Origin of the sequence: Flagellimonas sp. (genome assembly GCF_965233845.1) — a bacterium.
Classification (GTDB): domain Bacteria; phylum Bacteroidota; class Bacteroidia; order Flavobacteriales; family Flavobacteriaceae; genus Flagellimonas.
Map to the genome: position 1 here is coordinate 576,470 of NZ_OZ247584.1, position 57,310 is coordinate 633,779.

The 57,310-nt window shown below is 42.3% G+C and carries 57 protein-coding genes (2 of these 57 cut by a window edge); 21 read left to right on the plus strand and 36 right to left on the minus strand.

Annotated elements, in window-relative coordinates; all coding sequences use genetic code 11:
* Together ACO6S0_RS02560 and ACO6S0_RS02565 are read right to left on the minus strand one after the other, a co-directional pair.
* Positions 1 to 4, minus strand: the start of a protein-coding gene (locus tag ACO6S0_RS02560; RefSeq protein ID WP_422350474.1) for a zinc ribbon domain-containing protein. The gene continues 776 nt to the left of window position 1, outside the view; 4 of the gene's 780 nt are visible here — the first part of the coding sequence; it begins with the start codon at positions 2 to 4; its stop codon lies beyond the left edge, outside the window.
* A gap of 3 nt (positions 5 to 7) precedes the next feature.
* A complete protein-coding gene (locus ACO6S0_RS02565) occupies positions 8 to 1,102 on the minus strand; it encodes a Nif3-like dinuclear metal center hexameric protein (RefSeq protein WP_422350475.1) in 1,095 nt (364 codons plus the stop codon).
* A 47-nt stretch (positions 1,103 to 1,149) separates the two neighbouring features.
* On the opposite strand from ACO6S0_RS02565, the gene lpxK reads away from it, so the two are divergent.
* Complete coding sequence (gene lpxK, locus ACO6S0_RS02570; RefSeq protein ID WP_422350476.1) at positions 1,150 to 2,148, plus strand: tetraacyldisaccharide 4'-kinase; 999 nt, start codon at positions 1,150 to 1,152, stop codon at positions 2,146 to 2,148.
* On the opposite strand, the gene ACO6S0_RS02575 is transcribed toward lpxK, so the two are convergent.
* From ACO6S0_RS02575 to ACO6S0_RS02615, 9 genes are all read right to left on the minus strand, one after another.
* Positions 2,145 to 4,271 (minus strand): ATP-binding protein, encoded by a 2,127-nt coding sequence (locus ACO6S0_RS02575; RefSeq protein WP_422350477.1) that lies wholly within the window; start codon positions 4,269 to 4,271, stop codon positions 2,145 to 2,147. The two genes, lpxK and ACO6S0_RS02575, sit on opposite strands and share 4 nt — an antisense overlap.
* Positions 4,272 to 4,363: 92 nt before the next feature.
* Positions 4,364 to 5,374, minus strand: coding sequence for a type I glyceraldehyde-3-phosphate dehydrogenase (gene gap / locus ACO6S0_RS02580; protein ID WP_422350478.1), 1,011 nt, complete (start codon positions 5,372 to 5,374; stop codon positions 4,364 to 4,366).
* Between the two features lie 26 nt (positions 5,375 to 5,400).
* Positions 5,401 to 6,276, minus strand: a complete 876-nt coding sequence (gene lipA, locus ACO6S0_RS02585) for a lipoyl synthase (RefSeq protein WP_422350479.1) — start codon at positions 6,274 to 6,276, stop codon at positions 5,401 to 5,403.
* Positions 6,277 to 6,336: 60 nt separating this feature from the next.
* Complete coding sequence (locus ACO6S0_RS02590; protein WP_422350480.1) at positions 6,337 to 6,897, minus strand: RNA polymerase sigma factor; 561 nt, start codon at positions 6,895 to 6,897, stop codon at positions 6,337 to 6,339.
* 30 nt (positions 6,898 to 6,927) lie between these two features.
* Positions 6,928 to 7,137, minus strand: a complete 210-nt coding sequence (locus ACO6S0_RS02595; protein ID WP_420398927.1) for a membrane or secreted protein — start codon at positions 7,135 to 7,137, stop codon at positions 6,928 to 6,930.
* 72 nt (positions 7,138 to 7,209) lie between these two features.
* On the minus strand, positions 7,210 to 7,968 hold the full coding sequence (locus ACO6S0_RS02600) for an anti-sigma factor domain-containing protein (protein ID WP_422350481.1): 759 nt from the start codon (positions 7,966 to 7,968) through the stop codon (positions 7,210 to 7,212).
* Positions 7,965 to 8,531, minus strand: coding sequence for an RNA polymerase sigma factor (locus ACO6S0_RS02605; RefSeq protein ID WP_422350482.1), 567 nt, complete (start codon positions 8,529 to 8,531; stop codon positions 7,965 to 7,967). The genes ACO6S0_RS02600 and ACO6S0_RS02605 overlap by 4 nt, the downstream gene beginning before the upstream one ends.
* A 193-nt stretch (positions 8,532 to 8,724) precedes the next feature.
* Positions 8,725 to 9,741: a UDP-N-acetylmuramate dehydrogenase gene (gene murB, locus ACO6S0_RS02610; RefSeq protein ID WP_422350483.1), complete on the minus strand. Its 1,017-nt coding sequence runs from the start codon at positions 9,739 to 9,741 to the stop codon at positions 8,725 to 8,727.
* A complete protein-coding gene (locus ACO6S0_RS02615) occupies positions 9,741 to 10,931 on the minus strand; it encodes a pyridoxal phosphate-dependent aminotransferase (RefSeq protein WP_422350484.1) in 1,191 nt (396 codons plus the stop codon). The genes murB and ACO6S0_RS02615 overlap by 1 nt, the downstream gene beginning before the upstream one ends.
* Before the next feature lie 185 nt (positions 10,932 to 11,116).
* Here ACO6S0_RS02615 and ACO6S0_RS02620 point away from each other — a divergent pair, with 185 nt between their 5' ends.
* Complete coding sequence (locus ACO6S0_RS02620; RefSeq protein ID WP_422350485.1) at positions 11,117 to 12,418, plus strand: aspartyl protease family protein; 1,302 nt, start codon at positions 11,117 to 11,119, stop codon at positions 12,416 to 12,418.
* Between the two features lie 50 nt (positions 12,419 to 12,468).
* Here ACO6S0_RS02620 and ACO6S0_RS02625 read toward each other — a convergent pair whose 3' ends face one another.
* Complete coding sequence (locus ACO6S0_RS02625; protein WP_138839447.1) at positions 12,469 to 12,858, minus strand: DUF1573 domain-containing protein; 390 nt, start codon at positions 12,856 to 12,858, stop codon at positions 12,469 to 12,471.
* 198 nt (positions 12,859 to 13,056) lie between these two features.
* Between ACO6S0_RS02625 and ACO6S0_RS02630 the strand changes: the two genes are divergently transcribed.
* Positions 13,057 to 15,681, plus strand: coding sequence for a valine--tRNA ligase (locus ACO6S0_RS02630; RefSeq protein ID WP_422350486.1), 2,625 nt, complete (start codon positions 13,057 to 13,059; stop codon positions 15,679 to 15,681).
* Between the two features lie 153 nt (positions 15,682 to 15,834).
* On the opposite strand, the gene ACO6S0_RS02635 is transcribed toward ACO6S0_RS02630, so the two are convergent.
* Positions 15,835 to 18,213: a TonB-dependent receptor domain-containing protein gene (locus ACO6S0_RS02635; protein ID WP_422350487.1), complete on the minus strand. Its 2,379-nt coding sequence runs from the start codon at positions 18,211 to 18,213 to the stop codon at positions 15,835 to 15,837.
* A 219-nt stretch (positions 18,214 to 18,432) separates the two neighbouring features.
* Here ACO6S0_RS02635 and ACO6S0_RS02640 point away from each other — a divergent pair, with 219 nt between their 5' ends.
* From ACO6S0_RS02640 to ACO6S0_RS02685, 10 genes are all read left to right on the plus strand, one after another.
* Positions 18,433 to 19,434, plus strand: a complete 1,002-nt coding sequence (locus ACO6S0_RS02640; RefSeq protein WP_422350488.1) for a sensor histidine kinase — start codon at positions 18,433 to 18,435, stop codon at positions 19,432 to 19,434.
* Between the two features lies 1 nt (position 19,435).
* Positions 19,436 to 20,140 carry a LytR/AlgR family response regulator transcription factor gene (locus ACO6S0_RS02645; protein ID WP_422350489.1) on the plus strand — a complete coding sequence of 235 codons (705 nt, stop codon included), beginning with the start codon at positions 19,436 to 19,438 and terminating at the stop codon, positions 20,138 to 20,140.
* 172 nt (positions 20,141 to 20,312) lie between these two features.
* Positions 20,313 to 21,701 (plus strand): Gfo/Idh/MocA family protein, encoded by a 1,389-nt coding sequence (locus ACO6S0_RS02650; RefSeq protein ID WP_422350490.1) that lies wholly within the window; start codon positions 20,313 to 20,315, stop codon positions 21,699 to 21,701.
* 121 nt (positions 21,702 to 21,822) lie between these two features.
* A complete protein-coding gene (locus tag ACO6S0_RS02655) occupies positions 21,823 to 22,320 on the plus strand; it encodes a YybH family protein (protein WP_422350491.1) in 498 nt (165 codons plus the stop codon).
* Complete coding sequence (locus tag ACO6S0_RS02660) at positions 22,317 to 23,183, plus strand: RNA polymerase sigma factor (protein WP_422350492.1); 867 nt, start codon at positions 22,317 to 22,319, stop codon at positions 23,181 to 23,183. The genes ACO6S0_RS02655 and ACO6S0_RS02660 overlap by 4 nt, the downstream gene beginning before the upstream one ends.
* 104 nt (positions 23,184 to 23,287) lie before the next feature.
* A complete protein-coding gene (locus tag ACO6S0_RS02665) occupies positions 23,288 to 25,582 on the plus strand; it encodes an FdhF/YdeP family oxidoreductase (protein WP_422350493.1) in 2,295 nt (764 codons plus the stop codon).
* Between the two features lie 42 nt (positions 25,583 to 25,624).
* Positions 25,625 to 26,077: a MarR family winged helix-turn-helix transcriptional regulator gene (locus tag ACO6S0_RS02670; protein WP_422350494.1), complete on the plus strand. Its 453-nt coding sequence runs from the start codon at positions 25,625 to 25,627 to the stop codon at positions 26,075 to 26,077.
* A 51-nt stretch (positions 26,078 to 26,128) separates the two neighbouring features.
* Positions 26,129 to 26,635 (plus strand): DOMON domain-containing protein, encoded by a 507-nt coding sequence (locus tag ACO6S0_RS02675; protein WP_422350495.1) that lies wholly within the window; start codon positions 26,129 to 26,131, stop codon positions 26,633 to 26,635.
* A 48-nt stretch (positions 26,636 to 26,683) separates the two neighbouring features.
* Positions 26,684 to 27,109, plus strand: a complete 426-nt coding sequence (locus ACO6S0_RS02680) for a nuclear transport factor 2 family protein (protein WP_422350496.1) — start codon at positions 26,684 to 26,686, stop codon at positions 27,107 to 27,109.
* Between the two features lie 97 nt (positions 27,110 to 27,206).
* Positions 27,207 to 28,478: a sterol desaturase family protein gene (locus ACO6S0_RS02685; protein WP_422350497.1), complete on the plus strand. Its 1,272-nt coding sequence runs from the start codon at positions 27,207 to 27,209 to the stop codon at positions 28,476 to 28,478.
* A 66-nt stretch (positions 28,479 to 28,544) separates the two neighbouring features.
* On the opposite strand, the gene ACO6S0_RS02690 is transcribed toward ACO6S0_RS02685, so the two are convergent.
* Genes ACO6S0_RS02690 through rsfS form a run of 6 tightly spaced genes read right to left on the minus strand, consistent with a single transcriptional unit; the run spans position 28,545 to position 33,256 of the window.
* A complete protein-coding gene (locus tag ACO6S0_RS02690) occupies positions 28,545 to 28,808 on the minus strand; it encodes an acyl-CoA-binding protein (protein WP_422350498.1) in 264 nt (87 codons plus the stop codon).
* Positions 28,801 to 29,466, minus strand: coding sequence for a phosphatidylserine decarboxylase family protein (locus tag ACO6S0_RS02695; RefSeq protein WP_422350499.1), 666 nt, complete (start codon positions 29,464 to 29,466; stop codon positions 28,801 to 28,803). Before ACO6S0_RS02695 ends, ACO6S0_RS02690 begins: the two co-directional genes overlap by 8 nt.
* Complete coding sequence (locus ACO6S0_RS02700) at positions 29,456 to 30,259, minus strand: phosphatidate cytidylyltransferase (protein WP_422350500.1); 804 nt, start codon at positions 30,257 to 30,259, stop codon at positions 29,456 to 29,458. Before ACO6S0_RS02700 ends, ACO6S0_RS02695 begins: the two co-directional genes overlap by 11 nt.
* Positions 30,260 to 30,263: 4 nt before the next feature.
* Positions 30,264 to 30,872: an LUD domain-containing protein gene (locus tag ACO6S0_RS02705; RefSeq protein ID WP_420398946.1), complete on the minus strand. Its 609-nt coding sequence runs from the start codon at positions 30,870 to 30,872 to the stop codon at positions 30,264 to 30,266.
* 55 nt (positions 30,873 to 30,927) lie between these two features.
* Positions 30,928 to 32,874: an ATP-dependent zinc metalloprotease FtsH gene (gene ftsH / locus ACO6S0_RS02710; RefSeq protein ID WP_422350501.1), complete on the minus strand. Its 1,947-nt coding sequence runs from the start codon at positions 32,872 to 32,874 to the stop codon at positions 30,928 to 30,930.
* A gap of 4 nt (positions 32,875 to 32,878) precedes the next feature.
* Entirely contained in the window at positions 32,879 to 33,256 is a 378-nt protein-coding gene (gene rsfS, locus ACO6S0_RS02715) for a ribosome silencing factor (RefSeq protein WP_136466322.1), read from the minus strand.
* A gap of 81 nt (positions 33,257 to 33,337) precedes the next feature.
* On the opposite strand from rsfS, the gene ACO6S0_RS02720 reads away from it, so the two are divergent.
* Positions 33,338 to 34,081: a biotin--[acetyl-CoA-carboxylase] ligase gene (locus ACO6S0_RS02720; RefSeq protein ID WP_422350502.1), complete on the plus strand. Its 744-nt coding sequence runs from the start codon at positions 33,338 to 33,340 to the stop codon at positions 34,079 to 34,081.
* A gap of 1 nt (position 34,082) precedes the next feature.
* Here ACO6S0_RS02720 and ACO6S0_RS02725 read toward each other — a convergent pair whose 3' ends face one another.
* Entirely contained in the window at positions 34,083 to 34,475 is a 393-nt protein-coding gene (locus ACO6S0_RS02725) for an SRPBCC family protein (RefSeq protein WP_422350503.1), read from the minus strand.
* A 9-nt stretch (positions 34,476 to 34,484) separates the two neighbouring features.
* Complete coding sequence (pyrE, locus tag ACO6S0_RS02730; protein ID WP_422350504.1) at positions 34,485 to 35,123, minus strand: orotate phosphoribosyltransferase; 639 nt, start codon at positions 35,121 to 35,123, stop codon at positions 34,485 to 34,487.
* A gap of 7 nt (positions 35,124 to 35,130) precedes the next feature.
* Here pyrE and ACO6S0_RS02735 point away from each other — a divergent pair, with 7 nt between their 5' ends.
* On the plus strand, positions 35,131 to 35,736 hold the full coding sequence (locus tag ACO6S0_RS02735) for an NUDIX hydrolase (RefSeq protein WP_422350505.1): 606 nt from the start codon (positions 35,131 to 35,133) through the stop codon (positions 35,734 to 35,736).
* Here ACO6S0_RS02735 and ACO6S0_RS02740 read toward each other — a convergent pair.
* The 5 genes from ACO6S0_RS02740 to ACO6S0_RS02760 all read right to left on the minus strand — a co-directional run bounded on the left by ACO6S0_RS02740 (position 35,720) and on the right by ACO6S0_RS02760 (position 41,460).
* Positions 35,720 to 37,525, minus strand: a complete 1,806-nt coding sequence (locus ACO6S0_RS02740; RefSeq protein ID WP_422350506.1) for a M14 family metallopeptidase — start codon at positions 37,523 to 37,525, stop codon at positions 35,720 to 35,722. The genes ACO6S0_RS02735 and ACO6S0_RS02740 overlap by 17 nt on opposite strands.
* Before the next feature lie 43 nt (positions 37,526 to 37,568).
* Positions 37,569 to 37,982, minus strand: a complete 414-nt coding sequence (locus ACO6S0_RS02745) for a response regulator (protein WP_422350507.1) — start codon at positions 37,980 to 37,982, stop codon at positions 37,569 to 37,571.
* Positions 37,966 to 39,804 carry a PAS domain S-box protein gene (locus tag ACO6S0_RS02750; protein WP_422350508.1) on the minus strand — a complete coding sequence of 613 codons (1,839 nt, stop codon included), beginning with the start codon at positions 39,802 to 39,804 and terminating at the stop codon, positions 37,966 to 37,968. The genes ACO6S0_RS02745 and ACO6S0_RS02750 overlap by 17 nt, the downstream gene beginning before the upstream one ends.
* A gap of 188 nt (positions 39,805 to 39,992) precedes the next feature.
* Positions 39,993 to 40,454: a pantetheine-phosphate adenylyltransferase gene (gene coaD, locus ACO6S0_RS02755; protein WP_422350509.1), complete on the minus strand. Its 462-nt coding sequence runs from the start codon at positions 40,452 to 40,454 to the stop codon at positions 39,993 to 39,995.
* A 31-nt stretch (positions 40,455 to 40,485) separates the two neighbouring features.
* Entirely contained in the window at positions 40,486 to 41,460 is a 975-nt protein-coding gene (locus ACO6S0_RS02760; RefSeq protein WP_422350510.1) for a D-alanine--D-alanine ligase, read from the minus strand.
* A 78-nt stretch (positions 41,461 to 41,538) separates the two neighbouring features.
* On the opposite strand from ACO6S0_RS02760, the gene ACO6S0_RS02765 reads away from it, so the two are divergent.
* The 6 genes from ACO6S0_RS02765 to ACO6S0_RS02790 all read left to right on the plus strand — a co-directional run bounded on the left by ACO6S0_RS02765 (position 41,539) and on the right by ACO6S0_RS02790 (position 48,231).
* The gene (locus tag ACO6S0_RS02765; RefSeq protein WP_422350511.1) at positions 41,539 to 42,126 is read left to right on the plus strand and encodes a PASTA domain-containing protein; all 588 of its coding nucleotides are present in this window, start codon (positions 41,539 to 41,541) and stop codon (positions 42,124 to 42,126) included.
* Positions 42,127 to 42,128: 2 nt separating this feature from the next.
* Positions 42,129 to 43,157 carry an RluA family pseudouridine synthase gene (locus ACO6S0_RS02770; RefSeq protein WP_422350512.1) on the plus strand — a complete coding sequence of 343 codons (1,029 nt, stop codon included), beginning with the start codon at positions 42,129 to 42,131 and terminating at the stop codon, positions 43,155 to 43,157.
* Between the two features lie 87 nt (positions 43,158 to 43,244).
* Positions 43,245 to 44,006, plus strand: a complete 762-nt coding sequence (yaaA, locus tag ACO6S0_RS02775; RefSeq protein ID WP_422350513.1) for a peroxide stress protein YaaA — start codon at positions 43,245 to 43,247, stop codon at positions 44,004 to 44,006.
* Between the two features lie 173 nt (positions 44,007 to 44,179).
* A complete protein-coding gene (locus ACO6S0_RS02780) occupies positions 44,180 to 46,726 on the plus strand; it encodes a phosphoenolpyruvate carboxylase (RefSeq protein WP_422350514.1) in 2,547 nt (848 codons plus the stop codon).
* A gap of 96 nt (positions 46,727 to 46,822) precedes the next feature.
* Complete coding sequence (locus ACO6S0_RS02785; RefSeq protein ID WP_422350515.1) at positions 46,823 to 47,548, plus strand: PLDc N-terminal domain-containing protein; 726 nt, start codon at positions 46,823 to 46,825, stop codon at positions 47,546 to 47,548.
* Positions 47,548 to 48,231 (plus strand): uracil-DNA glycosylase family protein, encoded by a 684-nt coding sequence (locus ACO6S0_RS02790; RefSeq protein WP_422350516.1) that lies wholly within the window; start codon positions 47,548 to 47,550, stop codon positions 48,229 to 48,231. Before ACO6S0_RS02785 ends, ACO6S0_RS02790 begins: the two co-directional genes overlap by 1 nt.
* A gap of 19 nt (positions 48,232 to 48,250) precedes the next feature.
* Here the strand turns inward: ACO6S0_RS02790 and ACO6S0_RS02795 are convergent, their stop codons facing one another.
* The 10 genes from ACO6S0_RS02795 to ACO6S0_RS02840 form a co-directional block, all read right to left on the minus strand.
* Positions 48,251 to 48,670: a LytR/AlgR family response regulator transcription factor gene (locus ACO6S0_RS02795; RefSeq protein WP_422350517.1), complete on the minus strand. Its 420-nt coding sequence runs from the start codon at positions 48,668 to 48,670 to the stop codon at positions 48,251 to 48,253.
* Positions 48,671 to 48,836: 166 nt separating this feature from the next.
* On the minus strand, positions 48,837 to 50,333 hold the full coding sequence (locus ACO6S0_RS02800) for a M20/M25/M40 family metallo-hydrolase (protein WP_422350518.1): 1,497 nt from the start codon (positions 50,331 to 50,333) through the stop codon (positions 48,837 to 48,839).
* Positions 50,334 to 50,363: 30 nt separating this feature from the next.
* Positions 50,364 to 51,125: a tryptophan synthase subunit alpha gene (gene trpA, locus ACO6S0_RS02805; protein ID WP_422350519.1), complete on the minus strand. Its 762-nt coding sequence runs from the start codon at positions 51,123 to 51,125 to the stop codon at positions 50,364 to 50,366.
* Positions 51,126 to 51,240: 115 nt separating this feature from the next.
* Positions 51,241 to 51,444 carry a GIY-YIG nuclease family protein gene (locus ACO6S0_RS02810; protein ID WP_422350520.1) on the minus strand — a complete coding sequence of 68 codons (204 nt, stop codon included), beginning with the start codon at positions 51,442 to 51,444 and terminating at the stop codon, positions 51,241 to 51,243.
* A gap of 43 nt (positions 51,445 to 51,487) precedes the next feature.
* Complete coding sequence (gene trpB, locus ACO6S0_RS02815; RefSeq protein WP_422350521.1) at positions 51,488 to 52,669, minus strand: tryptophan synthase subunit beta; 1,182 nt, start codon at positions 52,667 to 52,669, stop codon at positions 51,488 to 51,490.
* Between the two features lie 69 nt (positions 52,670 to 52,738).
* Positions 52,739 to 53,491 carry a phosphoribosylanthranilate isomerase gene (locus tag ACO6S0_RS02820; RefSeq protein WP_422350522.1) on the minus strand — a complete coding sequence of 251 codons (753 nt, stop codon included), beginning with the start codon at positions 53,489 to 53,491 and terminating at the stop codon, positions 52,739 to 52,741.
* Entirely contained in the window at positions 53,488 to 54,273 is a 786-nt protein-coding gene (trpC, locus tag ACO6S0_RS02825) for an indole-3-glycerol phosphate synthase TrpC (protein WP_422350523.1), read from the minus strand. Before trpC ends, ACO6S0_RS02820 begins: the two co-directional genes overlap by 4 nt.
* 67 nt (positions 54,274 to 54,340) lie before the next feature.
* The gene (trpD, locus tag ACO6S0_RS02830; protein WP_422350524.1) at positions 54,341 to 55,336 is read right to left on the minus strand and encodes an anthranilate phosphoribosyltransferase; all 996 of its coding nucleotides are present in this window, start codon (positions 55,334 to 55,336) and stop codon (positions 54,341 to 54,343) included.
* 82 nt (positions 55,337 to 55,418) lie between these two features.
* Positions 55,419 to 55,985: an anthranilate synthase component II gene (locus tag ACO6S0_RS02835; protein WP_422350525.1), complete on the minus strand. Its 567-nt coding sequence runs from the start codon at positions 55,983 to 55,985 to the stop codon at positions 55,419 to 55,421.
* 3 nt (positions 55,986 to 55,988) lie between these two features.
* Positions 55,989 to 57,310, minus strand: partial view of an anthranilate synthase component I family protein gene (locus ACO6S0_RS02840; RefSeq protein WP_422350526.1) — the 3' portion only. 76 nt of this gene lie beyond the right edge of the window; only the last 1,322 of its 1,398 coding nucleotides appear in the window; its start codon lies off the right edge, out of view — the gene reads right to left on this strand; its stop codon occupies positions 55,989 to 55,991.

Sequence of the window (57,310 nt, forward strand, 5' to 3'; positions counted from 1 at the left end):
CCATATATTATAAATACTTGATGGGATTTGTAATGCTCTCCGATAAAGAGATTGCAAAATTAGGAATTTTTTTGATAAGATAATCAACCAATAAATCTTTTGTAAACTGCTCAGTTTCAAAGTGCCCAATATCGGCAATGACCAATCGCTTTTCGGCCTGATAAAACTCGTGATATTTGATGTCCGAGCTTACAAATACGTCAGCTCCAGACTTTAACGCGGCTTTAATGGCAAAAGCCCCACTGCCCCCTAAAACAGCAACTTTTTTCACTTTTTTTCCCAATAACTCGGAATGCCGGACCACGGATGCGTTCATTTTTTTCTTCAAGTGTTGAAGAAATGCGGTTTCCTTCATTTCATGTTCTAGCGTACCCACCATGCCCATACCTATATCTTGATTTACGTTCTGAAGGGTAGTGATCTCATAGGCGACTTCCTCATAGGGATGGTTGGCAAACAGTGCATTCAGGATGGCTTTTTCCTTTTCAAATGAGAAAATTACATGGATTTGCGCCTCTTTTTCATAATGTACTTGGCCAATGCTGCCCACAGAAGGGTTGGTTGCATCACCTGGTTTAAAGCTTCCGGTACCATCTGTACTGAAACTGCAATTACTATACTTTCCAATTTCACCGGCCCCTGCCTTGAACAAAGCGGTTTTCACGGTATCCACAGCTTCCAAAGGGGCATACGTGGTCAGTTTTTTGATGGTTCCTTGTTTCGGTATCAGGATTTTTGGGTTTTGGACACCAAGCACCTCGCAAATTTTGGCATTGACTCCCATTTTACTGTTGTCCAATGCCGTGTGCATGCTGTAGATGGCAATATTATTGGCAATGGCCTTTAGAACCACCCGCTCCACATACGTACTCCCGGTTATTTTTTTTAGTCCTTTAAATATGATGGGATGAAAGCTCACGATGAGATTGCAATTCTTGGAGATGGCTTCGTCAACGACTACTTCCAAGGTGTCCAAGGTTACTAATATACCCGTAACTTCTTGATTGTGGTCACCTACCAATAGTCCCACATTGTCAAAATCCTCGGCATGGGAGAGTGGGGCCAGTTCCTCCAGAATATTTGCGATTTCCTGTACGGTCATAGAGTTCTTCTTAATGGGCTAAAGATAAAATATTATATTTTCGCCCTATGCTTCAATTCCTCCGGAAAATAGCGTTTCCGTTTTCCCTGATCTATGCCTTGATCGTCCATATCCGCAATTATTTGTTCGATTGGGGTGTTTTTAAGTCGATTTCCTATAAAACACCAACCGTTTGTGTAGGTAATCTGAGTGTGGGAGGGACAGGAAAAACGCCTATGGTCGAATACCTCATACGCACTTTGTCCAACCACAAAATAGCTGTTTTGAGTAGGGGATATAAGCGAAAGTCCAAAGGATTTTTGCTGGCAACCCCTTCTTCAACAGTTGCTGAGTTGGGCGATGAACCTTTTCAAATCCATCAAAAATTCCCGAATATTTCCGTTGCCGTGGACGCAGACCGGAGAAATGGGATTATGCAACTGGAAAAAATGGTGCAGCCGGATGTGATTCTATTGGATGATGCCTTCCAACATCGGAAGGTAAAGCCCAAATTTTCCATTTTGTTGACCGCCTATGGTCAGTTATATCCCAAGGATTGGTATTTACCAACTGGTAATCTAAGGGATGCCAAGCGTGAAGCTCGAAGGGCTAACGTTATTGTGGTTACCAAATGCCCTAAAAACCTAGCCAAAACAGAAAAGGATACCATTACAAGTTTTTTGCGGCCAAAACCCCATCAACTGGTTTTTTTCTCCCATCTTTCTTATGCGGAAAAGCTTAAGGATGACAAAGGTAACGAGCTTGCTCTTTCAGAATTGGGGGATCAGAATATTGCTTTGGTGACGGGAATTGCCTCACCTGAACCTTTGGTTCAGCATTTAAAGGATATAGGAATCGATTTTCAGCACTTGGCCTTTGCGGATCATCACAACTTTGCATCTGATGAGATTGAAAAGTTTAAGCAATACGACTCCGTTCTCACTACCGAAAAGGACTTTGTTAGATTATCTGGAAAGGTGGAGTCCTTATTTTATTTGGAAATTGCCCATGAATTTGACCTAGTAGATGGAAATCGGTTGAAGGAAGTAATCGAAAGCCAGCTTTAAACTAGGCCTTCCATTTTTTTCTTGAAGATGTTCTCCCCAATTTTCTGATAGAAAACTTCTGGCTTGAAGGGTTTGGTTACCACATCGTTGCACCCTGCCTCATAGAAACTGTCCAAACTATCATCCAAAGAAATGGCTGTTAGCGCAATAATGGGGATCTCGTCATCAAACTTTCTGATCTGTCTTGTAGCTTCCTCCCCACTGATACCTGGCATATGAATGTCCATCAAAATGGCATTGTAGGTGTTGGCTTTCGCCAAATCAATGGCTTCATTACCGTTGTTTGCAATATCGCAGGTAATCTCCTTTTTAGTAAGCATTTTTTTGGTGATGACCTGATTGATCTTGTTGTCCTCCACAACCAAGAGGTGCAAACCTTTAAAATTGAATTCCTCGGGATTGAGCTCAAAGGCTACCTCATCGATCGCACTATTGTCGCATTTCAAGTCTAGCTCAAAGAAAAAGGAACTACCCTCACCCAGTTCACTTTCCAAATGGACCTTGCTACCAAATAATCCTAGGAGGCTTTTCACAATGGTCAATCCAAGGCCGGTGCCGCCATATTCCCGATTGATCTGAATAGATCCCTGCTCAAAACTGTCAAAGATGTTCTTTTGCTGATCTTCCGAAATACCAATGCCATTATCCTTGACCTCAAAGTAAAGTTTGACCTCATCTTCCTCCTTGCGCAACATTTTGGCAATGACCTCAACCTTGCCATTTTTGGTAAATTTCAGTGCATTCCCTACCAAATTCATGAAAATTTGGGAAATCTTGATAGGGTCACCCAAGAGCTGCTGTGGAATATTTGGGTCGTAATCCAGCACGAGAGTAGTCTTATTTTCATTGGCGTTCTGCTGTAGTGAATCCACCACATCGGCCAACACTTTATGTAATTTGAACTCAATATTCAACGGTTCCAACTTATCCGCATCAATTTTATTGATCTGAAGGATGTCATTGATGAAATTCAGTAGGTAATCCCCAGAGAATTTAAGGGATTTTAAATGTTCCTTTTGATGCTCCGCCGGATTTTCCTCCAAGAGTAGGTGTGTGAGCCCCGTTACCGCATATAGTGGAGTTCGTAATTCGTGTGTAACTGTAGACAAGAAGTTGGTCTTGGCCTCCATGGCAGAAACCGCAGAATCGCGGGCAAGCTCCAATTCCTTGTTCTTGGTGTACAACAAATCGTTGGTCTTCAGCTTTATCTGGTTGTTTCGGAATAAGGAAACGGCCAAGAGCGAGATTATCGTTAGAAACGCAGATGTTAATATGGCAGTGATCTCAGAACGGTTCTTGGATTCGCTTAACTCCTCATTTTTAGCAGTAAGCTTGTTGATTTCGTTCATTTGGTGCTCAAACCGTATTTTATCGGCGGTCTTGGTCTCCAATTGTACCTTTTCAATATTGAAAATGGAGTCCCTGATTTTCTCAAGTACCTTGGTGTAGTTTAAGGCCTGGCTAAAGTCTCCCGTTTTTTCATAGATGGAGGACAGACTCTGGTTGGCCGCTTTTACCTCCTTGAAAAAACTGTGCTTTTCCGCTAGTTCCAATGCCGCCTGTGAGTGGATTACCCCTTCTTCCAAATCGTTGAGTTCCATGCTTATTTTGGCCAACTGCAGATTGGCCTTGGTAGCCAAATAGGCACGCTCCTTATCATCGGAATTGACAATTAATGCATGGAGATTTTTAATGGCATCCTCGTACTTTTCTATATTGGTAAAGATGTAGGCCTCCAAAAGCAGTATATTGTTCCCCAGGTTACGGTTGTTGCTGAGTTTTCTGCTTTCCTCCAAAAGTTTGAGCGACTGAAAATTGTTTCCTTCATCATACCGCAGTGCAGCATCCAGATAATTATGAAATGCTTGTCCGTAAGAATAGGAAAGATCCTTTAACAGGATACTGGCCCTGTCCCAATAAAAAATGGTGGTTTCCCGATCCCCTTCTTCAAGGAACAAACGGGCGTATTGATGGTAGGTGTCCAATAAAAGCTTGGCATCCTCATTGTTCTCGGCAATTTCCGCCGCCTGATCTAAGGTTTCCAAGGCTTTTTCAATCTTGTTCTGATGACGATGAACCATGAATTCATCGAAAATAGCCTGTACCTTTTCAGTGGAACTCATATCATTTTGACCAAACGAAATCTGGGTGCAAAGGAAAATGCACAGCATAAAGCATCTTAAAACGCCAAGATGTTTATATATCAGATTCGAGGTCAAACGTAACTTTTCTTAATAAACAAAGCTATTAAATCAATAATTCTGGAACCATATCCAGTTTCATTGTCGTACCATCCGATAATTTTCACCATTTTCCCAATAACGGAGGTCATCAAAGAATCAAACGTACAAGAATAGCAACTATTGTTTATATCGATGGAAACAATGGGGTCTTCGGTAAAATGCAATACGTTTTTAAGTTCGTTATTGGCGTAATACTTAAAAGTACTGTTTATTTCGGCAATTGAGGTATCTTTTTTCACATTGAAGGTAATATCCGTCAAAGAGCCATTGGGAACGGGCACTCTAATACCACAACCTCCTATCACATCAGATAAATCCGGGAAAATCCGGGTCAAAGCTTTGGCTGCTCCGGTGGTAGTAGGAATTATGGACTGGCCTGCTGCCCTGGACCTCCGCAAATCGCGATGGGGCCTGTCGTGCAGACTTTGGTCCGATGTATACGAATGTATGGTGGTTATATAAGCTTGTTCTATACCACAAAGCTCGTTGACCACCTTGATCATGGGGGCTGCATTGTTTGTGGTACAGGAAGCATTGGATACAATATCGTCCTCCGCGTTTATAATATCCTCATTGACCCCAAGCACTACCATTTTGATGTTATCTTCTACTGGGGGAACGGATAAAATCACCTTTTTTGCCCCATTTTTTAGGTGAAACTCCAAATCTTCTTTCGTTTTGAACTTTCCTGACGCTTCCACTACAATATCCACTTTGTGGGCATCCCAGGCAATTTGGCTTGGATGGTCGTGATTTAGAACAGCAACACGCTGATTTTCAGCTATGATATAATTCCCTTCTGCGGTTATGTCCGTTGCAAGCATCCCATGGATGCTATCATACTTGAGCAGATGGGCCAGGGTTTTGGCGTCCGTAAGGTCATTGACCGCTACCACATTGATATGGGGGTGCTGTTGCAGTAGTCTAAAAAGTGTTCTACCGATACGTCCAAAGCCATTAATGCCAATATTGATTTGTTTCATAAGAGGAGAAATGTGCAGGATTGGTCCTAGTGGATATGCTTGTGGGCTTTATAGGAGGAACGTACCAAGGCACCGCTTTCCACATGTCTGAAGCCCATTTCCAGACCAATTTCCTCATACTTTTTAAACTGTTCTGGCAAGATGAACTCTTTGACCGGTAAATGTTTTTTTGAGGGTTGAAGGTATTGTCCAATAGTGACCACATCCACGTCAACTTTCCGAAGATCTTCCATGGTCTGGATTACCTCGTCTTCCTGTTCCCCAAGCCCTAACATGATCCCGGATTTGGTTCTATTGGCTCCATTTTTTTTCAGATAGTTGAGCACTTCCAAGCTTCTTTCATATTTGGCTTGGATACGCACCTCCCGTGTAAGCCTCTTAACCGTTTCCATGTTATGCGAAATAACCTCGGGGGCAACCGCTAGAATACGATCCAAATGCGTTTCGATACCCTGAAAATCGGGGATAAGTGTTTCCAAGGTGGTTTCCGGGTTCATTCTTCGGATGGCCTTCACGGTTTCAGCCCAGATAATGGATCCCATATCCTTTAGGTCATCCCGATCCACGGAAGTAACCACCGCATGCTTAATGTTCATGATCTTGATGGAACGCGCCACTTTTTCCGGCTCGGCCCAGTCCACACTTTCGGGTCTGCCCGTTTTAACGCCACAGAAACCGCAGGAACGGGTACAAATATTTCCCAGAATCATAAAAGTGGCTGTGCCTTCTCCCCAGCACTCTCCCATATTGGGGCAGCTACCAGAGGTGCAGATGGTGTGCAAATCGTACTTGTCCACCAAGCCCCGTAGCTGGGTATATTTTTTCCCTGTGGGTAGTTTTACCCTAAGCCATTTCGGTTTTCCTTTTGGGGGGAGAACATTTTCTTGAGTGACTGTGCTCATAAAAGAAATTTGAAGTGCAAAGATACGAAACTGGGCAGGAAACCAAGTGCTCTGAACAAGCTAGTGCTTTTGGATAATCTCGGCCAAAAGTTTCTTGGCACGAAGCAATTTTACCTTAATGTTGTTGACAGGTTCGTTGAGTTCCTTGGCGATTTCGGCATAACTCAATTCATTGAAATACCGTAGGTTAATCACTTTCTGGTAATGGGGTTTCAATTTTTTGATATCTCGCAGCAAATTGGCCAAGTTTTGTTCTGTGATCAATTGGTCTTCAACGGAAGGCGACCCGTCAAGCACTTTTTTTACCTCATCACGATGACTGTCCATTTCATCCAATAGGCTTCGCTTACGTTTTCGGATAAGATCTACATGAAGATTTTTGGAAATGGTGATAAGCCAGGTCTTGAACTCATAGGATTCGTCATAGGAGTCAATCTTATCAAAGGCTTTGGAGAAGGTTCGAATGGTGATGTCCTCGGCATCGTTCTCATTTTTGGTCCGCGCCAATTGAAAGGCGTATACCTCGTTCCAAAAGGAATCCAACAACAAGCTAAAGGCCATTTGGTTACCATTTTTGGCCTTGTGAATGTTTTCCTTGATGGATTGCTCCGTTTTGTTCAAAAAATTGAGATTTACCAAGTAGGTTACGAGCTATTGCAGCTCAGGAATGGAATCCTTCTTGCATTCCTGCTCACTGGGAAGTTTGCCACAATATCCACAGGCCTCGCCTTCTTTGTTCAGATACGGGTTTTGACTTGCACAGGTACCTGCAAATTTGCCGTCTTTTTTGGACCAAATCTTTATTGCAATTCCAGCAAAGGCAAGTGCTAGGAGACCAATGGTCAATAATGCTAACTTCATATTCCAGCTTTTGCGCAAAGGTACAAAATACCCAGCTAAAGCGGTTACGGTTAACGTATTTTAAACAAATACCTAGTAGTTGATATTGGCTACAATATTCTTAACGGTAGGGGAAGTATTCCCACCTTCTGGCTCAATGGTAATATACCCAATGGCATTGTCCGCGTAAGGAAGGGCCAAAAGCTTGTCCTTATCCTCCAATTGCTTGATTACACCTAGGTTTACCAGTTCACCATTGACTTCTGCCCACATCTGGAAGCACTTGTTTTCCGGTAACTCCGGAACATTGCTCACATTGATGTAGGAAAGCTTCTTAACAGGATTGATGTAGGCAACCGCCTTGAGTTCCTTACCTTCTTTTTTACCGTTAAGCCTATACCTTTTGGTGGCGGGATTGTTCAGGACAATAAATTGGTTACGAACATCTTCCAATTGGTTTTTCATATTCTCCTCCAGATACTTGATCTGGTTGGTCACCAAAGTATTTTCCATTTGCAGGTTTTGGTTTTGGTTCCAGAAGAAATAGGAAGCTCCTGCCAAAATGAGAATGGCCACACTGGCGGCTATACCGTAACTAAAGAATTTGCGACTGACCGCTTTTTCCTTTTTGGCGCTGTGCAAAATGATCTCCTTAAGACCTTCAGGAGTTTTTCGGGCATACATTTTGGCAAATGTCTCCAAGTTGTCCTGCAGTTGGTTATAAGTGTCCCTAACCTCCGGATACATGGTTATATAACGCTCGGCTTGCAGCGTTTCATCCTTGGAAGTTTCACCCAAAAGATATTTTTCCAATATATCGGAATCCAGAAATCGTTGTACTTTTTCTTTCATGACAATAAATTTATTAGTAGGAGAAGGGCCATTGAGGTGCCGTAAATCTTACCAAGCTCCCGCAAACCAATTTTGAGCCTGGACTTGATCGTTCCCAGAGGAATTTCCAGTTCGTCACTGGCCTCTTGCTGTGTCATCCCCTGAAAAAACAGGGCCTCCAACACTATACGATACTTGTCTTCTATTTTGTCCAAGTTCTCTTGGACATCCATAAATTCGGGCCTAATGCCACTTACTCCTAGGCTATATACGTCAGAAACGTCTATTTGGACTTCCTTGTCCGCTTTATTATTGATACTTCTTAGTTTGTCAATGGCTGTATTTCGTGTAATTCGGAACAACCAGGTAAACAGCTTGGCTTTGGAGGCGTCATAAGAATCCGCTTTTTTCCAGATTTTAACAAAACTCTCCTGCAACACATCTTGGGCCAAATCCTCGTCCTTAACCACTTTGTAGGCCACCCCAAACAGGGTATCCCCATAATTATCATACAATAGCGAGATTGCCTTATCATCCTTTTCAGCAAGTAAGGAAACAATATGTCTTTCAATTAGTGTACTCATCTAGGGGCTGTTGGCTAAATTTTGGGGGTAAAAATCTAAAATAAGCTTTATCTCGTATATAAGGTAACGCTAAGTTAGAAAATCGATTATTCCACGGCGTTAAATTATTGCTTAAAGAACATACTTGTAGAAGTATTCAAAATTTTGGTTAGTTTGGTTTGGTATAACCCCTGTTATTGATGCAATGCAGGGGTTATTTTATGATGTTTACCTCTGGGATGATTTTGATCTTGAATTTTTTTTCAACTTCTCTCTGGACTTTTTTCGCTAGATCCAAAATTTCCTTGCCTGATGCATTTCCGTGATTCACCAACACCAAAGCCTGTTTTTCGTGAACACCGGCATCACCAAATCGTTTGCCCTTAAATCCGCATTGCTCAATCAACCATCCAGCAGGAATCTTGAATTGGCCGTTGTCCACCTCATATGAAGGAGCATCCGGATTTTTTTTCTTGAATTTCTCAAAGGTTTTCTTGGAGATTACGGGGTTCTTAAAGAAACTTCCGCTATTTCCAATTTCCTCGGGATTGGGAAGCTTACTTTGCCGAATGGCAATAACGGCATTGGAAATATCCCGAATGGTGGGGTAGATTACCCCATTTTTCTTTAGTTCCTGTTCGATGGCCCCATATCCTGTGTTCAGTAGGTGATTTTTTTTGGTCAGCTTTAAGGTTACCGAGGTAATAATGTACTTTCCTTTGCCTTCATTCTTGAAAAAAGAATCCCGATAGCCAAAACTGCAAGCTTCTTGGTCAAATGCCACCAACTCCATAGTATCAATTTCCATGGCCGCGCAACTCACAAAAACATCCTTTAGTTCCACTCCATAGGCGCCAATATTTTGGATGGGGGCCGTCCCTACATTTCCTGGGATCAGTGAAAGATTTTCCAAGCCCCCATAACCCTGCTCGAGGGTCCAAAGAACGAGTTCATGCCAGTTTTCCCCAGCCATGACCTTGATCTGTACTTCTTCATCGGTCTCCTCCACAACAGAAATACCCTTGAGGTTGATGTGCATGACCAAAGCATCAATGTCCGCGGTAAGCAAAACGTTACTTCCTCCACTTAGAATAAACTTGTTGGGATACGCCTTTAATTCCAACACTCGTTGCAATTGGGCCAGTCCATTGATTTCCACAAAAGAGCGTGCGGCAACATCAATACCAAAGGTATTGTAACTTTTAAGGGATATGTTCTCCGCAATGTTCATTAATTAGTATACTCTTTCAAGGCCGCGCCTAAAATACGGACGGCTTTGACCAATTCTTCTTGTTCAAGCACATAGGCTATTCTAATTTGGTTTTTTCCTAATCCTTCCGAAGCATAAAACCCTGCAGCGGGAGCAACCATAACCGTGGCTCCGTCCATTTCAAACTTTTCCAATAACCATTGGGCAAAATCGTCTGAATTGGAAATAGGCAGTTCCGCAACACAGTAGAATGCGCCTTGGGGAACAGCCACTTTGACTCCTTCAATTTTTTGAAGTTCGGACACCAAAATATTCCTACGTTCCACATATTCGCTGATTACGGCTTCAAAATAGGATTTTGGGGTGTCCAATGCGGCTTCACTGGCAATTTGTGCAAAAGTGGGAGGGGATAGGCGTGCTTGGGCAAATTTTAAAGCGGTTTGGATCACCTCCTTATTTCTGGAGACCAAGCATCCAATACGTGCACCGCACATGCTATAGCGCTTGGAAACCGAATCTACCATAACAGCATGGTTCTCGAGCCCTGACTCCTGAAGAATGGAATAATGTTCCCTGCCATCATAGGCAAATTCCCTGTACACCTCATCTGCAATGAGAAACAGATTGTGTTTTTTTACCAGCTTTGCCAATTGCTGGATTTCTTCCTTGCTATATAGATATCCCGTTGGATTCCCCGGATTGCAAATAAGGATGGCCTTGGTTTTGGGCCCGATCAATTGTTCAAACTCAGCTATTGGTGGTAAGGCAAAATTGCTGTCAATGCTGGAAACAATGGGAACAACCTTTACACCCGCTGCCGTGGCAAAACCATTATAATTGGCGTAAAAGGGTTCTGGTATGATGATTTCGTCATCTCCATCCATAATGGTGCCCATGACAAAGGCTAGCGCTTCAGATCCACCTGTGGTTACAATAATGTCACTCGCATTAACCGATATGTCGTTTTTGGCATAATAATCTGCAATTTTCCCGCGGTAGATTTCAGAGCCTTCCGTCATGCTATAGGCCAACACCTCAATGGTATGGTTCCGTACGGCATCCAAAGCTACTTGGGGGGTCTTTATATCGGGTTGCCCAATATTCAAATGGATGACATGGGTTCCCCTTTTTTTGGCTGCTTCGGCATATGGAACCAATTTACGGATGGGAGAAGCCGGCATTTGCCTCCCTTTTTCAGAAATAGTTGGCATGCATTAAATTTTAGGCAAAAATGAGAAAACCAATACTCGCAAACAACAGATTCAGGTAATATTTAAGGGGTTAGGGGAATGTTAAATTAAAATAAATATCTGTATTAATTTGTATATTTAGTAAGCATAACCCATTATTAGCTAGGAATTTGAAAAGAAACCTGCAATTTTTTACACTTCTTCTAATGCTGATGCCTTTTTTGGTTTCGGCGCAGGGCTTTAAGTTGCCCAAGAATCAGAAGTTTCAAAGGGTGGGTTTTGAGATGGTGAACAACTTGATCATCATTCCAGTGGAGATCAATGGGGCTGAATTGACTTTTGTTTTGGATTCAGGGGTTAGCAAACCCATTTTGTTCAATCTTTCCGACCAGGACTCCATTCAAATCAACAATGTATCTGAAGTGACCATAAGAGGCCTTGGTGATGGCGAACCCATGAAGGCATTAAGTTCTATGGGAAATACCTTCAAACTCGGAAATGCCAAGAACTACAATCAGGATTTATATGTTGTCTTGGATAAGGGGATAAATTTTTCCACCTCTTTGGGCATACCGGTTCATGGGATTTTGGGATTTGATCTGTTCCGTGACTTTGTTGTTGAGGTAAATTATGGCACCGGAAATCTGAAATTACATAATCCCTTACATTATAAACCGCCCAAAAACAGCAAGAAGTCGCAGACTATACCCATTTCCATTGAACGCAAGAAAGCCTATGTGGAAGGAACGGTGCTGATGAAGGATGAAGACAATGTCCCCGTAAAACTCTTGGTAGATACGGGGAGTAGTGATGCATTATGGCTGTTCCATCAGCCCGAAAAGGGATTGGAGATTCCTGAAAAGAATTATGAGGATTACCTCGGACGTGGACTCAGCGGTGACATATTTGGTAAGCGAACCAAGATAAGGGGTGTAAAAATTGGGGATTTTGAACTTAAGGATGCCAAGGCTGCCTTTCCTTATCGGGAATCCTTCGGATATATCAAGAACCTGGGTGATAGAAATGGCAGTGTGGGCGGTGAAATATTAAAGCGATTCAATATTATTTTTAACTACCGGGGAGGTACGGTCACTCTCAAGAAAAATGCCAATTTTAGGACACCTTTTCAATATAACCTAGCCGGAGTTGCCTTGCAGCATAATGGATTGCGATATATTGCGGAGAGCATAGCCGACTTCAATGGAGTGGTAAGAAATGATGATGACACCTTTGGAAACGTCCAGATTTTGTTGGAAAATAAAACTAGGCTTAGTTTGGTTCCGGAAATCATCGTTTCGGGGATAAGGGCCGGAAGTCCAGCAGCAGAAGCTGGATTACAAGAAGGGGACGTAATTTTGGCCATCAACGGAAAAAGAATCCACAGGTACAAACTCCAGGAGGTACTAAAAATGCTCAACGAGCGGGAAGGTAAACGGGTGCGCGTGTTGATAGAGCGCTACAACAGGGATTTACTGTTTTCCTTTGTTCTTAAAAATGTATTTGAATAAAATAAAAAAGCCCCGATTTCTCGGGGCTTTACTTCTATAAGTTTTACGCTTTATTTGGCGCCTTCCGCTTTCACGGTTCCTTTTATTTTTAGCACCTTGGTAGGCGTATCCGCATTGGAGGTAACCGTAATGGCTTTTCTAATGGGACCAACTCTCTTGGTATCGTATTTTACTTCAATTTGTCCCGTTTTACCCGGTAATATCGGTGCTTCCGGCTTTTTGGGGATGGTACACCCACAGCTGGATTTAACATTGCTGATTACCAACGGCGCAGTCCCAGTGTTGGTAAATTCAAAAACCCGAACACCGTCACTTCCTTTGGCAATTTCACCATAGTCAATGGTCTCGCTCTTAAATTCAATCTTAGCTGTAGCATCCTGGGCATAGATTCCTAGGGAAAGCAGCCCTACAAACAACATGAGTACAGTTTTTTTCATCATTTCTAGTTTTGGGTGAATTTCAAATTTAGATGTTTTCACACCTGCATCCAAAATTCTTTTGTTATGTAATAACGTTACTTATTTTTGTTTCGTATTTCGAGATTGGCCCTCAGCCGAAGAATAGCGTTAATTTAACATGGCGACTCTCCTGCAAAAAATCCAATCTGATTCCTAAAAAGACAAAAACTATACCGAAAAATGGAAATTCCATCAAAATATGAGCCCAAAAGGGTAGAGGAGAACTGGTATTCGTACTGGATGAAGCATGATTTTTTTAGCTCAAAACCTGATGATAGGGAACCTTATACCATAGTAATCCCCCCGCCAAACGTAACAGGGGTGCTGCATATGGGGCACATGCTCAACAATACCCTTCAAGACGTATTGATCCGTAGGGCTCGCTTGTTGGGCAAAAATGCGTGCTGGGTGCCTGGTATGGACCATGCTTCCATTGCCACAGAGGCCAAAGTTGTGGCCAAATTGAAGGAAGAAGGGATTGAAAAAGCTGATTTGTCCCGTGATGAGTTCTTAAAACATGCTTGGGATTGGACCAACGAATATGGTGGAGTTATCCTTCAACAGCTAAAAAAATTAGGGTGTTCCTGCGATTGGGAGCGAACAAAATTTACCATGGATGACGATATGTCAGCCTCCGTGATCAAGGTTTTTGTGGATTTATATGAAAAAGGCTTGATTTACAGGGGTTACCGGATGGTGAATTGGGATCCACAAGCAAAAACTACACTTTCGGATGAAGAAGTGGTCTATGAAGAACGTCAGGGTTCCCTGTACTATCTGGAGTACCCTATTGAAGGCTCTGATGAGAAGGTAACCATTGCAACCACCAGACCTGAGACCATTTTGGGAGATACCGCAATCTGTATCAACCCGAGCGATGAAAGATATGGTCATTTGAAGGGTAAAAAGGCTATTGTTCCTATTTGTAACCGGGTTATTCCCATTATTGAGGATGAATATGTGGACATGGAATTTGGTACAGGATGCTTAAAAGTTACCCCCGCACACGATGAAAACGATAAGAATTTAGGGGATAAGCACAATTTGGAGGTAGTGGACATTTTCAATGAGGATGCTTCATTAAACTCCTATGGACTTCACTATCAAGGCAAGGACCGATTTGTGGTTCGAAAGGAAATCTCCAAAGAACTGGAGGAAAAGGGATTTTTGGTCAAAACCGAACAACATACCAACAAGGTGGGTACCTCGGAGCGTACCAAGGCCGTCATTGAACCCCGACTTTCCGATCAATGGTTCCTTAAAATGGAAGGTTTGGCAAAACCCGCTCTTGAAGGGGTGTTAAAGACAAACGACATCAAATTATACCCTAAAAAGTTTGAAAATACCTATCGCCATTGGATGGAAAACATTCGGGATTGGAACATTTCCCGTCAACTGTGGTGGGGCCAGCAAATTCCAGCCTACTATTTTGGTGATGGCAAGGATGATTTTGTAGTGGCGGAAACCAAGGAAGAAGCCCTTAAAAAGGCCCAATCCAAGAATCCAAAAATCCAAGAATCTGATTTACGCCAGGACGCTGATGTATTGGATACTTGGTTCTCTTCCTGGTTGTGGCCCATAAGCGTGTTTGGAGGTATTTTGGAACCGGATAACAAGGATATTGGTTATTACTATCCCACAAGTGATTTGGTCACGGGACCGGATATTCTGTTTTTCTGGGTAGCCCGTATGATCATCTCCGGATATGAGTACCAAGGCAAGCGTCCTTTCGAAAATGTATATCTAACGGGCTTGGTAAGGGACAAGCAACGTCGAAAAATGTCCAAACAGCTCGGAAATTCTCCGGATGCCTTGAAGTTGATCGAGGATTTTGGAGCCGATGGTGTTAGGGTGGGACTTTTGTTGAGTTCTGCCGCAGGAAATGATTTGATGTTCGATGAAGCCCTTTGTCAACAAGGAAAAAACTTTGCCAACAAAATTTGGAATGCCTTCCGATTGATCAAAGGATGGGAAATTGCCGATTTGGAACAGCCAGAATCCGCAAAAACAGGAATTGATTGGTATACGGCCAGATTCAACCAAGTTTTGGCTGAAATAGAGGATCATTTCTCCAAATACCGTATTTCAGATGCTCTTATGGCCATTTACAAACTGGTATGGGATGATTTCTGTTCCTGGTTATTGGAAATTGTTAAACCCGCCTACCAGAAACCCATTGATCGAACAACTTATAATGCGGTCATTCATTTGTTTGAGCAGAATCTAAAGATTTTGCATCCGTTTATGCCATTTTTGACCGAGGAAGTCTGGCAACATATAACAGAACGAACTCCAGAGGAAGCCCTTATTATTTCCAGCTGGCCCAAGGTGGAGAAGGCTGATACTGCTTTAATTTCCAATTTTGACTTTGCTGCTGAGGTGATTTCTGGTATTCGAACCATTAGAAAGGAAAAAAATATCCCTCAAAAAGAGTCCTTGGAACTTTCTATGGTCAATAGTGAAAATGTGGGGAGTCAAATGGACAGCATCATTACCAAGCTGGGGAATGTTTCCCAATTGGAGACGGTGGACACCGGCTTGGACGGAGCTTTAAGCTTTAGGGTAAAGAGCAACGAGTACTTTATTCCCATGGGTGGTGCCATAGACATTGAAGCCGAAATCAAAAAACTTACTGAGGAGCTTAACTACACCCGTGGATTTTTGCAATCCGTACAGAAAAAGTTGGGTAATGAGCGGTTTGTAAACAACGCTCCAGAAAAAGTGGTGGCCATGGAGAAAAAGAAAGCTGCCGATGCAGAGGCGAAAATTGAAACCTTGGAAAAGAGCTTGGCCAGTTTGGGGTAATTTCCTGAATCTGTTTTGATTTTATTTGCTTGGTGCTTGGTGCTTGGTGCTTGGTGCTTGGTGCTTGGAGCCTGGTGTCTAAAGTCTAAGGTCTAAAATCTAAAGTTTATAGTCTATAGTCTATAGTCTATAGTCCAACATCTAGATGCTAAACTACCTCCTTCTTCCACCAGAATACTGCATGGCTTCACCCTTGCCAAACCCATAGCTAAAGCCAAAGGCAATAAAACGCCCACGTAAACGACGGCTATAGGTTTCAAAATCTGCCTGGGCTATTTCATTTTCACTGATACGGGAGGCAAAAACATCCCTGATACTTAAATTCAAGATGGCTTTGCCTTTCATTATTTTTTTGCGCAATCCCATGTTCATATAGGCGTAGCCGTTGGTCTCACCTTGGAATGTCCTGTAGCTGGACCGATAATTTCCGGTCACCTCCATATCTATGTCCGCTGGAAATTTCACTTTGGACATTAATTTGGAAGTCCATCGGTCAGCATTGAAATCGAATACCGTAGTTTCAAACGTACCTTCCCTTGTAAATTGAAAATAATTGAAATCCGCGTTTAAGGTCAACCATTTCGCTGGGCTGTATTTGGTGTTGAACTCAATCCCAGTGGTCTTGTTGGTCCCAATATTTTCTGGTCTTCGTGTGGTTACGTTGTTCTCAAAAGTGGATACACGTTCAATTACGTCCGTGGTATATCTGTGATAGACACCGAGATTTAAGGCTGTTTTTCCCACAAAAAAGATGCCCGTAAGTTCATACGAATCGGTGAACTCTGGCATGAGGTTGGGATTCCCTTGGCGGATGTTAAAGTTGTTTCTAATGTTAAAAAACGGATTCAAGTCCCAAAGCCTAGGCCTATAAATACGTTTGGAATATCCTGCTTGTAGCGAAACCTTTTCTGAGAATTTGTAGGAGGAATGAACACTGGGGAAAAAATTGGTGTAATTCTGGTCGTTATCCTCTCCGGTATTGGTCAAAAGAGTTTTCAAATGGGTTTGTTCCAGGCGCATCCCTGCCTTCAATCCCCAAGTTTTGCCTTCATAAGCTCCAGTTCCGTAGGCACCCAAAACCTTTTGGTCAAATTCAAAATTATTGGTCAGTCCTGGATCTATAACAAATTCCCCATTGATCCAATTTTGTACCTCATAATCGTTGCTCACATCGTTGATGACGTACTGGGCCCCTGTTTCCAAGGTCCATTCTTCGGTAAAAGGCTTGGTGTAATCCAACTTGAACGTAAAAACAGCTTCCTTGAAATCCGTGCGTGTCAATTGTGAATCATCATTGTTTTCTCCAGAAATAGTGGTATCTATAAACTCAGAGGATTGATCTTTCCCAAAGAAATTCCCCAAAGCACTGAACAGTAAAGTGTGATCCTCATTACCCTCAAAGTCCTTTTTGTACTGCAGCTCATATCTGAATTTGGGATTGGTGGCATCCGTGACCTCGGTTCGTTCCCATTCAGAAGTAACGGTTTGGTCTCCTTCCAAGGTGGCAAAATTGGTAATGGAAGGCTGATCTTCTATCTCTAGGGCAAAGTTCCCTGACAATGTAAGAACACTGGTAGGATCAAAATAATAGTCCGTCCCCAAAACAAAATTGTAGTAGGTTTCGTTTCGGAATTCTTCACCAGACGAGATTACCGAAGTATTGTTCACCAAATCGGTATTTCTACTTTCCACTTCGTTGGGCCCTTCACGGTAACCCGCACCCAATTGGGTAAACAGATTGAATTTTTCGGTCCGGCGATTCAGACTAATCCCAACACTATGACTATCGGGAGCACCAGTATTTACAGAAACCGACCCGTTTAAACCTTTACGTTGTTCCTTTTTGATAACAATATTGATAATTCCAGAGGTGCCTTCGGCATCGTACTTTGCAGAAGGATTGGTGATGACTTCCACCCGATCGATCATATCTGCGGTAATGGTACCCAAAGCATTGCTTTCATCACTGGATATGATGGACGGTTTTCCGTTGATCAGCACCTGCACTCCCTGACTCCCGCGCAAACTGATCTGTCCTTCAATGTTTACGTTGACACTGGGAACGTTGTTGAGTACCTCCAATGCGCTTGCCCCGGTACTGCTCAGATCCTTACCTACGTTAAACACCCGTTTGTCCAATTTGAATACGGTTTTTGAGACCTCGCCCTCTACCACTACCTCTTCCAATTGTTGGGCATCCTCGCTGATTTGGATGGTTCCCAAATCAATTCTACCGCCAGCGGATGCATTTGGCTCCACAATTTTCTTCTGATATCCAATAAAACTGATTTCCAGATAAAAGTCCGTAGCATTGGTTTCCAGAACAAATGAACCATCTTCCAGGGTAGTGGTTCCTGATATTCCTTGTTTGGTGGTGTTGACCGCAACCATAACAGTGGCGTAGGCCACGGGTTGACCGCTAGATCTGTCCACTACCTTACCGCTAAAAACAGTTGTCTTCTGTTGTGCTGGACAGGATAAAATGCCAAGGGTAATAAAGAGAATGGAAAGGAATATCAATCTGGATTGCATAATCAATTCAATATCATTTGAAATAATATCACAAAGATGCTACGGAATCTTCAAGGATGACCTCTAAATTCTGTGAACAACCTGGATGATACCTCAATCGACAAATTTGTAAAACAATGGACTTAACTACCGATTGCAGACTTTTTTGCGTTGTTGACAGGATTACTTTTCTTTTGTTACCTTATGATGGATAGTTTTGATGAATTTAAATTTTCAAACTTGATTCCACGTAGAGAGCTTATTTTTCAGGTTATCCTGCATATACTGGTTTTTGTGTTCTATTCATATGACCGGCGCCATCCGGAAATTGACATTTATGAAGTGACTTTTTTCTTGACCTATGTGGTGGCTGGAATACTGATCAACTATTATTTGATGCCCAAGTTTCTGTACCAAAAAAAACACTGGAAGTTTTTTGGCAGTGTGCTGTTGGTCATTATAGGGTTAATACTACTGGAGGAGCTGGTATTGGAACAGATATTTTTCCCCGGTACCAGACGGGCAAGGGCTTTTCCAGGGGTGTATTATGCTTTGTTTGGGGTAGTTCCGGTTATAGCCATCCTTAGCGGATTTAAGTTTGCGTGGGATGCCCTACAGAAGCAGAAACAGATTGATGAGTTAAAAAGTACCGTTGAAGAAAGCGAGCTTCAATTTCTCCGATCCCAGATCAACCCACATTTCTTGTTCAATAACTTAAACAATCTGTACTCCTACGCACTTGAAAACTCCCCCAAAACCCCTGAGATAATTTTGGAAATGAGCGGGGTATTGCGGTACATGCTTTATGAATGCAAGGAGAAATTTGTTCCACTGAAAAAGGAAATTGAGCAATTGGACAACTTTATTAAATTGTATAAATTACAAATTGAGGATAGGGGTAAGGTTCGCTTTGAAACACATCGGATAAAATCTGGGTATAAGGTGGCCCCCTTAATTTTGATTGTTTTTATCGAAAATGCCTTCAAACACAGCCAATCGGGTCAATCGTCCAACATTTCCATTGACATCAATGTGAGCCAAAAAGGAAATCAGTTGCAATTTTCCTGTAGCAATAATTTTGAGGAGGCAAAGGAACTGGATACTTTGGCCAATGGAATTGGACTCAGCAATGTAAAAAAGCGTTTACGGTTGTTGTATCCCAACAAACATGAACTTGAGATCAGGAAAGAGAGCAACCAATTTTCGGTGTTGTTGACCATGGAGCTGGAAAAATCGGAATGAGATGAAATGTATCATTATTGAAGACCAACCACCTGCCCAAAGGATTTTGAAAAAATTCATTGAGGATGTGGATGCATTGGAGTTGAAGGGTGTTTTTTCAGATGCCCTCCAAGCCATGGAATTTCTCAATAGGGAACCCATTAACCTCCTGTTTTTGGACATTCATTTACCTAAGATATCAGGATTGGATTTTTTAAAATCCCTGCCCAATCCCCCGCATGTTATACTCACCACCGCTTTTTCCGAGTACGCTTTGGAAAGCTACGATCTCAATGTTGTGGACTATTTACTCAAACCCTTCTCCTTTCAACGCTTTTTAAAAGCTGTGGCCAAAGTGCCCGTTGTTAAGGCAACCCATGTATTGACAAGCGACAAGGAAACATCTATAGCGTCTAAAAGTCACATCTATATTAAGTCGGGGTATGAACATATCAAAATTCATCTGGATGATATTTTACATATTGACTCCGATTCAGATTATACGGAAGTTATAACCCTGGAACGGAAATACCTCTCCAGTGAGCCATTGCGATTTTGGTTGGAAGCCCTACCAGGAACAAGTTTCATCAGAACGCACAAGTCCCACATCATCAATACGGATAAAATTGATAAGATCATGGGCAATCAGATTTATTTGGAAGGAGGGCATACCATTCCCATTGGCAGGGCATACAAAGAACATTTTTTGAAAATAATTCTGAAATAGGGTCAATAACTCAATTTTGGTGGGGGCCCTACAGGTCAAATTTAACTTTTGAAATAGCTTGTAATCTAGCCGTTCAGTAAAGTATTTTCACCAATAAGATGGTACAAATGTCATTTTTTCATACATTCGATATGGAAAAGTGTTAACGTTAACATATAAATCAAATAGCACCATGAAAAACTTTGATCGCCGTAGTTTTCTTAAAAAGACCTCGCTGTCGGCAGCCGCCATTTCGGTAATGCCCAGCTACTTACAAGCTGATATGGAAAGACCATCCCAAGCTAAGTATATGGGTGATTTTGCGGCCCCAAAATTGGATTTGATTAGGGCAGCATTTATTGGAGTGGGTGCAAGGGGGGGTACCCATTTAAAATCCTTTGCCGCATTGGAAGGAACCGAAGTAGTCGCCATTTGTGATTTATATGAAGACTTGGTCGATCAAAAGATAGGATGGGTAAGGGAAGTTGCCGGTAAAAAAAGACATAAGAATATTGCCAAATACTCGGGAGACGAAAACCTTTGGAAAAAAATGTTGGCAGAAACCAAACCCGATGTGGTTTTCATCGCTACAAACTGGTTAAGTCATGCCCCCATGGCCATTGAAGCCATGAATCAGGGTGCCCATGCCTTTGTAGAGGTTCCCATAGCTGTAGGTTTGGATGAGATGTGGGATATTGTTGATGCTTCGGAAAGAACCCAAAAGCATTGCATGATGCTGGAAAATGTGAACTACGGTAGGGATGAGCTTATGTTTCTCAATATGTGCAGACAGGGAGCTCTAGGCGAAATTTTGCATGGCGAAGCTGCCTATATCCACGAACTTAGGGGGCAGATGGAAGAACAAAAAAGAGGAACGGGCTCTTGGAGGACCTATCACTATGCCCATAGAAATGGAAACCTATACCCAACCCATGGTTTGGGGCCGGTGGCACAGTACATGAACTTGGGAAGAACAGACGACAATTTTGGAAGTTTGGTCTCCTTTTCCACACCCGCCATAGGAAGAAGCGCTTATGCCAAAAAGAACTATCCAGCGGATCACAAATGGAATCAATTGGACTATAAAGGAGGTGATTTGAATACCTCAATCATAAAAACCACATTGGGTAGAACCGTAATGGTACAATGGGATGAAACCAGCCCCAGACCCTATAGCAGATTAAACCTTATCCAGGGAACCAAGGGTACCTTGGCCGGTTTTCCAACCCGTGTGGCCTTGGAAGGTGGCGTGGAAGGTATAACCAAGGACCATCATTCCTGGGTGCAGGGCGACCAATTGGCCGCAGTGTATGAAAAATACGACCACCCCTTGTACAAAAGATTAAACGAAAGCACCAAAGGCAGTGGACATGGCGGTATGGATGGTATCATGATGTACCGTATTGTGGAATGTTTGCAAAAGGGACTGCCATTGGATCAAAATGTTTACGAGGGATGCTTCTGGAGTGCCGTAGCTCCCTTGAGCGAACGTTCTGTGGCCAGTGGTGGGGCTCCGCAACCTTTTCCGGATTTTACCAGAGGAAGTTGGAAAAATACTGCTCCTTTGGCTATCGTGGAATAGCTTTCCAGGCTTTATACTTCAAGCTTTAACTGATTTTCAAAAGGTAGGAGATCGCATAATTTTTAGGGTACAACTGTAACAGTTGGCATTTGGGATGTGTCCAAATCATAAAGCAATTAATATGATAATTAAAAGACACATGTACGTAATCTTGGTCATTGGCTTTGGAATGACCACAAGTATGAAATCCCAAAAACAAAAAGTTATGCAAACAACAATTTCAAAAGAAGAACAAGCCGTATTGGGCGCAGTGGCCTCCATGACAAAATCGTTCAATAACTCAGATATTGATGGAGTTATGTCAAGTTACCAGGAAGGGGCATTGGTGGTTTTTGAACCGGAAATGCGGGTTACCGATAAAAAACAGCTTCGGGAACTATTTTTGGCAGCCTTTGCCATTAAGCCACAATTTGAATACCCCAACGGCCATGAGGTCTTTGTGAATGGAAATTCAGCCACACATATTGCACCTTGGATAATGAAGGGTACCGCTCCAGATGGAACTCCGGTCACCCAAAGTGGGCTTTCCGTGGCCCATCTTCAGAAACAATCCAATGGCAAATGGTTACTTATCTTTGATAACCCACATGGAAGTTATCTAATGTCCAAGAAACCATGAAAAAGGATTCCAAAGAACCAGTTTTAGATGAACAATTGATTGAAAAGGCCTTATCCGGGGATAAGGCCTCTTTGGAATTGTTGATTACCAGAAATCAAGATTGGATTTACAATGTGGCCCTTACCTTTGTTGGGGATGCGGATGAGGCTGCTGATCTTACCCAAGAAGTGCTGATCAAGGTGATAACCAAATTGGACACCTTTGAACAGCGTAGCCGCTTTAGAACATGGATGTACCGTATCTTAAAGAACCATTTTCTGAACATGAAAAGGGGAAGGCATGAGGTAAATGCACCAACTTTTGAACAATTTGGTGAGGGTTTGGATCAATTGCCTGATGAGTCACTTTCCAATTATACCTATGAGGTCGAGGAAAAGTTCTTGGTAAACGAGGCCAAGATCAGTTGTATGAAAGGCATGCTGCTGTGTTTGGATAGGGAACAGCGACTTATATTTATCATTGGGGAATTGTTCGAGTTTCCAGATTCCGTGGGTAGTGAAATCATGGAAATCAGTAAACAGAACTTTAGGATTAAACTCCATAGGGCCAAAAAGCAATTGTACAATTTTATGGACCATAAGTGCGGCTTGATCAATAAGTCCAATCCTTGCAGGTGCCACCGTAAAACAGCAGGTTTTATTAAAATGGGTTATGTGGATCCAAAGGCACTCCACTTTCAAAAAGATGTACTTGCAAAAATCAATGAAGTAGTGGGGGGCAAAGTAGATACCTATTCCAATGAAGTACTGTCCGAATATCAAAAACTATATCAAGAACACCCATTTTTAAAAGCCCCCGATAAACTTGAATCAATCAAAAAGTTACTTTCAAAGGATAGCATCAAAGAAACTTTTAACCTATAGCAGAGTACCAACCATTTTTTTCCTATCAATGAAGGGTTTAGGTTTATGACCCCTAAAAAGAACTGTGCAATTCCTATCTTTAGGGATACAGCTTTGGATAGGTTATGGAAAAAAGGGAAAAGCGCAATATTTCGGTTACGGGGGACATTTCTTTTGCGGATTTAAAGGTATCTGAGCCTAAGGCTTTTGCCGCAGGAATGCCGGCCATAAAGGTGGCACTGGAGCATGTGAACAAGGAGTCGGGTTTATTTCGCTCTATCAAAACCCTATCCAAAATGAACCAAAAGGAAGGGTTTGATTGTCCTGGATGTGCTTGGCCCGATCCAGATAAACCGTCCAAACTTGGGGAATATTGTGAAAATGGGGTCAAGGCTATTGCCGAAGAAACTACTTTTGAAAGGGTAGATCGTGAGTTCTTTCAAAAGCATTCGGTGGAGGAAATTTCCTCTTGGACGGACTACCAAATTGGTAAAAGTGGCAGGATTACCGAACCGTTTATACTTAGACCTGGATCTATTCATTATGAGCCCATTTCATGGGACGATGCCTATATGACCATTGCGGAACACCTGAAAACTTTGGACAGTCCTGATGAAGCTGTATTCTACACTTCAGGACGATCCAGCAACGAGGCCGCTTTTCTTTACGGTCTTTTTGCGCGGGCCTTTGGCACCAACAATATGCCCGATTGTTCCAATATGTGCCATGAATCCAGTGGGGTGGCCCTATCCGAAACATTGGGCATCGGCAAGGGGTCTGTGGTTTTAGAGGATTTTCATGAGGCTGAAGTAGTGATGGTCATCGGCCAAAATCCTGGGACCAATCACCCCAGAATGCTGTCTGCCCTGCAAAAATGCAAGCAAAATGGCGGAAAGATCATAACGGTGAATCCGCTTTCCGAAAGCGGGCTGAATCGATTTAAAAACCCACAAAAGCTTAGCGGTATTTTAGGAAAGGGTATCACCTTGACTGATATTTTTCTTCAGGTCAAGGTCAACCAAGATGTACCACTGCTAAAACTGATCATGAAGCGTTTGGCGGAAAAGCAGAAATCCGACCACACAATTTTCGACTTGGATTTTATTTCAACCAAGACCCAAGGATATCAAGAACTTTTAGCAGATTTGGAACAGCAAGACGCATTGGATTTACTTGATCGATGCGGGGTGGATTCCGAGAAAGTGAATCAGGCCGTTGAGGTTTTGGCCAAAAGCTCGAAAATCATTATTTGTTGGGCCATGGGGCTAACCCAGCACAAAAATGGGGTGGACAACATCAAGGAATGTGTTAATCTATTGCTCCTTAAGGGCAGTATCGGCAAAAAGGGAGCGGGTACTTGTCCCGTTAGAGGTCATAGTAATGTACAGGGGGATCGTAGCGTGGGCATTATGCACCATGTTTCTGAATCACTTAATAATGCGCTAAAGGACGAATTTGACTTTGAGCCTCCAGCAAAAGAAGGTCTGGATACAGTCAATGCAATTCAAGCCATGTATGAAGGCAAGGCCAAGATTTTTGTGGCCTTGGGAGGAAACTTTGTGTCTGCTGCTTCGGATACGGCCTATACTGCCGAAGCATTACAACGCTGTAAGCTAACGGTTTCGGTAAGCACCAAATTAAACAGAACGCATCTTACGGCGGGGCAAACCTCGTTGATACTCCCCACTTTGGGAAGAACGGAACAAGATCAAGGCAGGTTTGTAACTGTGGAGAATAGTATGGGAAAAGTGCATCAGAGCAAGGGGAGATTGAAACCGGCCAGTAAGCATCTAAGAAGCGAACCGGAAATCGTGGCCCGAATTGCAGACGCGTATTTTGGGGGAAAATCAACCATTGATTGGAACAGATTTGGGTCAAACTACGATTTGATTCGGGATAAAATTGAAAAAGTTTTGACTGGATACCACAACTACTCCAATAGGTCGGCCGGTTCCGGATTTTATTTGCCCAACAATGCCAGAGTGGCGGATTTTTCCAAATTACCCGGGGGAAAGGCACAGTTCTCCATTTGTAAACTCCCTGACACTAGGTTAAAAGCAGATGAATTTCTGTTGATGACAGTTCGGAGCCACGATCAGTTCAATACCACCATTTATGGTATGGATGATAGATATAGAGGAATCTACGGGGAACGTAGGGTAGTTTTTATGAATCCAAAGGATATGGATGAAAAAGGACTGAAACCACAACAGGTAGTGGATTTGGTGAGCCATTACGATGGCAAGGAAAGAAGGGCCCAAAACTTTAAGGTTATACCTTATGACATCCCGTCCCAAAACCTCTGTGCCTACTTTCCGGAGACCAACGTCTTGGTTCCAATTGATCTATATGCAGATAAAAGTCAGACCCCGGTAAGTAAGTCCGTGGTGGTTAAAATTGATTCAAGTCCAATTAATTGATATATCAATTAATTGTTTATATTTGAAAGGAATTTGTGCATTTTGGATAGAAACAAGCAAGAAAAACTTAAGAACATTGAGGATGTTATCCTCTTTCAGCTCGATGTGGCAAGCAAGCAATCCAAGATATATGCCCAGCGGGTAATGGACAAACAGGGGATGGGTATTACCACTGAGCAATGGGTAATCTTGAAAATTGTGGAGGAATCTGGGCCCTTGACCCAAAAAGAAGTGGCAAACATGTCTTATCGGGATCCAGCTTCTATTACAAGAACACTGGATTTGCTAAGCAAAAAGGATTTTGTGAGAAGAATACCCGTTGAGACCGATAGAAGGCAACACCACATAGTTTTGACTGAATTGGGACGGCAATTTGTGAAAAAACATATGAATCTGGTCAATGATTTAAGAAAATTGAGCGTGCGGGGCTTTAGTGACTCGGAGGTGGAAGTACTTTATAAAATGTTGCAGCGGATAAGGGCCAATTTCAAATAAAAAATTTTAAACATTAAATTGATATATCAATAATTGATAAGGCATATAAATATGATACGATCTATAATGTTACTGGGTTTGGCCTTAGGCTTGTGTAATACCTCTTCCTTCGCCCAAACGGGTCATGGCTCTATTAACAGATCGGGAATGGAGGTCAGTTGGGAGATTGTAGGGGAACGCATCCATTTTACCTTGAGCGCCCCCACTCACGGTTGGGTGGGCATTGGTTTCAACGAAAATGCGGGCTTGAAAGGAACATATTTGATCATGGGTAATGTTAAAGATGGCAGGCCCATAGTGATGGAACATTACGTCTTGTCACCTGGAGATTATAGGCCCATTTCGGATTTGGGGGGAACATCAAGTCTAGGAGACATTACTGGACAGGAATTCGAGGATAAAACCATAGTAAGGTTTTCAGTTCCCGTAATGCTAGATCAGATCTATAAAAAACAGTTGGGCAGGGGCAAATCCTTTCATCTATTGATGGCCTATAGTAGCGCGGATGATTTTCAGCACCATTCCATGATGAGAACTTCGGCCAAGATAACCCTCTAAACAGTGCTAAATCCTTTAAAATCATTTTTAATTCTAAATACTTTATACATGAAACAAACAATCTTTTTTTACGTCCTGGTTTTTTTTAGTGTGGCCAGTTGCCAATCCCAAAATGCAGAAGTGGAGCAAATCAAAAAAACCATAACTGAATTCAGCAAAGCAGGTGATCAACAGGATGCCACAACTTTAAGTCAATATTTGGATCCCAATTTCAGGATTGTAATGAATCAGCTATTTGGTCACAAAGAAGTTATGGTGATCTCTAAAGCGGATTATTTGGAAAAGATCAAAAGTAAAAAATGGGGTGGCGACACTCGGACCTTAACCTTTGGAACAATTGAGGTTAACGGAAACGTAGCCTTTGCCAAGGTAATCTTGACCGGTAAAAAATCCACTTTTCATTCCCTGATGCTGTTGGTCCGGAATGCCTCTGGGCAATGGGTGCTGGCGGAAGACGTTCCAACAGTCAAGTAAGACCAAATAGTACCAATTTCAGTACCGGTTCCAAATTGGGACCGGTTTTTTAATTCCATAATCTGAAACATTTTTCATAATTTATGGCAAAAAATCCATGGAAACCTATGCCACGGCCTTGTTGTATGCCATTCCCTTTTTTGTAGGTTTGGTGCTTTTTGAGGTCATCTACGGGTATTTTGTCAAAAACCAGAAGCATAATGTCATGGATACAGTGAGCAGTCTCAGCTCCGGTCTTACCAATGTGGTAAAAGACTCTCTTGGACTGGGAGTGGTTTTGGTCACTTACCCCTATTTGTTGGAACATTTGGCCCTTATGGAAATCCAGACGACCTGGGTAGTTTGGGTCCTTGGATTCTTGGCCTTGGATTTTGCCGGATACTGGAACCATAGACTGAGCCATCGCATCAATTTTTTTTGGAACCAGCACGTGATTCACCATAGCAGTGAAGAGTTTAACTTGGCTTGCGCCTTGCGTCAATCCATCTCCAATTTGTTGGTTTATTTTCCGCTTTTGATGATTCCTGCTGCATTATTGGGTGTACCGCACAAAGTAGTGGCCATTTTGGGTCCGCTGCATCTCTTTGCCCAATTTTGGTACCACACCCAACATATTGGCAAAATGGGCTGGTTGGAATACATCATAATTACCCCATCACAGCACAGGGTACACCATGCTATTAATCCGCAATATATTGATAAAAACCTAGGGCAGATTTTTAGTTTTTGGGATCGCATGTTCGGTACTTTTCAAGAAGAATTGGAAGAAATACCTCCGCAGTATGGCGTTTTAAAGCCTGCAAATACTTGGAATCCCATCTTGATCAATTTCCAACACCTTTGGCGACTGATCAAAGATGCGTGGAGGGCCCAAAGTTACTGGGATAAACTTCGAATATGGTTTATGCCAACAGGTTGGCGTCCGGCAGATGTAAAGGAGAAATATCCTATTCAGGTTATTGACAATGTGTACAATTTCAAGAAGTACATGCCAGAGGCGTCTCCCGCATTAAAAGGATATTCCATTTACCAATTGCTCGCCAATACAGGTTTGATGCTCTTTATGTTTTACAACTACACTGAAATTGGATTCAATGGGCTACTGTTGTTCGGAGCATTTGTGTTCATTGGAATTTATGGTTATACATCGCTAATGGACCGGGTGTCCTATGCAATTTGGATTGAAGTTTTTAGAGCTTTGGCAGGGCTACTTTTGATTTACCTTACCGAAGATTGGTTTGGACTAAATTCCTATCTGTTTTTTGGCAGTTATTTGGTAGGGATTTATTTTCTGAGCACGATAGCAGGTGCAGTCTATTTCGCCTATTTCGAAAATACATCTTTGGATAAAGAGCAGTTGGCTGTTTAAAGCATTTACTATCCTGGGAAAAGGAAGTGTTGATAGTTCAAAAACCAGGGTCGTAGAGATGCAGGACTAGTTTTCTCTTAACTCATTGTTCACAAGCTCGATGTAGTTGCGCATGGCTTCATCCGTGCCAATATTTTGGGCTTGGATCAGGGCATTGGCCTTAAAGGCATTGATCAACGGAGTTTTACTTCCAGGATTACTGAAATTCTTATTGGCTATTTTGTAATAGGCGTACAATTTGAGGAGCAAATCGGCGGGCATGGGTTTGGTGTAGCTACTTACAAAAGCCACAGCCTCTTCAAATTGCTTATGTAGTTCCTCATCAGTCATCCTTCTTTCTTAACGATGCAATACATGTTTTGGCACCTACCACTTTTTGATTCAGCTTAACGGTAATATCACAATCCAGGGGTAGCAATAAATCCACCCTAGAGCCAAATTTTATGAATCCAGCATCTTGCCCTTGGGTCACTTGCTCTCCTTCTTCCGCATAATTTACAATACGGCGTGCAAGGGCCCCAGCTATTTGACGATACCCAATCTCACCAAATTTAGGGGTATGCAAAACCACGGTGGTACGTTCGTTCTCGGTGCTGGATTTTGGATGCCATGCCACTAAGTATTTGCCCGGATGATATTGGGAATAGGTTACGGTGCCACTGGCGGCATATCGAGTTACATGCACGTTCACTGGCGACATGAATATGGAGACTTGCTTGCGTTTTCCCTTAAAATACTCAGGTTCGTCCACTTCTTCAATAACAACCACCTTACCATCCACAGGGGCCAAAATCTCGTCAAAATTGGGCGTTACGGGTCGCTTTGGGTTTCTAAAGAATTGCAAGACCAAAATCAATAGAACAAGTCCACCTATCTGGATTCCAAATCGTAACCATTCCAATGACACGTAAAACTGGGCGGCAAGAATTATGGCAACAACGAGAAAAAAGGTGATAGTAATTATTTTTTGGCCTTCTCTATGAAACATATGAAAATATATTAAGTGTCAAATACGCGAAGGGTGCGGCAAATACCAAGCTATCCAAACGATCCCAAATACCACCATGGCCAGGTAATATGGCCCCACTGTCCTTAACTTGGGCAATTCGTTTAAACTTGGATTCCAATAAATCCCCCAAACTTCCTGCTATTACAATCACAGTGGCTAAAACCATCCACTGCATGAGCGTCAAACTGGGCTCATATTTTGCCAGGAAGTATGCTGCTAACAATGCAAAAATAAAACCTCCTATGGAACCTTCCACAGTTTTTTTTGGAGAAACTGATGGATAAAGTTTGGTTTTACCAATACTCCTGCCCACCAAGTATGCAAAAGTGTCGTTTACCCATATCAAAATAAAAATGCCGACAATCAGAAATTGGGAGAAACTATTTTGTTTATAGGGAATCATGGTTAGAAAAATACAACCTCCCCCAAGATAGAGTACCGCAATGATAAACTTTTGTGCGGCGTTAAAAGTTTTGGACTTTTTGGAGAAGAGAAAGACCAGAAGGGCAAGGTTTACTGTAATGGTCAGTAACATCAAGCCTGTGATGATCAATTTGTCCGTAACAAAGTAAATAAAGGCCCACCAAAGCGCTAGATAGGCCACATATACATAGTAGTTTTTTAAGTGTACGATTCTTTTAAATTCGTACAAACAGGCCAATCCGAAGACCATAAAAAGGAAATCAAAGGCATCGGAGCTTAAAAAAACGGTTCCCATGAGGAGTACCACATAAATAACCCCTGTTATGCCACGCCTAAGAATTTCTTTCATGTAATCAGTAGTCTTCTAGCAGCAAAAGATATACATTTTTTGAGGCACTTCCGTAGGAAAGAAAATCATTTTTGTTCTCTGGAGTAGGTTGGAAGTGTTTTAGGGTAGTGATATTGTTTGGAATGTTCTTTTTATATTTTTCCTTGATGACTTTCAAAGCTTCGCTTATGGAATCCACCAATTGACTGGTGGTTGCAAAAACAATGAGGTTTGACGGGAGTTCATCCAGTTTTTTTTCCCTGATTTGATTGGAGCATACCAAAATGGAACCATTGTGCGCCACTAAATGTTCGCAAGTGGTAAAGAAAATATCGCTTTCCTTTCTGTTTTGGGTAAATCCGATTTTTTCCGAGGCAAACCTACTTTCCAGTCGAGGATCTAGGGTATAGAAAAAATGTTGCTGCCAGTTGTTCTCAGAGATGATATTTTGCAGGGCTTGGGAAATTTCCATATCATCCTCGCAGTAGATGAATTTTCCGCCGTTTTTCTTGAAGTAGATGGTAAATTTTTCGTCAACTGGAATTTTTAGGTCGGGCATGTGCTCCCCACGAGTTTCCAGGGTTTCCTTGGAAACCTTTTTTCCACCACCAAAAAGTTTATCAAAAACTCCCATTTACGGTTTCAAAAATACAAGTACTTGGGAAATAATTATCCCTGTGCTCTAAAAATTACTCGGCAGTTTCCAGCTCCTCTTCTTCCTTCTCAAAAGGTCTCTTTCCAAAAATCTTTTCCAAGTCGCCCTTAAAGATAACCTCTTTTTCCAAGAGCCTTTCTGCAAGTTCCGTTAATTTATCCTTGTTGTCATTCAACAAATTAATGGCCCTGGTGTATTGCTCCTCTATGATTTTTGAAATCTCTTCGTCAATTTTTTGTGCGGTTTCCTCGCTATAGGGCTTGGTGAACCCATATTCGTTCTGTCCCGAGGAATCGTAATAGGTGATATTGCCCAGTTGATCGTTAAGTCCGTAAATGGTAACCATGGCCCTAGCTTGTTTGGTCACTTTTTCCAAATCACTGAGGGCTCCAGTGGAAATCTTGTTGAACACCACTTTTTCAGCGGCCCTACCACCCATGGTGGCGCACATTTCATCCAACATTTGTTCCGGACGGACAATCAGTCGCTCTTCGGGCAAGTACCAAGCTGCTCCCAAGGATTGACCCCTAGGTACAATGGTAACTTTAACTAGCGGAGCGGCATGTTCCAACATCCAGCTTACGGTAGCATGTCCAGCTTCGTGGAACGCGATGGTCTTTTTCTCTTCCGGGGTAATAATTTTGTTCTTCTTCTCCAGTCCACCCACAATACGGTCCACCGCATCCAAGAAATCCTGCTTGTTCACCGCTTTTTTCTCCTTACGGGCAGCAATCAAGGCCGCTTCGTTACAGACATTGGCGATATCAGCTCCGGAAAATCCTGGGGTTTGCTTGGCCAAAAAGTCCAAATCCAGGGTTTCTGCTGTCTTAATGGGACGCAAATGGACTTCAAAAATCTCTTTACGCTCCCTTAAATCTGGAAGGTCTACATAAATCTGACGGTCAAAACGTCCGGCACGCATCAAGGCCTTGTCCAAAACATCTGCCCTATTGGTGGCCGCCAACACAATAACATTGGTATTGGTGCCAAAACCATCCATCTCGGTCAAAAGCTGGTTTAGGGTGTTTTCCCTTTCATCGTTGGAACCTGTAAAATTGTTCTTTCCCCGTGCGCGCCCAATGGCATCAATTTCATCAATAAAAATGATGGCAGGGGATTTGTCTTTGGCTTGCTTGAAGAGATCACGGACACGGGAAGCTCCCACACCTACGAACATCTCCACAAAATCAGAACCGGATAAGGAAAAGAACGGAACTTTGGCCTCTCCAGCTACGGCCTTGGCCAAGAGCGTCTTACCTGTTCCGGGAGGGCCTACCAAGAGTGCCCCCTTTGGAATCTTACCTCCCAGAGAAGTGTATTTATCCGGATTTTTAAGGAATTCCACGATCTCCTGAACTTCTTCCTTGGCTCCTTCAAGTCCTGCCACATCTTTAAAAGAAGTACGGGTATCCGTTTTTTCGTCAAATAGTTTTGCCTTGGATTTTCCAATGTTGAAAATCTGACCACCAGCACCTCCACCAGCACCACCGGACATCCTACGCATGAGGTAAATCCAGATTCCTATAATCAGCGCAAATGGAAGCAAGGAAAGCAACAGTTCTCCCAACACATTGGATTCGGTATCGAAATCGACAATGGTATCGAGGTTGTTTTCTTTTTTGATGCTCTTTATCTCGTCCTCAAAGTTTTGTAGGTCACCATAATCCAAGATGTACTGCGGAATTTTCCCTGTGGAAAAATTAAAGGGCCTGTCGGCTACATTGCGGTGCACATCCTTTTGAAGGGCTTCTTCAGTAAGGAACACCTTGGCTTGTCTGGCATTGGTGATGATCAGAATTTCTGAAATATCCCCGTTTCTTAGGTATTCCTGAAGTTCTGAGGTTGTGGTTTTTTCAGTACTGGAGAAACTGTTTCCGCCAAAAAACTGAAATCCAATGATCAACGCAATGACCACACCATAGATCCACCAGGAACTAAAACGAGGTTTTTTAGGGGTATTCGAATTGTTTTCTTTTGCCATTTTTTTAAGAATTATAGCTGCTCTCCACCATGGTGACCTTGGCATCTCCCCAAAGTCCTTCTATGTCGTAGAATTCCCTAATATGTTTCTGAAATACATGTACCACAACGTTTACATAGTCCATTAGGACCCACTCTGCATTTTCCGAACCCTCAACGTGCCAAGGTTTATCTTGGATGGCTTTGCTGACAGTTTTTTGGATAGAGGAAACAATTGCATTTACATGCGTGTTGGAAGTACCATTGCAGATTATAAAGTAGTCACAAACTGTATTTTCAATTTCCCTTAAATCGAGGAGATTTATATCTACTCCCTTCACTTCTTCAATTCCATGTAAAATTAAGGCAATCAGTTCATCTGCGCTAGCTTTCGTTTTCTGCATTCAAAAATTTTAGTTTCTACAAAGTTATATTTTTTTTGTTTTCTTAGCCCTAGATTTTAACATAACCTTGGACGCACCACATTGGGAGAACACTCACAAATAATCAAACTTGATGCCACGGACTCCACAAATTTGTATTTAAGATCCATGGCTCGTGCCAAAAACTTGGAAGATTACACCTGTGTAGTTACCCGTGCCCAAGAGAAGGGAAGGGGGCAAATGGGAACCAGTTGGCAGTCCCAACCCGGTAAAAACCTTACGTTTAGTATGTTGAAGAAGTTTGGGGCATTGCCGGCAGGGCAGCAGTTCAAGATCAATATTGGGGTTTCCCTAGCAATTTATGACACTTTGGTGAGGCTGAACATTCCTAATTTAAAGGTAAAATGGCCCAACGACATTATGTCAGGTTCGGACAAAATTTGCGGGATTTTGATAGAAAATGTCCTAAAAGGGCAGGCCATTCAAAATTCAATTATAGGAATAGGGTTAAATGTGAATCAAATGGAGTTTGACAACTTAGAAAAGGTAGCCTCTTTGAAATCTATTTTGGGCCATAGCATGGAGTTGGAAGAATTACTTCAAAAGTTACTCGCCCGACTTAAGTTTCAATTACACGATATTGAAAATAAGACTATCGAGGAACTGCTTCCCCAGTATTCAAAAAAACTCTTTCGAAAAAACAAACCATCCACCTTTAAGGATGAACAAGGGGAGGTGTTTATGGGTTTTATCCGAGGTGTTTCCCATCAAGGAAAATTGGTACTGGAATTGGAGGACCAAATTTTTAGGGAATATGGGCTAAAAGAAGTTTCCTTGCTCTCCTGACCTAAATTCTATCCATATTGGCCGAAAGTGTTTCCATAAAATTGGTGATGGGGGCTTTGATCATCATGGCCATCATGGCATTGAATTCCCCTTCAAAACTTAGGCCCACTTCACTTTCCGAATCACCTAAGGATTCAATGTTTCCGGTGAGGGTAAAGGGCAATTTGTCGCTAGCCGCACCTAAGACCACTTTGTCATGGGGTTGCTGCTCTTTTAGGCGCAATACAATTTCAGGCATTCCTTTCAAGGCAAATCGGAAGGTTTTTTCATCCAGCACCTCAAATTTGTCAATATTGTCAGGCATCAAGGTTTCAAAGTTTTTGATATCGGTCAAAAACTCAAAAACTTCCTGGGCGCTTTTGCCCACTTTCTTTTTGGCTACTTCAACGTGCATAATATGAGGTTATTTCCATTGCTGTGGATTGGACTTCCACCGCAACAAGGTTTGCATTTGTGATTCTTCAATATAATTGGTTTCGGAAGCTTGCTCAATTAAATGGGCATAATCCGACAAGGTGTGCAAGTTTAACTTCTCTTCTGCAAAATTGGCATCCGCCAAAGAAAACCCATAGGTGAAAACAGCAATCATTCCTTTTACATCAACCTGTTGGGAACGCAATGCCCTTACGGCATTAAGGCTACTTTTTCCGGTACTGATCAAATCTTCTATGACCACTACCGATTGACCTGCTTCCAGATGACCCTCTACCTGGTTTTGTCTTCCATGCGATTTGGGTTCTGGCCGTACATACACAAAAGGAAGTCCAAGGGCGTCCGCAACCAAAATCCCAATTCCAATAGCTCCTGTGGCAACCCCGGCAATGACATCGGGCTTACCATACAATTCCTCCACCTGTTTGGCCATTTCCTTACGTACAAAATCCCTGATTTCAGGATAGGAAAGCATTACTCTATTGTCACAGTAGATGGGGGATTTCCAACCAGAAGCCCATGTGAATGGATTTTCTGGTTCCAACTTAATTGCATTAATTTGCAGCAGAAGCTCGGCTGTTTTTTTAGCAGTATCCTTGTTTAAAACCATTGCGCAAATGTATAAAGTTTTTGTTAATGAGTCCCCACTGATTTTAACAAATGAGCGCCAGGACAATACCAATGGAAATCTCTTTTCGCTCGATGGCGATTCTATATTAATGGCCATAGATTCCTTGTCCAAAGGCAGACTTAAGGAAGCTTACATTTACCACCCTGACGAAGAAAAAATCCTGGATGTTTTTATGCATAAAATCCCCGTGGTGGTAGCTGGAGGTGGTTTTGTTACCAATCCCAAGGACAAGGTGCTTTTTATTTTTAGAAACGGCAAGTGGGATTTACCCAAAGGAAAGGTGGACAAAGGAGAGTCTATAGAAAAGGCCGCAATCCGGGAAGTGGAGGAGGAAACAGGAGTAAAGGATTTGGTCATCGAGAAGTTTTTGAGAACCACTTACCATGTCTTCAAAAGAAATGGGGAATACCGTTTAAAGCAGGTACACTGGTTTAGGATGAGCACTACCTATACTGGGAAGTTGGTAGGCCAGAAGGCCGAAGGCATTTTAAAGGTAAAATGGAAGGGGGCCAAAAAAACGAAGAAAGCACTGGAAAACTCCTATCACAATATCAAAATCCTATTCAAGGATTGGTTTATTCCTTCGGAATAAGCGTTGCCGCTTTACTATCCTTGGCTATTCTAAAAATTGGATACCTTAAATAAGGTTTCTCTCGATATTTTGAACGTTGATAAACCCAATCCAATTGGGCATACCAATTCTGCGCAAATGCTTCGTCCAGTTCCTTTTTGGTTAAGAAATTCTTGCGGAGCACAGAATCCTTTTGGAGCATCTCCAAAGCCACATCCTCAAAAACGTATGGGGAAAACCCTTCTTTTTGTTGAAGCACCGTATCAAAGAAATTCCAATTGAAAAAGGAATCGGCTGCCTGTGGCTCCAACGTTTCCAATAAATACCTTGCCCCCATTTGATTGGTGGGAACAACAAGATCACCTTCCCTTAGCGCTATATTGTCCAAGCGTTTTTCAACCTCGGTGTTATAATGTAGGTAATGGCCCTCATATGGGTTGTCCCTGGTTTCGTAGTTGGAGATGGTATAGGTTTCCAAGAGCAATTCCATGTCTTCCGTAACTTCTGTGTATTGTATCTGATTGGCATCCAAACGCTCCACGATGTTCTTCCAACTCTGTGGAATTACATAAGCTGCTGGAACTGTAATGGTATCGCTTGGCTTAAAATAGTTACGGTACACCGTTTCCCTGGTAAAAGGTTGGTCACGGTTATATTTTAGTCTTGGGAATCCGGTTATTTCACTTTCCAACTGCTCAGCTTCAAAACCCTTAAACTCAAGGATGGTTGTTTGTGAGGTATCCACTTGCCAATTGAAATAGTACTCCTGAAGATCAACAATTTCTTCCTGTGTCTTATTTCGGATTTTTTTTATGGTCTTATGATCTTTTTCTACAATACCTATCATACTTTCCATTAACGCATAAGTACCTTCCACCCGTTGCTTGTAGGGTTTAAGCATGTGGGTTTCCACCATCATTCCCAACGTATTCCAAAGTGTGGTATAACCCGTGGAATATCTAGGATGATCCATAAATTGGGTAAAGCCCAGCTCAGGAGGGCGATTGAACACATTTACATAAGGCGTTATATCCCATTCCTTGTCCGCTAGGGATTTTTCCAGTTTAGGGTGCAGTTCCTGATGGAGATATTCACCCAGTTTGCCCCCCAATTTGTTGTGTTGGGTAAACAAATGTGTCAATACATACTGATAGTCCGCTCCATTGCTCACATGGTTGTCTATGAATACATCAGGTTTTACCAAATGGAAAATTTGGGTAAAGGTTTTGGCATTTTGGGTATCCATCTTTACAAAATCCCTATTGAGGTCGTAGTTCTTGGCATTCCCCCTAAAACCGTAAGCTTCTGGGCCATTTTGGTTGGCCCGGGTATTGGAGTTTCTATACAGTGCCCCGCCAATATTATAAATGGGGATGGTGGCCAATGTGACATTTTTTGGGTGTTTAAGTTGGTTGGTGGCCAAATCCCTAAAGAGCATCATAGTAGCATCAATTCCATCACTTTCGCCAGGGTGAATGCCGTTGTTGATCAAGATTATGGCTTTATCTGCCCTAATATGATCAAAATTAAAGTCGCCATCAGGATTAAAAGTGACCAAGTGTAGTGGATAACCGCTATCGGTTTCGCCAAGGGTCTGTATATTGATTTCTGGAAAGTCCTTGGCCAATCTGATGTAAAAATCGATGGTTTGCTGGTAGGTGGCCGTTTCCGAACCGTCAGATTCTTCATAATGAGTTTCATACGAGGCAATTGTATCCTGCGTAATTGTCTCACAAGAAATAAAAAGCGTCAAAGCTAATACGAAAGCAAAGAGCTTATAGTTGGATTTGGTTTTGTATAAAACTTGCATGGAATTCCCCATTACAGAACCTTAAAAATAAGGAATATTATGGTCATGAGGCCAAATGCACCCTACTCAAGTCTGTGGCTTCCAATTTATAGAGCGGTTTATTCTTGAAATTGAGATAATGCCAGCAGTTCAATCTAAAATCGTTCCACCGCTTATAATCAATGGGGTCTATGGACGAGGTGATTACATTGATGATTAGTTTCTCTGGAATGTTCAAGCATACCAGTTCTTCCAAAAATTCCCAGCCATCCATAATGGGCATATTTATGTCCAAAAAGATAACCTCTGGGCAAGGTATTTTTAGCTCAATTCTTTTTTTAAGAGCTTCCAAGGCCAATCTTCCATTTTCAAAATCCGTGATGTCCTTACATATGGTTACGGTCTTTAACATTTTTCTTAAACCAAAAACAGTGATGGGGTCATCATCAATGATATAGATGCTATTCAGTTTCTTCATTGAAATACACATTGAATGTAGAACCCTTATCCACTTCACTAGTAACAGAAATACTACCGTCCATGGCCTCGATTTGATTTTTTATGATATACAATCCCAGTCCCCGGGCATCTTTATTGTTGTGGAAGGTCTTGTACATCCCAAAAATCTTGTCTCCGTATCGGTTAAGGTCTATTCCAAGTCCATTGTCGGTAACACTGAAGATCACATGTTTATCTTGTTTGATGGCTCTTAGTTTAACCACCGGACGCCTATCCGGGTGGTGATATTTAACCGCATTGGTCACCAGGTTAAGCAAAATGCTCTCCAAATAGGCCGGTACACTCGATACCATAATATCATCTGGGACATGGTTTTCAAATTCCACCTGGTTTTCTTCCAAAAATGCCGAAAGGTTTTGTTGCAGTTTAGTAATGTGTTCACTTAGATTCAACGACTTTTTGTCCAAATTGACATTGGTGCTGATATCCACCACCTCATTCAGATTTTCCAAGGTATCCAAGAGATTATCAGAGGCATGGAACAACATTTTCATGATCCGTTGTTTTTCCTTTTCATCCGATTCCCTAATGAGAAAATCCAACAACATGGAGAAGTTGGCGGTATGGGACCTTAGATTATGTGAAACAATGTGTGCAAAATTGATGAGCTTTTTATTTTGAATGGCCGTAACATTGATCAAGTTATGGAGTTGGTCCTCCTTTTGTTTGATATGCGTAATGTCCATGCTCATCCCAATAAGGCCATAGGCTTTCCCTTTTAAATCCAACAAGGGGATTTTGGAGGTCAAGAAATTGGTAGCGGTGCCATCTTTTCTAACATTGATGGTCTCCTTGCCTATCATTGGTTTATGGGTGCGCATAACTTCCAAGTCCTCGTCCCTTGAAATTTGTGCCACGGTCTCATCGTAAAGGTCAAAATCAGTTTTACCCAAAAGAGTATCCGGAGTGGTGCCCAAATAGTCGCATTCTGCTTTGTTGACCAATATTTTTCTGGAGTCCTTGTCCTTTATAAAAACATTAATGGGCAAGTTATCTATCAAGGTGGTGAGTAATTGTTCACTTTCCCTGATTTTTTCGTCCGCCATCATCTGCTCGTCAATGTCCTGAAAGGTTCCAAATATTTTGTGGATTTTCCCATTTTTTCGGATGGCTTTACCGGCTGCCGCCACCCAGCGTTCTTTCCCATTTTTTGTAACGATGGTCAATTTTTCGTGGAAAGGGGTGCTATTTTCCAGTGCTTTGTGAAACAGCATGGAAATCCGGTTTCTACTATATCCCTGCTTGTAGAATGCGATGGCTTCTGTTACCGTGGGTTGATAATCAGGCTGAACCTCGTGTATTTTTCGGGTTTCCTCGCACCAGTGGAGTTCCTCGGTTTCCAGATTATATTCCCAGCTCCCTACTTTGGCTACTTCAGATTTGGCCTTTAATAAGGTGGTGATTCTTTCCAGTTCCTGCTCTTTTTCCACTAGCCGTGAAATGTCATCGGTCTGAATAATGGTGCCCAGATGGTTTTCATCTTCATCAAACCACGGAGTGCAGGTGCTTTCATACCATTGTTCTTGGCCGTTTACAAGTTTTTTATGTCGAAACGACTGTCCAGTGGGGCTGGCTATACACTTCTTAAAGTTGGTTTTATCAATTTCTAGATGATTTTGGTACCAGAGCTCTATGTCTTTGTCTGGGCCTTGTAAGTCATCAAAAATGGCATACCAAGTATCCGAGGCATCGACTAAAAAAGAGTTTTTGTTGACCAAAGCGGTTGCCTTGGGCAGCTGTTTCAATACATACTGATGGTGTAGGGTTTCGGTGGTTTTCAAATTTCGGGGGAAGATTTGGGTTAGTGATTTTATACGAATTTTCCTACTAAAATATAGGTATTGAAGCTGCTCGCGTAGTATTTGTTGTGAATCAACAAAAAAATGTGGTTTCTTCGACGAATGGTATTTATCACCAAGTGGGAGGAAAGCTGGATTCGGTGGTAAGTCCAGCACTTTGGTGAATGCAACTATTTTAAACCAACCCTTACCGTGTCCGGCACCAATCCAGTATAATCCCCTCCATTTCTAATTACATCCCGTACTATGGAAGAGCTGATATACGATTTGCCGGAAGAGGTCAATAAAAAAACAGTTTCAATCTCCGAAAGCTGACGGTTGGTATGGGCAATAGCTTTCTCAAACTCAAAATCGGCCGGGTTACGGAGTCCGCGTAAAATGAAATCTGCATCTACCTGTTTGCAAAAATCCACCGTGAGACCTTCATAGGTAACCACCTTTATTTTGGGTTCGTTTTTAAAAGCTTCGGAAATAAATCGGGTTCTTTCCTCAAGGGAGAACATGTATTTTTTATCTGCATTGATTCCTATGGCGATCAACAGCTCATCAAACAGCGTAATCCCTCTTTGGATAATATCATAATGACCAAGGGTTAGCGGGTCAAATGAACCTGGGAAAATAGCGCGTCTCATGATATTTGGTTTAGTTAAAAATACTGAATTTCTATCGTAAAGCTTCTTCTATGGCACTGCTAAATAGTTGCTCCAAACTTATCCCTGCGGTATTGGCCTGTTGGGGAAGTATGCTTTCTTCTGTTAATCCAGGGGTGGTATTCACTTCCAACAAATAAGGTTCGTCCCCAATAAATATAAATTCACTTCGGGTATAACCTTTTAGCCCTAAAGTTTTGTATATGAATTCAGCCAGTTGGGTTACCTTGTTTTGCTGGATTTCGGAAATACGGGCTGGGGTTATTTCTTGGGATTTTCCCAAATATTTGGCCTCGTAATCAAAAAAATCGTTTTCAGAAACGATTTCCGTAATTGGAAGCACAGTGACCTTTCCTTGATAGGTGATGACACCTACGGAAACTTCTGTTCCTTCCAAAAAGGACTCGATAATAATTTCGCTGTCCTCCGTAAACGCCTTGTCAATGGCTGATTTAATTTCCTCTTGTTTGTACACCTTGCTGATACCATAACTACTCCCGGCCCTATTGGCCTTTACAAAACAGGGCAATCCTACTTTTTTGACAATTTGGGCCGTATCAACAGTATCTCCTTCGTTTAAAAAATAGGAGGTGGCACAGGGAACACCATAAGGTTTTAAGGCACTCAATAAATCCCTTTTGTTAAAGGTCAGTGCAGCTTGATAGTGATTGCATGAAGTGTGTGGCAGGCCCAGCAATTCAAAATAAGCCTGGAGCAAACCATCCTCTCCCGGAGTTCCGTGTATGGCATTGAACACACAGTCAAAATGAATTTTATCCCCATGGGGTGAAATGGTAAAATCCGATTTATCTACGGGAAATTCCGTGTTATTTCTGTCCACATAAACCCATTGTTCCTGAGTGACTTTGATGGGAAATGCATTGTACATGGAGCTGTCCAAAAACTTTTGGACCACCTTGCCGCTTTTAATGGAGATTTCGTGCTCGCTGGAGTAACCACCCATAATGATGGCAATGTTTTTTTTCATCGGCTTATCGAATATGGCAAGGCCAAAGTAAAGAAAAATGACTGGCTTTCCTATATTTGTTCAGTTAAGGAAAAGTAGATGAAACATTTTTTGAGCTTTTTAAAAAGTAAAACATTTTTTATCCAATTAGGCCTTGCCATGGTGGCGGCTGTATTATTGGTGCTTATCACCTTGCAGTGGCTCAAAAGTTCCACGAATCATGGCGAGTTTGTAGAAGTGCCGGATTTCTCAAGAATGTCGGTTATGGAGATGCGCGATGCCGTTGAAGATGCAGGCTTACGTTATCAGGTATTGGATTCCTCCAACTATAACCCCGATTTTCCCCGATTTTCCATTTTGGAACAGGATCCTCCAGCCGGAAACAAGGTGAAAGCCAATCGCAAAATATATTTTACCGTTAATCCTTCAGGATATAAAAAAGTATCGGTTCCAGATATTATCCAGGTTACCCAACGCAATGCGAGAACCATGTTGCAGGCCGTGGGCTTAGAGGTACAACGGGTCACCTATATAGATGAGCTTGGCAGGGACATGGTGTATCGAATGAAACATAAAGGTAAACATATCAAACCTGGAGATAAATTGCCCAAAACTTCCAAGATAGAACTGATTTGTGGCAATGGTACCATTCCAGGTAGTGCCAGGGTGCAGGCAGAATCGCAATAAGCATGGACACTCCCGAAAATCCTGAATTATCACAGGAAGAACTCTTTGAACACCATAAGTTTGTTGCTTCCAAGGGTCAAGAACCTTTGCGTGTGGACAAGTTCTTGATGAACTTCATTGAGAATGCCACCCGAAACAAGATCCAACAAGCCGCCAAGCAAGGGCATATTTGGGTCAACGATGCCATTGTAAAACAGAACTACAAGGTTAAGGCAGGAGATGAGGTAAAGGTGATGTTTGAACATCCGCCTTATGAATTTCTGTTGACTCCGGAAGATATTCCACTCGATATTGTTTATGAGGATGATTCCCTACTGGTGGTGAATAAGCCTGCAGGTATGGTGGTGCATCCCGGACATGGAAATTATTCGGGCACCCTGATCAATGCCCTAGTACATCATTTTGACCACCTTCCCAAGAACAGTTCGGAACGTCCCGGGCTTGTACATCGGATAGATAAAGACACTTCGGGGCTTTTGGTGATTGCCAAAACAGAGCACGCCATGACCCATTTGGCCAAACAATTCTTTGATAAGAGCAGTGCGCGGGAGTACTTGGCCCTGGTATGGGGAAATGTTACCGATGATGAGGGTATTGTGGAAGGTCATATCGCTAGAAATCCGAAAAATCGATTACAGATGATGGTCTTTCCGGAAGGCGATCAAGGGAAGGATGCGGTGACCCATTACAAGGTAATTGAGCGATTGGGTTATGTGACCTTGATCTCGTGCAAACTGGAGACAGGAAGGACCCATCAGATTAGGGTGCATATGAAATATATTGGCCACACCCTGTTCAATGATGAGCGCTATGGCGGAGATAAAATACTGAAGGGAACCACCTTTACCAAGTACAAACAATTTGTGGAAAATGCCTTTAAGATTCTTCCAAGACAGGCTCTACATGCCAAAACCTTGGGTTTTGAACATCCGGTAAGTGGTGAGTTTATGCAATTTGATTCTGAATTGCCCGAAGATATGACCCTCTGCATTGAAAAGTGGAGGAACTATGCCAAACATAGCGAATCATAAGCTTATTCAATTCAAGGATTGAAAAGACCTTTGGAAAGCTGTTTCCAAAATCCGATTTCCTCATTATTTTTACAAAAATCAAAAGTTATGAAAATCGTCATCTCGCCTGCTAAATCACTCGACTTTGAAACAGCCTTACCGACCTCGAAATATAGTCAACCACAGTTTTTGGAGCAATCCCAAAAGTTGAATGCCGTCTTGGTAAAGAAAAAACCAAGGGCACTTTCCAAATTGATGTCCATTTCGGATAAGTTGGCCGAATTGAATTGGCAGCGAAACCAGGATTTTTCAGTACCCTTTACATCTGAAAATGCCAGACCAGCGGTATATTCTTTCAACGGGGATGTATACCAAGGTTTGGATGCCTATACCATTCCCGAATCCAAATTGGAGCAGCTTCAAGATACCTTACGGATTCTTTCCGGCCTGTACGGTATTTTAAAACCACTGGATTTAATTCAGCCTTATCGGTTGGAAATGGGCACCCAACTAAAAGTGGCACGTAAAAAGAACTTGTACGAATTCTGGCAAAAACAGCTTACATCGCACCTTAATGAGGAAATGGAGGATGGGGAACTCTTTATTAATCTTGCCAGCAATGAATACTTTGGTGCCATTGACCCAAAAACGCTCAAAGTTCCCGTGATTACCCCAATTTTTAAGGATTGGAAAAATGATAAGCTAAAAGTCATAAGCTTTTTTGCCAAAAAAGCGAGAGGTTCCATGGTGAGGTACATTCTGGACAAGGATGCCAAAACTGTGGAGGATATCAAAGGATTTAACTACGATGGCTACATTTTTAGTGCAGAGCATACTTTAAAAGAAAACGAACCCGTATTCATCCGGTAAATTATCGCCTGGATAACATAGGCGCAACTTTGGCTTTACACTAATGCCAATTTGAGCTGTTAAGTTTGTGAGGCGCCCGTCTTAAATTGTGATGTGCATAAATTTTGGGTGCTCATTCAGCATTTATCACGATCTTAGCCTTTCGGCAAAACATTAACCATACCATTTGATCCATGCAGCATTCGAGACGTCTGGAAGAATTTAGAAAATCGGTGACCAACAAGTTCAACGTGTACAATAGTTTGTTCTTGAGCTTACCGTATAGGGATATAGAAAATGTTGGAATGTTGATTCCCTTGTTATTGGACCAGTGTCAACTGGGTCTCAGGGCAGGGAAACAACCCCAAGAGATATTGGAGACCTTTTTCACCAATTTCATGGACATAAAGGATGAACGGGAACGGCTGGATTTTATGTTCAAGATCATTCAGTACGTGGAACGCCAAGTGGTGCTTTACGATAGTGTGGAAGATTCGGCATTTCCAAAGCTTCAGGAATATACCAATTCCCTTTCGGTGAAGGATTATTTTGAATTGGTGAACCAGACCAAGAACTGGGACAAAATAGCCAAAAACCTTTCCAGCTTTAGTGCTCGGTTTGTACTTACGGCACACCCTACGCAATTCTATACCCCGGCGGTACTGGATATTATAGCCGAGCTCAGAAAGTTGATTCACAAGGACAAAATAGACGATATTGACCTTACCCTACAACAATTGGGATTGACCTCTTTGGTAAATTCCAAGAAGCCTACCCCTCTGGATGAAGCCAAGAACATCATTTACATTTTAAGGAATACCTATTATGATGCCATTGGGGAGTTGTTTGAATACATCAAAAGCAATATAAGGGACGAGGATTTTGCCAACTATAACATCATTAAGCTTGGATTTTGGCCAGGAGGTGACCGGGACGGCAACCCATTTGTGACGGCAGATATTACCAGAAAGGTAGCGGACGAGCTGAGGCTCACTTTAATGAAATGCTACTACAACGAACTGAAGGCACTTCGGAAGAAATTGACCTTTAAAAGTATCCAGGAGGATTTGCTCACCTTGAGCGGAAGACTCTACAAGGCTATGTTTGACGCCAGATCCATTATCAGCTATCCTGAGATCATGGAACGATTGGACGCCATCCGCGAAAAATTGGAGGCCAACCACCATGGGCTGTATTTGAAAGAATTGGACAGGTTTATCAACAAAGTGCATATTTTCAAAACCCATTTCGCCACCTTGGACATCCGCCAAGATCATAGCAAACATTATTTAACGGTGGAGACCATCCTTAAGCAGCAAGGGGCAATCAAAGAATCCTTGGATGAATTGAGTCAGGAAGAATTGGTGCATTGGTTGTTGGAAAAGGATTTAAAACTGGATCCTTCAGATTACGAAGAAGATATTGTTAGAGACACTTTGACCAATATTGGGCAGTTGAAAGAAATTCAGCAAAGCAACGGGGAGGAAGGCTGCAACAGATATATCATCAGTAATTCGGAAGACATTTATTCCGTTTTCTTTGTTTTTGGACTTTTCCGATGGTGTGGTTGGAAAACTGAGGAAATCACATTTGATATCATTCCACTCTTTGAAACCATGAAGGGTATGGAAGCCTCTGAAGAGGTTATGCAAACCTTTTTTGACACCCCAATTTATAGAGCCCATTTGGAACGGAGGAACAACAAGCATACTATTATGCTGGGCTTCTCAGACGGAACCAAGGATGGTGGCTATCTTAAAGCCAATTGGTCTATTCTAAGAACCAAGGAAACCCTGAGCAAGGTCTGTAAAAGAAATGGGATAAAAGCTATCTTTTTTGACGGGAGGGGAGGACCACCGGCCAGGGGAGGTGGTAAAACGCATCGATTTTATGCTGCCCAGACCAACGACGTGGCCAACCATGAAATACAGATGACCATCCAAGGGCAGACCATTACCAGTACCTATGGTACCAAGGAACAGTTTATGCACAATTCCGAGCAGTTGCTTACTGCGGGACTGAGCAATGATCTTTATGGCAAGGAACATGTAATTTCTTCGGAGCAGCGGAAACTTATTGAAACGCTTTCGGAAATGAGCTTCGATAAGTACAATGCCCTTAAGCAGCACGAAAAGTTCATCCCGTATTTGGAGCATAGGAGTACCTTAAAATTTTATACCAAGGCCAATATTGGAAGTCGTCCCGGAAAACGGGGCAGCAAAAAGCAATTGACCTTGTCTGATTTGAGGGCAATTTCCTTCGTAGGTTCCTGGAGCCAGTTGAAACAAAATGTTCCAGGGTATTTTGGGATAGGAACGGCCATTCAAAACCTGAAGGACCAAGGGAAATTGAACGAGGTGAAAAAATTGTATAAAGAGGTGCCGTTCTTTAGGGCTTTGATGCACAACAGCATGATGTCTCTGGCCAAGACCAATTTTGATTTGACTAGTTATATGGCAGAGGATGCTGAGTTCGGGGAATTTTGGAACATCTTGCATGACGAATTTTTATTGTCCAAGGAGATGTTGTTACAGATCTCAGGTCAAAAGATTCTGATGGAGGATGAAGAGGTATCCCGTGAATCGGTCAAGATCAGGGAACAAATTGTATTGCCACTACTGGTAATACAACAAAATGCCTTGTACCACATCACCAAAAAATCCGAATACCAAGAGCTGTACGAGAAAATCGTTACACGTTCCCTATACGGAAACATTAATGCGAGTAGAAACTCAGCTTAGAACGGCAACTTTCTGATTTTTAAGGATGTGCTTTTGGGTAGATGAAAATGCCTTGATCAAGCTTGGTATTTGCCTTTTACTTTTTATTTTTAGGCAATGTACTACTACGCCATAATTGCTCTCCAGGGATTTTGTGTCTACCATTGTTATACCAATAGAAATAACTACTACTGGATTTTTGCTATCATTTTTCTTCCTGTGATAGGATGTATTCTCTATCTCTTCACCAATGTGTTTCAGAAGCGGGATATTGAAAAGGTCCAGGAAAGTTTGGTAACCGCAATTAATCCTTCAAAAAAAATCACGGATTTGGAAAAAAAACTGAAATTTTCCGAAACCTTTGAGAATAGAGTGGCCTTGGCAGATGCCTATTTGGAGGAAGGACTGTACCCAGAAGCAATTTCGCATTACGAATCTTCCTTGAAAGATGTTTTTTCCAAAGATTTTTACGTGATTTCAAAACTGTTGGAGGCACATTATCACAACTCCAATCCGGAAGAGGTTGTAGTTTGCGCAGAAAAGATTTTGGATAATCCCAAGTTTAGGAAATCCAAAGCATCGTTCCTCTATGCCTTAACACTGGAGAAAATGGGAAAAATGCAAGCGGCAGAGGAAGTGATGCGGACTTTTGATGCGCCCTATTCCAATTTTTCGGAAAGACTGGAGCTTGCCCGTTTTTTACAGCGACAGGGAAAACTGGAAGATGCAAAGGAGTTGTATCAAGAAATGGTCTCGGAATTCGAAAATATGTCCAAACCCAACTTTAGACAAAACCGACATCTAATTAAAATAATAAGAGAGGAACTACAGGCACTTCAATAATGTTTTTGCATACCCATCCCTACGAACCCTTTTTGTTTCCAGAAGCCACTAAAGTTATTGTGGGAACGCTTCCACCACCTCGTTTTACCACAGGCGAATTGAAACCGGATGATGTTGATTTCTGTTATGGGAGTCGTAATGGCATGCTTTGGCCCATTTTGGACCGCATTTTTGGTTTAAATCTCAAGTTTGAAACTACTCATGAAGCCATGGCGCAGCGCAAAGAGTTCCTTTTAGAACAGCAAATAGGGGTGTGTGATATAGTGGCAAGTGCGGAACGGCAAAAAGTGGATGCTTCGGATTTAGGCATGCAGAATGTACAGCTTCGGGATTTGGTAGGCTATCTAAGGGACTATCCAAATCTTAAAACCGTACTTTTTATGGGGGGAAACAGCAAAAACGGGCCGGAGTATTTTTTCAGGAAGCAACTGAGGGAACAGGGGCTATCAATGCAAGTAGTTTCGGATGAAGTTCCTAGAATACATGAATTGACGCTTCCCGTCCCATCGGGATCAAAGAAGAAGACAAAACTGGTAAGAACCGTTTCCCTAACTGCACCCTCTGGGGCTGCCAATAGGGCAGTGGGGAGCTTGCAAACGTATAAGGAAATAAAGTCGCAAAACCCTGATTTCAATACCATGGACTTTAGGGTCATGCAATACCGACCTTTTTTTGAATCTTAATAAGGAAGCTACAGATTCTTTATTTGAACGTGGACATTACTTCCGAAAGCTTGTAGGTTGGCGGTAATGTTTTTTTACCCAGTTCAATTTGGGCAATGGCTTTTTGAACAGCTTTGTCAAACCGCTTTTTGGGCATGGGTTTCATTAAAAAATCATCAACACCGTATTCAAATGCCTTGACTGCAAAATTGGACCAGGTGGAGTTTAGGATAATGGAAGCGTTGATTTCAATATTGTCCAGAAGTTCAAAGGCATCCACGTGATCCATGAGGATGTCCAGAAAAACAATATCCACCTTCTTTTCATATACAGCTTTAATTCCGCAAAAAGGATTTTGAAAAGAACCTACCAGTTTCAGTTGCGGATGGTTTTTGACCAAAATGGTCGTAGCCAAACGCTGAATGGAAGAATCATCTATGACAAGGGTAGTATATTGCATAAATAGGCCTCTAATAATTCAAAATTAAGGCCCATGTAACCATTCTCGGAATATAGGGGATATACTACAGTTTTAGTGGGATAAAGTCATAATTTCCTGAGTTTTATCCCATTTTCGGATTTTTTTTATCGAATAAAACGAACGTTTTACAGATGTCAGTAACCTGTTAAGGAGTCGGAGTGGAAAGAATGCTATACAGACTTTGGATTCCATACGCCAATTGCCCAATTTTCAGATTTTCGTTAGGACTATGCTGATTATTATCAGGATTGACCAAGGGAACAATAAAGGCTGGAATTTTCAGCTCATTGACAAAGGGTGAAATGGGAACAGTACCTCCCATAATTCGAAACCTTACTACTTCTTGGTTAAAGGTATTTTTTAGGGTCTCTACCAAAAAAGAACCGTATTTATTGTCCAAATCCGTACGGAATGCGGCTGTTACATTACCTTCCTCCACCGTAACGATTTTATCATAACGCATGCGCTCCAATTTTGAGGGAACATGGTCTAAAACATGGTACCCCTGATCGGCAATATAATCCCTGACCAGTTTTTTAAGACGATTGCCATCACTCTCGGGAACTAAACGCAAATCCAGTTCGGCTGTGGCACTTTCCGGGACTATCGTCCTTCTTTTAGGACCTATCCATCCTGAGCCAAGACCCCTGATGTTCAACGAAGGATATTGCAAAGCTTCCTGATAATACCCACCCACTTTTTCGGAGGTTTTAAACTGCAATTTTTCGGCTATGGCCTCATCACTATCCGGAACACTTTTAAGAACTTCCGTAATGCCATCATCCAAAACAATTCCATCATAGTATCCAGGAATGGTTACCCTTCCATCGGTATCTTTCATTCCCGCAAGTAACTGTGCCAGTTGAAACCCAGGATTTGGGGCATAATTACCGTAATGTCCGCTGTGTTGGGGTTTGATGGGACCGTATGTCGTTAGGGTCATTGTGGTTATGCCTCGGCAACCATAGACCACCGTGGGTCTCCCTGAAGCATGGATAGGGCCATCGGCAATTACAAGAAAATCAGCCTCCAATAACTCACGGTATTGCTTGACCGCTTGAGGTAGGGGTTTACTGCTTTTTTCTTCTTCCCCATCCAAAATAACCTTTAGGTTAAAAGGAATTTCCTTTCCATCCTTTTTCAAAAGGTCAATGGCGTTCAGGAACATTACTATAGGTCCTTTGTCATCCGAAGTGGAACGTCCAAATAAGCGCCAATCGTAATCAATATCATCGTTCAAAGCATCAAAGGAAACCGTTTCAAAGCCATCAGCTACCGGTTTTTTAAGCACGGTTTGATACGGATTGGGCTGGTTCCATTTGTTGGGCTCAACGGATTGACCATCAAAATGCATATAGATCAGCAAAGTTGGCTTGTTATCTTCCATGGGCATTGCTGCAAAGAAGAGAGGTAGGTTTTCCGTGTCCAGGACAGCAGTATTGAAACCACGCTCACCAAATTTTCTTTTGAGCCAAAGAATGTTGTCATCAATATCATCAGCGTTCAAGGCATCATTGGGAATAGCAATAAAATCCCGTAATTCCTGAATGGCGTGGGCCACTTGCGACTTTACCGCAGCTGCGTCTTGCGAATAGGATGAAATGGACAGCAAAAGGGCAAAAAAACAAGCCAGTTTTCTCATATTTCAGATAGGGTTAAATGAACATCGAAGTTAGCGAATTCCACTTACAAACCCATCTATTTTTTGAGGCCCATTTTTGGCCAAGTGTTTTATAAATGCAGAACCTATAATAGCTCCCTTGGCATGCTGGGTGGCCTGTTTAAATGTTTCTTGGTTGCTTATGCCAAAGCCCACAATTTGGGGATTTTGTAGTTCCATGGATGCAATTCGGTCAAAGTAAGCTTGTTGTTCGTTGCCAAAGCCATCTTTGGTTCCCGTGGTGCTAGCGGAGCTCACCATATAGATAAATCCATCCGAAGCATCGTCTATTTGGCGGATACGTTCTTCGCTGGTCTGGGGAGTGATCAAATACACATTGATCAATCCATATTTTTTAAAAATGGCCTCGTACTCTTCCTGATAGACATCCAAGGGCAAGTCGGGTAAAATAAGCCCATCTATCCCTATCTCCTGACACCTTTTACAGAATGCCTCCACCCCGTATTGAAAAACCGGATTAAAATACCCCATAATGATCAATGGAATGGAAACGGTTTTGCGAATATCTTGGAGCTGATCAAAAAGTAAGTCTGTGGTCATTCCATTATTCAGCGCTTGGGTTGAGCTAGCTTGAATTGTTGGGCCATCCGCCAAAGGATCGCTAAAGGGAAGCCCTATTTCAATCATATCCACCCCGTTTTCTTCCAAATCCTGGATAATCTGGACCGTATCATTGATGTTGGGATACCCAGCTGTAAAATAAATGGAGAGCAGTTTTTTATCTTCTTGAAGTCTGTTTTTGATTCTGTTCATAGTATTAGTTTCGTCAACCTGAACTTGTTTCAGGTTCTCATCATAATTTTAATGTTGAAAGTGAAGGATTCTTTTCCTTTATCAGATTGATTTTCCATTCTTTATGCCAGTTTTTTTACTGTTTTTCCCTAGCAATGGTTTGGTTTACATCAGAAAACTTTTCAAAATAGATTAAATCCTTCAAATTGTATTTTTTTGTAAAAGTTGAGCCAATACCATTTTCATGCTCAGAAACTCTTTTATATAAATCTGCGGTAACACCAATGTAAAAGGTAGTCCGATATTTATTGGTTAAGATATATACATAGCTTGATTTCATATCACTTTGAGATGCTGAAACAAGTTCAGCATGACGGCACGGATCACAGTTTAAAATAATCAATATAGTTCTGAAGGTCTTTGTCCCCACGCCCAGAAAGATTCATGACCACAATATCGTCCGGTTTGAATTTTCTTTGCTCCAAAATGGCCAATCCATGTGAGGATTCAATGGCTGGGATAATGCCCTCCAATTGACAAAGCGTCAAACCGGCAGTCATGGCTTCATCATCGGTAATGGAAATAAATTCCCCTCTACCCGATTTAAACAAATGGGCATGTAGGGGACCTACCCCGGGATAATCCAAGCCAGCGGATATGGAATAGGGTTCCGTAATCTGCCCATCAGAAGTTTGCATCAATAGCGTTTTGCTCCCATGGATAATCCCTACCTTGCCCAAGGCCGAAGTTGCGGCACTTTCTCCAGAATGAATTCCCTTTCCAGCGGCCTCCACAGCGATGATGCCCACTTCGGGCGAATCCAAAAAATGATAATAGGCGCCAGCGGCATTACTGCCTCCGCCTACACAGGCCACCACGTATTCTGGGTTTTCCCTGCCCTCTTTTTCCAAGAGTTGGGCTTTTATTTCCTCGGAAATCACGGATTGGAATCGGGCAACCATATCTGGATAGGGATGTGGCCCCACAACCGAGCCAATGATGTAGTGGGTATCCACCGGATTATTGATCCAATCCCTAATGGCCTCGTTGGTGGCATCCTTCAACGTTCGACTCCCCGATAAGGCAGGCCTTACCTCTGCTCCAAGCATCTTCATCCTGGCTACATTTGGGGCTTGCCTTGCTATATCCACTTCCCCCATGTATACCACACATTCAATTCCCATAAGGGCGCAAACCGTTGCGGTGGCCACTCCATGCTGGCCTGCCCCTGTTTCGGCAATTATCCGGTTTTTGCCCAACTTTTTGGCCATTAAAATCTGACCAATAGTGTTGTTCACCTTATGAGCTCCGGTATGGTTGAGGTCTTCCCGTTTCAAATATATCTTGGTATTGTATTTGTTGGATAAGCGCTCTGCAAAATACAGTGGGGTGGGGCGGCCCACATAGTCTTTCAGCAATTGGTGAAATTCTTCCTTAAAGGAAGGGTCCGCCATGATTTCCAGATAGTTCTGACGCAGTTCTTCGGTATTGGGATAGAGCATTTCCGGGATGTATGCTCCCCCAAATTCCCCATAGTATCCTTTTTCGTTGACGTGGTAACTCATATTTTTTTGTCATTCCTGCCCTGGCAGGGATCTTTTTAAGTTTGACTTTGATTTATAATGGATTCCGCATCAAGTACGGAAAGACAAATCTTTTTTAAACTCTTCTAGTTGTGTTATGTTTTTATGACCAGGTTCTATTTCAAATTTGCTATTAACATCTATGGCATGGCAATATTTTGAGGCAGGACTTGCCAAAAACCCTTTTAGATTTTCCATGGATTCCAATCCAATACCCCCACTTAAGAAATAAGGTTTTGTGGAAGGATATTCTTTAAGAATGGACCAATCGAAGGCATATCCGTTTCCTCCCGGGAGTTTTCCTTTGGTATCAAACAAAAAGAAATCACAGACTTCCTCATAAGGTTCCAAAATGGTGAAATCAAAAGAGTCTTTGATGGAGAAAACTTTGATAATTGTCAGGTCGAGCGAAGTCGAGACCTTGTTCTTTTCACTTCTCGACTGCGCTCGAAGTGACAGCTGGTTGTCCTGAACTTGTTTCGGAATCCCATTGGAATGAGATGCTGAATCCCCGCCTGCCGGACGGGCAGGAAGTTTAGCATGACGAAGTTCCTGACAGTATTTTGGACTCTCATTGCCATGGAGCTGAACACCATCCAAACTAAACGTTTCAACTTTTTTCAAAACATCTTCAATTTCAGCATCAACAAACACCCCAATTTTTTTAATGGTTCCTGGTAGCTCGGGCATTTCACCTTGAAAATAACGGGAGGAAGGTTCCCAAAAGATAAAACCCAGATAATCGGGCTGCAGTTGGGCCACCTCCGAAGGATTGAATTTCATGCCGCAAACTTTCAATTTCATGATTCAAGAGCTTTTATAAATGCCGTGGCATGTTCTCCAGGATTGTCGGTTTTCATAAAGTTCTCGCCAATTAGGAAGCCCCTATATCCGTATTGTTTTAGATCCTTGATGGCTTCAACGGAACTTATACCACTCTCGGAAACCTTTACAAAATCGTTGGGAATGAGCTTGGACAAATTCTTGCTCGTATCCAAACTCACCTCAAAAGTCTTTAGGTTACGATTATTGACCCCCAACATGTCCAAACTTGGTATAAGCGACTTTTGCAACTCTTCTTCATTGTGGACTTCCAAGAGCACATCCAAGTCTAAACTTTTGGCTGTTTCCGAAAGTTGTTTGATTTCATCCCGGGTTAGAACGGCAGCAATGAGCAAAATCACATCCGCACCATGGGCCCTGGCCTCCAGTAACTGGTATTCATCAATAATGAACTCCTTTCGCAAAAGGGGTAAAGAGGCGGATGATCGTGCCAATAACAAGTCATCCAAAGAACCACCAAAGTATTTGCCATCGGTTAAAACGGACATGCCACAGACCCCTGCTTGCTCATATCCAACGGCTACATCCTGAACGTTTAAATCTTGGTTGATCACCGATTTTGAAGGAGACCGCCGCTTGTGTTCTGCTATAATACCGGTAGCACTGTTTTTAAGCGCTTGGGCCAGTGAAACGGTGCTCCGCTCCATGAGAACAGATTGTTCCAATTGTACGGATGGAATCAAGGATTTTTTCAAAGCTACTTCCTTGCGTTTATCGGCTACTATTTTGTCTAAAATGTTCATATTCAGTGGCCATTCTGAGCGTAGTGAAGAATCTAATGAGACCCTCTCGACTGCGCTCGAGGTGACGTTAGTTTTTACTTAGTTCTTGTAACTTCTTCAATGCGTCCATTCCTTTTCCGCTTAAGAGTGACTCCTTGGCTTTTTCAAATCCTTCTTTTGGAGAAAGTTGTTCTACAGTGGCTATGGCTACCCCGGCATTGGCACAGACCACATTGTTTTGGGCTTCGGTTCCTTTTCCATTTAGAACATCCAGAAAAATTTGGGCCGATTCGGCGATATCTTCCCCTCCCGTGATTTGATCCTGGGAAATTTTGTCCACCCCAAAATCTGCAGGAGCCAACATGCCTTCAGAGTCATTGGAAATGGTTTTGGTTGCTCCAGTCAAGGAGATTTCGTCATATCCATCCAGCGCATGCAGCACAGTGAAATTCTTATCAGTGTTCTGATAAAGGTACCCATACATTCGAGCCAACTCTAAATTAAACACACCTACCATTTGGTTTTTTGGGAAAGCAGGATTCACCATGGGACCCAACATGTTGAAAAAGGTCTTTACGGCCAATTCCCTTCGGATGGGCGCCACATTTTTCATAGCTGGGTGAAACAAGGGAGCATGCAGCACGCAAATCCCAGCTTCATCAATAGATTTTCTAAGAAAATCAGCCTCATTACTGAACTTGATGCCCAAAAATTCCATCACGTTGCTACTTCCGCACTTGGAAGAAACTCCATAATTACCATGCTTGGTTACTTTTACTCCCGCACCTGCTGTTACAAAAGAGGCAAGGGTGGAAATATTGAACGTGTCTTTTCCGTCACCTCCCGTTCCGCAGAGATCTATGGGGTTATATTCCGCCAAATCCACCGCCAAGCACAATTCCAGGAGTGCATCCCTAAAACCTTCCAACTCTTCTATGGTGATGCTTCGCATCATATAAACGGTTAAAAAGGCCGCAATCTGGGAAGTGTTGTAATCCCCTTTGGCGATGTTGACCAAAATCTGCTTGGCATCTCCTTTTGGAAGAATTTCGTGATTTATTAATCGATTTAATGTTGCTTTCATTTTTTCTTTTTTGTCATGCCTGCGCAAGCAGGAATCTTTATCTATTCTCATGAATTCCCGTTTGCAAGGGAATGACTTTAGACTAGCCGTTGAGCCAATTTTTTAGCATTTGTTTTCCTTCCGGAGTCAACACGGACTCTGGATGAAACTGCACTGCCGTTACATCATATGTTTTATGCCTTAAAGACATGATTTGCCCATTTTCATCAACGGAGGTGGCTTCCAAGCTTTCAGGTAAATCGGGATGCACCACCCAAGAATGGTATCGGCCCACTTGGATTTGCTCTGGCATGTTTTGGAACAAAACACCTGGACTGGTTATCGTAATTTGGGTGGCAATTCCATGGTATACCTGATCCAAATTAACCAAAGTGCCTCCAAATACCTCTCCAATGGCCTGTTGTCCCAAACAGACCCCTAAAATTCGTTTTGTTGGGGCGTAGGTTTTGATGATATCCTTGAGCAAACCTGCTTCATCTGGGATTCCAGGTCCTGGGGAGAGCACAATTTCATCAAAAGCTTGTACTTCCTCCAATGTCAATTGATCATTTCGTTTTACGGTCACGTCGCAATCCAAATCCTCTAGATAGTGCACCAGATTATAGGTGAAACTATCGTAGTTGTCTATCATTAAAATCTTTCTGGCCATTTTTTAGATTGTTTCTGCAATTTCCAGCGCCTTGTTCAAAGCACCCAATTTGTTGTATGTTTCCTGAAGCTCCGTCTCGGGATCCGAAGCTGCTACCAAACCTGCGCCGGCTTGATAATGCAATTGATGGTTTTTGCTTAAAAAAGTTCGGATCATAATGGCATGGTTAAAATTGCCTTTAAAATCCATGAAACCAATGGCGCCTCCATAATAGGCCCTACTGGTTTTTTCATATTTTTCAATAAGTTGCATGGCCATATGCTTGGGAGCTCCACTCAAGGTTCCCGCGGGAAAGGTGTCTGCCACCACTTTCATGGTCGTGCTCTCTTTTTTCTTGAGCCCAGTGACCTTGGATACCAAATGAATCACATGGGAGAAGTACTGCACCTCCCGATAAGTTTCCACGTTCACCGTATTTCCATTTCTACTGAGGTCATTTCGAGCCAAATCCACCAGCATAACGTGTTCGCTGTTTTCCTTTTCATCCTGAGCCAGTTTTTTGGCCAATTCCGCATCTTTCTCATCATTTCCAGTTCTTTTATAGGTGCCCGCAATGGGATGGATTTCAGCTTTTCCGTCCTTAACGATCAATTGCGCTTCCGGCGAACTTCCAAAAATTTTGAAATCCCCATAATCAAAATAAAACAAGTAGGGGGAGGGGTTGATGGATCGCAGTGCCCTATAGACATTGAACTCGTCACCCTTAAACCCTTGCGAGAACCTTCGGGACAAAACCAATTGGAATACATCTCCCCGTTGGCAATGTTTTTTGGCCAAGGCCACATGTTCTATATATTCCTCATCTTTTAGGTTGGATAGAGCTGCTCCTTCCTTGGAAAAATTATAAGAGGCAAAGTTCCTTATCTTGAACAATTGCTCCAGCTCGTCCACATTACTTTCTGATTCGTAACAGTGGGCAAACAGGTAGGCTTCGTTCTTGAAATGGTTAATGGCGATGATGTTCTGGTAAACCGCATAGTAGATATCGGGAATTTGAATGGAATCCGCTTTGGACGTAACTTCAACATCCTCAAAATAGCGAACCGCATCATAGGCCATATACCCAAAAAGGCCATTGTTTATAAATTTAAAGCCATTGGTGGGGACTGAAAATCTTTGGCCAAAATTATGGATGACCTTGGTTACATCGGTATCTGGACCTATCTTGATTTCTTCCTTGCTTCCATCCGGAAAACGTTGGGTGATAATTTCATTTTGAACTTTGATGTAAGCTATCGGATTGCAACAGATATAGGAAAAACTGTTGTCGTTGGCATGGTAATCGCTACTTTCCAACAGAATACTGTTCGGAAATTTATCGCGAA

Excerpts from the sequence above, each read along its gene's own strand:
- ACO6S0_RS02565 (WP_422350475.1), bottom strand. The coding sequence starts at position 1,102 with ATGACCGTACAGGAAATCGCAAATATTCTGGAGGAACTGGCCCCACTC.
- lpxK (WP_422350476.1), top strand. The coding sequence starts at position 1,150 with ATGCTTCAATTCCTCCGGAAAATAGCGTTTCCGTTTTCCCTGATCTAT.
- ACO6S0_RS02575 (WP_422350477.1), bottom strand. The coding sequence starts at position 4,271 with ATGAGTTCCACTGAAAAGGTACAGGCTATTTTCGATGAATTCATGGTT.
- gap (WP_422350478.1), bottom strand. The coding sequence starts at position 5,374 with ATGAAACAAATCAATATTGGCATTAATGGCTTTGGACGTATCGGTAGA.
- lipA (WP_422350479.1), bottom strand. The coding sequence starts at position 6,276 with ATGAGCACAGTCACTCAAGAAAATGTTCTCCCCCCAAAAGGAAAACCG.
- ACO6S0_RS02595 (WP_420398927.1), bottom strand. The coding sequence starts at position 7,137 with ATGAAGTTAGCATTATTGACCATTGGTCTCCTAGCACTTGCCTTTGCT.
- ACO6S0_RS02600 (WP_422350481.1), bottom strand. The coding sequence starts at position 7,968 with ATGAAAGAAAAAGTACAACGATTTCTGGATTCCGATATATTGGAAAAA.
- ACO6S0_RS02605 (WP_422350482.1), bottom strand. The coding sequence starts at position 8,531 with ATGAGTACACTAATTGAAAGACATATTGTTTCCTTACTTGCTGAAAAG.
- murB (WP_422350483.1), bottom strand. The coding sequence starts at position 9,741 with ATGAACATTGCGGAGAACATATCCCTTAAAAGTTACAATACCTTTGGT.
- ACO6S0_RS02615 (WP_422350484.1), bottom strand. The coding sequence starts at position 10,931 with ATGCCAACTATTTCTGAAAAAGGGAGGCAAATGCCGGCTTCTCCCATC.
- ACO6S0_RS02620 (WP_422350485.1), top strand. The coding sequence starts at position 11,117 with ATGCTGATGCCTTTTTTGGTTTCGGCGCAGGGCTTTAAGTTGCCCAAG.
- ACO6S0_RS02625 (WP_138839447.1), bottom strand. The coding sequence starts at position 12,858 with ATGATGAAAAAAACTGTACTCATGTTGTTTGTAGGGCTGCTTTCCCTA.
- ACO6S0_RS02630 (WP_422350486.1), top strand. The coding sequence starts at position 13,057 with ATGGAAATTCCATCAAAATATGAGCCCAAAAGGGTAGAGGAGAACTGG.
- ACO6S0_RS02635 (WP_422350487.1), bottom strand. The coding sequence starts at position 18,213 with ATGCAATCCAGATTGATATTCCTTTCCATTCTCTTTATTACCCTTGGC.
- ACO6S0_RS02645 (WP_422350489.1), top strand. The coding sequence starts at position 19,436 with ATGAAATGTATCATTATTGAAGACCAACCACCTGCCCAAAGGATTTTG.
- ACO6S0_RS02650 (WP_422350490.1), top strand. The coding sequence starts at position 20,313 with ATGAAAAACTTTGATCGCCGTAGTTTTCTTAAAAAGACCTCGCTGTCG.
- ACO6S0_RS02655 (WP_422350491.1), top strand. The coding sequence starts at position 21,823 with ATGATAATTAAAAGACACATGTACGTAATCTTGGTCATTGGCTTTGGA.
- ACO6S0_RS02660 (WP_422350492.1), top strand. The coding sequence starts at position 22,317 with ATGAAAAAGGATTCCAAAGAACCAGTTTTAGATGAACAATTGATTGAA.
- ACO6S0_RS02665 (WP_422350493.1), top strand. The coding sequence starts at position 23,288 with ATGGAAAAAAGGGAAAAGCGCAATATTTCGGTTACGGGGGACATTTCT.
- ACO6S0_RS02675 (WP_422350495.1), top strand. The coding sequence starts at position 26,129 with ATGATACGATCTATAATGTTACTGGGTTTGGCCTTAGGCTTGTGTAAT.
- ACO6S0_RS02680 (WP_422350496.1), top strand. The coding sequence starts at position 26,684 with ATGAAACAAACAATCTTTTTTTACGTCCTGGTTTTTTTTAGTGTGGCC.
- ACO6S0_RS02685 (WP_422350497.1), top strand. The coding sequence starts at position 27,207 with ATGGAAACCTATGCCACGGCCTTGTTGTATGCCATTCCCTTTTTTGTA.
- ACO6S0_RS02690 (WP_422350498.1), bottom strand. The coding sequence starts at position 28,808 with ATGACTGATGAGGAACTACATAAGCAATTTGAAGAGGCTGTGGCTTTT.
- ACO6S0_RS02695 (WP_422350499.1), bottom strand. The coding sequence starts at position 29,466 with ATGTTTCATAGAGAAGGCCAAAAAATAATTACTATCACCTTTTTTCTC.
- ACO6S0_RS02700 (WP_422350500.1), bottom strand. The coding sequence starts at position 30,259 with ATGAAAGAAATTCTTAGGCGTGGCATAACAGGGGTTATTTATGTGGTA.
- ACO6S0_RS02705 (WP_420398946.1), bottom strand. The coding sequence starts at position 30,872 with ATGGGAGTTTTTGATAAACTTTTTGGTGGTGGAAAAAAGGTTTCCAAG.
- ftsH (WP_422350501.1), bottom strand. The coding sequence starts at position 32,874 with ATGGCAAAAGAAAACAATTCGAATACCCCTAAAAAACCTCGTTTTAGT.
- rsfS (WP_136466322.1), bottom strand. The coding sequence starts at position 33,256 with ATGCAGAAAACGAAAGCTAGCGCAGATGAACTGATTGCCTTAATTTTA.
- ACO6S0_RS02725 (WP_422350503.1), bottom strand. The coding sequence starts at position 34,475 with ATGCACGTTGAAGTAGCCAAAAAGAAAGTGGGCAAAAGCGCCCAGGAA.
- pyrE (WP_422350504.1), bottom strand. The coding sequence starts at position 35,123 with ATGGTTTTAAACAAGGATACTGCTAAAAAAACAGCCGAGCTTCTGCTG.
- ACO6S0_RS02735 (WP_422350505.1), top strand. The coding sequence starts at position 35,131 with ATGTATAAAGTTTTTGTTAATGAGTCCCCACTGATTTTAACAAATGAG.
- ACO6S0_RS02740 (WP_422350506.1), bottom strand. The coding sequence starts at position 37,525 with ATGCAAGTTTTATACAAAACCAAATCCAACTATAAGCTCTTTGCTTTC.
- ACO6S0_RS02745 (WP_422350507.1), bottom strand. The coding sequence starts at position 37,982 with ATGAAGAAACTGAATAGCATCTATATCATTGATGATGACCCCATCACT.
- coaD (WP_422350509.1), bottom strand. The coding sequence starts at position 40,454 with ATGAGACGCGCTATTTTCCCAGGTTCATTTGACCCGCTAACCCTTGGT.
- ACO6S0_RS02760 (WP_422350510.1), bottom strand. The coding sequence starts at position 41,460 with ATGAAAAAAAACATTGCCATCATTATGGGTGGTTACTCCAGCGAGCAC.
- ACO6S0_RS02765 (WP_422350511.1), top strand. The coding sequence starts at position 41,539 with ATGAAACATTTTTTGAGCTTTTTAAAAAGTAAAACATTTTTTATCCAA.
- ACO6S0_RS02770 (WP_422350512.1), top strand. The coding sequence starts at position 42,129 with ATGGACACTCCCGAAAATCCTGAATTATCACAGGAAGAACTCTTTGAA.
- yaaA (WP_422350513.1), top strand. The coding sequence starts at position 43,245 with ATGAAAATCGTCATCTCGCCTGCTAAATCACTCGACTTTGAAACAGCC.
- ACO6S0_RS02780 (WP_422350514.1), top strand. The coding sequence starts at position 44,180 with ATGCAGCATTCGAGACGTCTGGAAGAATTTAGAAAATCGGTGACCAAC.
- ACO6S0_RS02785 (WP_422350515.1), top strand. The coding sequence starts at position 46,823 with ATGTACTACTACGCCATAATTGCTCTCCAGGGATTTTGTGTCTACCAT.
- ACO6S0_RS02790 (WP_422350516.1), top strand. The coding sequence starts at position 47,548 with ATGTTTTTGCATACCCATCCCTACGAACCCTTTTTGTTTCCAGAAGCC.
- ACO6S0_RS02795 (WP_422350517.1), bottom strand. The coding sequence starts at position 48,670 with ATGCAATATACTACCCTTGTCATAGATGATTCTTCCATTCAGCGTTTG.
- ACO6S0_RS02800 (WP_422350518.1), bottom strand. The coding sequence starts at position 50,333 with ATGAGAAAACTGGCTTGTTTTTTTGCCCTTTTGCTGTCCATTTCATCC.
- trpA (WP_422350519.1), bottom strand. The coding sequence starts at position 51,125 with ATGAACAGAATCAAAAACAGACTTCAAGAAGATAAAAAACTGCTCTCC.
- ACO6S0_RS02810 (WP_422350520.1), bottom strand. The coding sequence starts at position 51,444 with ATGAAATCAAGCTATGTATATATCTTAACCAATAAATATCGGACTACC.
- trpB (WP_422350521.1), bottom strand. The coding sequence starts at position 52,669 with ATGAGTTACCACGTCAACGAAAAAGGATACTATGGGGAATTTGGGGGA.
- ACO6S0_RS02820 (WP_422350522.1), bottom strand. The coding sequence starts at position 53,491 with ATGAAATTGAAAGTTTGCGGCATGAAATTCAATCCTTCGGAGGTGGCC.
- trpC (WP_422350523.1), bottom strand. The coding sequence starts at position 54,273 with ATGAACATTTTAGACAAAATAGTAGCCGATAAACGCAAGGAAGTAGCT.
- trpD (WP_422350524.1), bottom strand. The coding sequence starts at position 55,336 with ATGAAAGCAACATTAAATCGATTAATAAATCACGAAATTCTTCCAAAA.
- ACO6S0_RS02835 (WP_422350525.1), bottom strand. The coding sequence starts at position 55,985 with ATGGCCAGAAAGATTTTAATGATAGACAACTACGATAGTTTCACCTAT.